The sequence below is a fragment of the Amycolatopsis speibonae genome, assembly GCF_042647925.1.
In the GTDB taxonomy this organism is placed as follows: Bacteria; Actinomycetota; Actinomycetes; order Mycobacteriales; family Pseudonocardiaceae; genus Amycolatopsis; species Amycolatopsis speibonae.
On record NZ_JBHRWK010000003.1, the window covers coordinates 1 to 56,616 of the forward strand.

55 protein-coding genes (1 of these 55 only partly in view) are annotated in these 56,616 nt (G+C 69.2%); 24 read left to right on the plus strand and 31 right to left on the minus strand.

The annotated features are described in order from the left end of the window. On the plus strand, nt 1-188 hold a 188-nt coding region (locus ACFOSH_RS00845), incomplete at its 5' end, for a hypothetical protein (RefSeq protein ID WP_378236619.1). 179 nt (nt 189-367) lie between these two features. Next, a complete protein-coding gene (locus tag ACFOSH_RS00850) occupies nt 368-1,807 on the plus strand; it encodes an APC family permease (protein ID WP_378236728.1) in 1,440 nt (479 codons plus the stop codon). Here ACFOSH_RS00850 and ACFOSH_RS00855 read toward each other — a convergent pair. From ACFOSH_RS00855 to ACFOSH_RS00865, 3 genes are read right to left on the minus strand one after another with little or no spacing between them, the layout of a single operon-like run. After that, a complete protein-coding gene (locus ACFOSH_RS00855) occupies nt 1,782-2,435 on the minus strand; it encodes a DUF6885 family protein (protein WP_378236729.1) in 654 nt (217 codons plus the stop codon). The genes ACFOSH_RS00850 and ACFOSH_RS00855 overlap by 26 nt on opposite strands. Next, nucleotides 2,435-2,851, minus strand: coding sequence for a GNAT family N-acetyltransferase (locus ACFOSH_RS00860; protein ID WP_378236620.1), 417 nt, complete (start codon nt 2,849-2,851; stop codon nt 2,435-2,437). Before ACFOSH_RS00860 ends, ACFOSH_RS00855 begins: the two co-directional genes overlap by 1 nt. A gap of 46 nt (nt 2,852-2,897) precedes the next feature. Further along, nucleotides 2,898-3,692, minus strand: a complete 795-nt coding sequence (locus ACFOSH_RS00865; protein WP_378236621.1) for an EamA family transporter — start codon at nt 3,690-3,692, stop codon at nt 2,898-2,900. Nucleotides 3,693-4,031: 339 nt separating this feature from the next. On the opposite strand from ACFOSH_RS00865, the gene ACFOSH_RS00870 reads away from it, so the two are divergent. The 3 genes from ACFOSH_RS00870 (at nt 4,032) to ACFOSH_RS00880 (ending at nt 5,781) form a co-directional block, all read left to right on the plus strand. Continuing rightward, nucleotides 4,032-4,211: a DUF7455 domain-containing protein gene (locus ACFOSH_RS00870; protein ID WP_378236622.1), complete on the plus strand. Its 180-nt coding sequence runs from the start codon at nt 4,032-4,034 to the stop codon at nt 4,209-4,211. A 126-nt stretch (nt 4,212-4,337) separates the two neighbouring features. Next, nucleotides 4,338-5,201: an alpha/beta fold hydrolase gene (locus tag ACFOSH_RS00875; RefSeq protein WP_378236623.1), complete on the plus strand. Its 864-nt coding sequence runs from the start codon at nt 4,338-4,340 to the stop codon at nt 5,199-5,201. Next, nucleotides 5,182-5,781 (plus strand): TetR/AcrR family transcriptional regulator, encoded by a 600-nt coding sequence (locus ACFOSH_RS00880; RefSeq protein WP_378236624.1) that lies wholly within the window; start codon nt 5,182-5,184, stop codon nt 5,779-5,781. Before ACFOSH_RS00875 ends, ACFOSH_RS00880 begins: the two co-directional genes overlap by 20 nt. On the opposite strand, the gene ACFOSH_RS00885 is transcribed toward ACFOSH_RS00880, so the two are convergent. The 5 genes from ACFOSH_RS00885 to ACFOSH_RS00905 form a co-directional block, all read right to left on the minus strand. After that, nucleotides 5,778-6,959, minus strand: coding sequence for an ROK family transcriptional regulator (locus tag ACFOSH_RS00885; protein ID WP_378236625.1), 1,182 nt, complete (start codon nt 6,957-6,959; stop codon nt 5,778-5,780). The two genes, ACFOSH_RS00880 and ACFOSH_RS00885, sit on opposite strands and share 4 nt — an antisense overlap. Before the next feature lie 11 nt (nt 6,960-6,970). Further along, nucleotides 6,971-8,431, minus strand: coding sequence for a sugar ABC transporter permease (locus ACFOSH_RS00890; RefSeq protein ID WP_378236626.1), 1,461 nt, complete (start codon nt 8,429-8,431; stop codon nt 6,971-6,973). 23 nt (nt 8,432-8,454) lie between these two features. Then, entirely contained in the window at nt 8,455-9,228 is a 774-nt protein-coding gene (locus ACFOSH_RS00895; RefSeq protein ID WP_005164482.1) for an ATP-binding cassette domain-containing protein, read from the minus strand. A gap of 89 nt (nt 9,229-9,317) precedes the next feature. Further along, entirely contained in the window at nt 9,318-10,454 is a 1,137-nt protein-coding gene (locus ACFOSH_RS00900) for a sugar ABC transporter substrate-binding protein (RefSeq protein WP_093932599.1), read from the minus strand. Nucleotides 10,455-11,116: 662 nt separating this feature from the next. Beyond that, nucleotides 11,117-12,871 carry a DEAD/DEAH box helicase gene (locus tag ACFOSH_RS00905; RefSeq protein WP_378236627.1) on the minus strand — a complete coding sequence of 585 codons (1,755 nt, stop codon included), beginning with the start codon at nt 12,869-12,871 and terminating at the stop codon, nt 11,117-11,119. Between the two features lie 264 nt (nt 12,872-13,135). Here ACFOSH_RS00905 and ACFOSH_RS00910 point away from each other — a divergent pair, with 264 nt between their 5' ends. After that, nucleotides 13,136-14,260, plus strand: a complete 1,125-nt coding sequence (locus ACFOSH_RS00910; protein ID WP_378236628.1) for a YihY/virulence factor BrkB family protein — start codon at nt 13,136-13,138, stop codon at nt 14,258-14,260. 132 nt (nt 14,261-14,392) lie between these two features. Next, nucleotides 14,393-17,536 carry an efflux RND transporter permease subunit gene (locus ACFOSH_RS00915; RefSeq protein ID WP_378236629.1) on the plus strand — a complete coding sequence of 1,048 codons (3,144 nt, stop codon included), beginning with the start codon at nt 14,393-14,395 and terminating at the stop codon, nt 17,534-17,536. An 89-nt stretch (nt 17,537-17,625) separates the two neighbouring features. On the opposite strand, the gene ACFOSH_RS00920 is transcribed toward ACFOSH_RS00915, so the two are convergent. Together ACFOSH_RS00920 and ACFOSH_RS00925 are read right to left on the minus strand one after the other, a co-directional pair. Next, a complete protein-coding gene (locus ACFOSH_RS00920) occupies nt 17,626-18,462 on the minus strand; it encodes a hypothetical protein (RefSeq protein WP_378236630.1) in 837 nt (278 codons plus the stop codon). Nucleotides 18,463-18,585: 123 nt separating this feature from the next. Beyond that, nucleotides 18,586-18,828: a DUF3039 domain-containing protein gene (locus ACFOSH_RS00925; protein ID WP_005164469.1), complete on the minus strand. Its 243-nt coding sequence runs from the start codon at nt 18,826-18,828 to the stop codon at nt 18,586-18,588. A 58-nt stretch (nt 18,829-18,886) separates the two neighbouring features. Here ACFOSH_RS00925 and ACFOSH_RS00930 point away from each other — a divergent pair, with 58 nt between their 5' ends. From ACFOSH_RS00930 to ACFOSH_RS00945, 4 genes are read left to right on the plus strand one after another with little or no spacing between them, the layout of a single operon-like run. Next, entirely contained in the window at nt 18,887-19,693 is an 807-nt protein-coding gene (locus ACFOSH_RS00930) for a sporulation protein (protein WP_378236631.1), read from the plus strand. Between the two features lies 1 nt (nt 19,694). Continuing rightward, nucleotides 19,695-20,339, plus strand: a complete 645-nt coding sequence (locus tag ACFOSH_RS00935) for an HD domain-containing protein (RefSeq protein WP_378236632.1) — start codon at nt 19,695-19,697, stop codon at nt 20,337-20,339. A gap of 9 nt (nt 20,340-20,348) precedes the next feature. Beyond that, nucleotides 20,349-21,266, plus strand: a complete 918-nt coding sequence (locus ACFOSH_RS00940; protein WP_378236633.1) for a pseudouridine-5'-phosphate glycosidase — start codon at nt 20,349-20,351, stop codon at nt 21,264-21,266. Then, nucleotides 21,263-22,138: a carbohydrate kinase family protein gene (locus tag ACFOSH_RS00945; protein WP_378236634.1), complete on the plus strand. Its 876-nt coding sequence runs from the start codon at nt 21,263-21,265 to the stop codon at nt 22,136-22,138. Before ACFOSH_RS00940 ends, ACFOSH_RS00945 begins: the two co-directional genes overlap by 4 nt. An 80-nt stretch (nt 22,139-22,218) precedes the next feature. Here ACFOSH_RS00945 and ACFOSH_RS00950 read toward each other — a convergent pair whose 3' ends face one another. Further along, nucleotides 22,219-22,572, minus strand: coding sequence for a DUF3099 domain-containing protein (locus tag ACFOSH_RS00950; protein ID WP_378236635.1), 354 nt, complete (start codon nt 22,570-22,572; stop codon nt 22,219-22,221). A gap of 17 nt (nt 22,573-22,589) precedes the next feature. Next, on the minus strand, nt 22,590-23,855 hold the full coding sequence (locus ACFOSH_RS00955; protein WP_378236636.1) for an amidohydrolase: 1,266 nt from the start codon (nt 23,853-23,855) through the stop codon (nt 22,590-22,592). A gap of 27 nt (nt 23,856-23,882) precedes the next feature. Here ACFOSH_RS00955 and ACFOSH_RS00960 point away from each other — a divergent pair, with 27 nt between their 5' ends. The 4 genes from ACFOSH_RS00960 (at nt 23,883) to ACFOSH_RS00975 (ending at nt 29,168) form a co-directional block, all read left to right on the plus strand. Beyond that, nucleotides 23,883-25,379 (plus strand): DUF7782 domain-containing protein, encoded by a 1,497-nt coding sequence (locus ACFOSH_RS00960; RefSeq protein WP_378236637.1) that lies wholly within the window; start codon nt 23,883-23,885, stop codon nt 25,377-25,379. Next, on the plus strand, nt 25,379-25,804 hold the full coding sequence (gene dtd / locus ACFOSH_RS00965; protein WP_378236638.1) for a D-aminoacyl-tRNA deacylase: 426 nt from the start codon (nt 25,379-25,381) through the stop codon (nt 25,802-25,804). The genes ACFOSH_RS00960 and dtd overlap by 1 nt, the downstream gene beginning before the upstream one ends. Nucleotides 25,805-26,051: 247 nt before the next feature. After that, nucleotides 26,052-27,083 carry a sigma-70 family RNA polymerase sigma factor gene (locus ACFOSH_RS00970; protein ID WP_378236639.1) on the plus strand — a complete coding sequence of 344 codons (1,032 nt, stop codon included), beginning with the start codon at nt 26,052-26,054 and terminating at the stop codon, nt 27,081-27,083. 426 nt (nt 27,084-27,509) lie between these two features. Continuing rightward, nucleotides 27,510-29,168: a fumarate hydratase gene (locus ACFOSH_RS00975; RefSeq protein ID WP_378236640.1), complete on the plus strand. Its 1,659-nt coding sequence runs from the start codon at nt 27,510-27,512 to the stop codon at nt 29,166-29,168. Nucleotides 29,169-29,232: 64 nt separating this feature from the next. Here the strand turns inward: ACFOSH_RS00975 and ACFOSH_RS00980 are convergent, their stop codons facing one another. From ACFOSH_RS00980 to ACFOSH_RS01020, 9 genes are all read right to left on the minus strand, one after another. Then, complete coding sequence (locus tag ACFOSH_RS00980) at nt 29,233-29,640, minus strand: hypothetical protein (protein ID WP_378236641.1); 408 nt, start codon at nt 29,638-29,640, stop codon at nt 29,233-29,235. Between the two features lie 163 nt (nt 29,641-29,803). Continuing rightward, a complete protein-coding gene (locus tag ACFOSH_RS00985; RefSeq protein WP_378236642.1) occupies nt 29,804-30,280 on the minus strand; it encodes a hypothetical protein in 477 nt (158 codons plus the stop codon). Between the two features lie 51 nt (nt 30,281-30,331). Then, nucleotides 30,332-31,129, minus strand: coding sequence for an ABC transporter permease (locus tag ACFOSH_RS00990; RefSeq protein ID WP_378236643.1), 798 nt, complete (start codon nt 31,127-31,129; stop codon nt 30,332-30,334). After that, the gene (locus ACFOSH_RS00995) at nt 31,107-31,961 is read right to left on the minus strand and encodes a 2-aminoethylphosphonate ABC transporter permease subunit (protein WP_378236644.1); all 855 of its coding nucleotides are present in this window, start codon (nt 31,959-31,961) and stop codon (nt 31,107-31,109) included. The genes ACFOSH_RS00990 and ACFOSH_RS00995 overlap by 23 nt, the downstream gene beginning before the upstream one ends. Continuing rightward, nucleotides 31,958-33,019 carry an ABC transporter ATP-binding protein gene (locus tag ACFOSH_RS01000; RefSeq protein WP_378236645.1) on the minus strand — a complete coding sequence of 354 codons (1,062 nt, stop codon included), beginning with the start codon at nt 33,017-33,019 and terminating at the stop codon, nt 31,958-31,960. The genes ACFOSH_RS00995 and ACFOSH_RS01000 overlap by 4 nt, the downstream gene beginning before the upstream one ends. Then, nucleotides 33,016-34,035 (minus strand): 2-aminoethylphosphonate ABC transporter substrate-binding protein, encoded by a 1,020-nt coding sequence (locus ACFOSH_RS01005; RefSeq protein WP_378236646.1) that lies wholly within the window; start codon nt 34,033-34,035, stop codon nt 33,016-33,018. Before ACFOSH_RS01005 ends, ACFOSH_RS01000 begins: the two co-directional genes overlap by 4 nt. Before the next feature lie 16 nt (nt 34,036-34,051). Further along, entirely contained in the window at nt 34,052-34,726 is a 675-nt protein-coding gene (locus ACFOSH_RS01010; protein ID WP_378236731.1) for a phosphonatase-like hydrolase, read from the minus strand. Then, complete coding sequence (locus ACFOSH_RS01015) at nt 34,720-35,832, minus strand: TIGR03364 family FAD-dependent oxidoreductase (RefSeq protein ID WP_378236647.1); 1,113 nt, start codon at nt 35,830-35,832, stop codon at nt 34,720-34,722. Before ACFOSH_RS01015 ends, ACFOSH_RS01010 begins: the two co-directional genes overlap by 7 nt. Nucleotides 35,833-36,014: 182 nt before the next feature. Then, nucleotides 36,015-36,791 (minus strand): GntR family transcriptional regulator, encoded by a 777-nt coding sequence (locus ACFOSH_RS01020; RefSeq protein ID WP_378236648.1) that lies wholly within the window; start codon nt 36,789-36,791, stop codon nt 36,015-36,017. A gap of 72 nt (nt 36,792-36,863) precedes the next feature. Between ACFOSH_RS01020 and ACFOSH_RS01025 the strand changes: the two genes are divergently transcribed. After that, nucleotides 36,864-38,114 carry an APC family permease gene (locus ACFOSH_RS01025; protein ID WP_378236649.1) on the plus strand — a complete coding sequence of 417 codons (1,251 nt, stop codon included), beginning with the start codon at nt 36,864-36,866 and terminating at the stop codon, nt 38,112-38,114. Nucleotides 38,115-38,238: 124 nt separating this feature from the next. Continuing rightward, complete coding sequence (locus ACFOSH_RS01030; RefSeq protein WP_378236650.1) at nt 38,239-39,045, plus strand: S1 family peptidase; 807 nt, start codon at nt 38,239-38,241, stop codon at nt 39,043-39,045. A 151-nt stretch (nt 39,046-39,196) separates the two neighbouring features. On the opposite strand, the gene ACFOSH_RS01035 is transcribed toward ACFOSH_RS01030, so the two are convergent. Together ACFOSH_RS01035 and ACFOSH_RS01040 are read right to left on the minus strand one after the other, a co-directional pair. Further along, nucleotides 39,197-40,303 (minus strand): NAD(P)H-dependent flavin oxidoreductase, encoded by a 1,107-nt coding sequence (locus tag ACFOSH_RS01035; RefSeq protein WP_378236732.1) that lies wholly within the window; start codon nt 40,301-40,303, stop codon nt 39,197-39,199. Between the two features lie 24 nt (nt 40,304-40,327). After that, a complete protein-coding gene (locus ACFOSH_RS01040) occupies nt 40,328-41,944 on the minus strand; it encodes an acyl-CoA synthetase (RefSeq protein ID WP_378236651.1) in 1,617 nt (538 codons plus the stop codon). A gap of 73 nt (nt 41,945-42,017) precedes the next feature. Between ACFOSH_RS01040 and ACFOSH_RS01045 the strand changes: the two genes are divergently transcribed. Next, nucleotides 42,018-42,806 carry a crotonase/enoyl-CoA hydratase family protein gene (locus ACFOSH_RS01045; RefSeq protein ID WP_378236733.1) on the plus strand — a complete coding sequence of 263 codons (789 nt, stop codon included), beginning with the start codon at nt 42,018-42,020 and terminating at the stop codon, nt 42,804-42,806. Between the two features lie 60 nt (nt 42,807-42,866). Here the strand turns inward: ACFOSH_RS01045 and ACFOSH_RS01050 are convergent, their stop codons facing one another. Beyond that, nucleotides 42,867-44,426: an acyl-CoA synthetase gene (locus tag ACFOSH_RS01050; RefSeq protein WP_378236653.1), complete on the minus strand. Its 1,560-nt coding sequence runs from the start codon at nt 44,424-44,426 to the stop codon at nt 42,867-42,869. Between the two features lie 53 nt (nt 44,427-44,479). Here ACFOSH_RS01050 and ACFOSH_RS01055 point away from each other — a divergent pair, with 53 nt between their 5' ends. Genes ACFOSH_RS01055 through ACFOSH_RS01065 form a run of 3 tightly spaced genes read left to right on the plus strand, consistent with a single transcriptional unit; the run spans nt 44,480 to nt 47,729 of the window. Next, nucleotides 44,480-45,508, plus strand: a complete 1,029-nt coding sequence (locus ACFOSH_RS01055) for a Zn-ribbon domain-containing OB-fold protein (RefSeq protein ID WP_378236654.1) — start codon at nt 44,480-44,482, stop codon at nt 45,506-45,508. Nucleotides 45,509-45,516: 8 nt separating this feature from the next. Beyond that, nucleotides 45,517-46,572, plus strand: a complete 1,056-nt coding sequence (locus ACFOSH_RS01060; RefSeq protein ID WP_378236655.1) for a thiolase domain-containing protein — start codon at nt 45,517-45,519, stop codon at nt 46,570-46,572. Beyond that, nucleotides 46,569-47,729: a thiolase domain-containing protein gene (locus ACFOSH_RS01065; RefSeq protein ID WP_378236656.1), complete on the plus strand. Its 1,161-nt coding sequence runs from the start codon at nt 46,569-46,571 to the stop codon at nt 47,727-47,729. Before ACFOSH_RS01060 ends, ACFOSH_RS01065 begins: the two co-directional genes overlap by 4 nt. Here the strand turns inward: ACFOSH_RS01065 and ACFOSH_RS01070 are convergent. From ACFOSH_RS01070 to ACFOSH_RS01080, 3 genes are read right to left on the minus strand one after another with little or no spacing between them, the layout of a single operon-like run. After that, on the minus strand, nt 47,726-48,748 hold the full coding sequence (locus tag ACFOSH_RS01070) for a YhjD/YihY/BrkB family envelope integrity protein (protein WP_378236657.1): 1,023 nt from the start codon (nt 48,746-48,748) through the stop codon (nt 47,726-47,728). The two genes, ACFOSH_RS01065 and ACFOSH_RS01070, sit on opposite strands and share 4 nt — an antisense overlap. 48 nt (nt 48,749-48,796) lie before the next feature. Then, a complete protein-coding gene (locus ACFOSH_RS01075) occupies nt 48,797-49,585 on the minus strand; it encodes a transglutaminase-like domain-containing protein (RefSeq protein ID WP_378236658.1) in 789 nt (262 codons plus the stop codon). A 36-nt stretch (nt 49,586-49,621) separates the two neighbouring features. After that, a complete protein-coding gene (locus ACFOSH_RS01080; RefSeq protein ID WP_378236659.1) occupies nt 49,622-50,848 on the minus strand; it encodes a cytochrome P450 in 1,227 nt (408 codons plus the stop codon). Between the two features lie 243 nt (nt 50,849-51,091). Here ACFOSH_RS01080 and ACFOSH_RS01085 point away from each other — a divergent pair, with 243 nt between their 5' ends. After that, entirely contained in the window at nt 51,092-52,255 is a 1,164-nt protein-coding gene (locus ACFOSH_RS01085; RefSeq protein ID WP_378236660.1) for a steroid 3-ketoacyl-CoA thiolase, read from the plus strand. Between the two features lie 4 nt (nt 52,256-52,259). Here ACFOSH_RS01085 and ACFOSH_RS01090 read toward each other — a convergent pair whose 3' ends face one another. Then, nucleotides 52,260-52,745, minus strand: a complete 486-nt coding sequence (locus tag ACFOSH_RS01090) for a pyridoxamine 5'-phosphate oxidase family protein (RefSeq protein WP_378236661.1) — start codon at nt 52,743-52,745, stop codon at nt 52,260-52,262. A 39-nt stretch (nt 52,746-52,784) separates the two neighbouring features. Continuing rightward, nucleotides 52,785-53,630, minus strand: a complete 846-nt coding sequence (locus ACFOSH_RS01095) for an SCO6745 family protein (RefSeq protein ID WP_378236663.1) — start codon at nt 53,628-53,630, stop codon at nt 52,785-52,787. A gap of 65 nt (nt 53,631-53,695) precedes the next feature. Here ACFOSH_RS01095 and ACFOSH_RS01100 point away from each other — a divergent pair, with 65 nt between their 5' ends. Then, on the plus strand, nt 53,696-54,565 hold the full coding sequence (locus ACFOSH_RS01100) for a GNAT family N-acetyltransferase (protein WP_378236664.1): 870 nt from the start codon (nt 53,696-53,698) through the stop codon (nt 54,563-54,565). Nucleotides 54,566-54,574: 9 nt separating this feature from the next. On the opposite strand, the gene ACFOSH_RS01105 is transcribed toward ACFOSH_RS01100, so the two are convergent. Next, nucleotides 54,575-55,480: an SDR family oxidoreductase gene (locus tag ACFOSH_RS01105; RefSeq protein ID WP_378236665.1), complete on the minus strand. Its 906-nt coding sequence runs from the start codon at nt 55,478-55,480 to the stop codon at nt 54,575-54,577. Next, entirely contained in the window at nt 55,477-56,274 is a 798-nt protein-coding gene (locus tag ACFOSH_RS01110) for an SDR family oxidoreductase (protein ID WP_378236666.1), read from the minus strand. The genes ACFOSH_RS01105 and ACFOSH_RS01110 overlap by 4 nt, the downstream gene beginning before the upstream one ends. A 92-nt stretch (nt 56,275-56,366) precedes the next feature. Here ACFOSH_RS01110 and ACFOSH_RS01115 point away from each other — a divergent pair, with 92 nt between their 5' ends. Further along, nucleotides 56,367-56,616, plus strand: the 5' portion of a protein-coding gene (locus tag ACFOSH_RS01115; RefSeq protein ID WP_378236667.1) for an enoyl-CoA hydratase family protein. Its footprint extends 500 nt past the window's final position; the window shows 250 of its 750 coding nt (coding positions 1-250); its start codon is at nt 56,367-56,369; its stop codon lies beyond the right edge, outside the window.

The following is a 56,616-nucleotide window of genomic DNA, read 5'->3' on the forward strand; positions in this document are numbered from 1 at the left end:
GCCTCGAACTTCGCCGCCAGTACCGCCTCGACATCCTCCACCGAACCCATAACACAAGCATGACAGCCGAAATCAAAATATACGGTTTATTTATCGGCGCGCCCCGAACGTCCGGGATCTTCCCTGCTCGGTTGTCGGGCGCAGGTCCGGGCCGGGGTGAGCTCGCGACGGTGCTGCTCGGCGGCTGAAGTGCTTGGTGACCGGTGAGGCGTCGGTTGGGTGGGTCGTGAGTGGTAAGTGACGTTAGAATGCGACTTACCACTCACGACCACTCCGGCCCACCCGGCCCTGCGAGCTTCGGCTCCCACCGATCTGCGAGGTGGGCGGCGATCTTCTAGCGTGAGCCTTCATGCGGCGAACTCTGGACGTGGACGAGGTCCTGAAACGGCAGGACTCGGGTGAGCTGAAACGCCGCCTCAAAGCGCGCGATCTGGTCGGCTTCGGGGTCGGCATCATCATCGGTACCGGGATCTTCACCCTCGCGGGTGTCGAAGCGAAATCCCACGCGGGCCCTTCGGTCACGTTGTCGTTCGTGCTCGGCGCCGTCGTGGCCGGGATGGCCGCGCTCTGTTACGCCGAACTCGCCTCCAGCGTGCCGACGGCGGGAAGCGCCTACACCTACGCCTTCGCCACTCTCGGCGAGACTTTCGCCTGGATCATCGGCTGGGACCTGCTGCTCGAGTTCGCCCTCGGCGCGGCCGTCGTGTCACGCGGCTGGTCCGGCTATCTCGCGAATCTGATGGGGCTCTCCCCCGAGTGGTTCGGCGAAGACGCGAAAGTGAACATAGGCGCGGTCGCGATCATCGCCGTGCTGACCGTGATCGCCGTCATCGGGATCAAGGAATCGGCGCGGGTGACGAATCTGCTCGTGCTGGTGAAGGTCGCGGTGTGCGTGCTGATCCTCGCGGTCGGCGTGTTCTACATCCGCGGCGAGAACCTCACACCGTTCATCCCGGCCGCCCAGCCGCCGACGGAGACGGCCGGAGCCCTGCATCAGCCGATCGTGCAAGCCGCGCTCGGGCTCGAACAGTCCGTCTACGGTATCGCCGGGATGGTGACGGCCGCCGCGGTCGTTTTCTTCGCCTACACCGGTTTCGAGGCGCTCGCCAACCTCGGCGAGGAGACCGTGAACCCCAAACGCGATCTGCGGGTCGGCATCCTCGGCGCGCTCGGGGTCTGCGCGCTGCTCTACATCGGGGTCTCGCTGGTGCTGACCGGGATGGTGCCGTTCGCCGAGATCGACACGGGCGCCCCGCTCGCCGACGCCTTCGACCGGGTCGGGCAGCACTGGGTGGGCGCGCTGATCTCGCTCGGCGCGGTCACCGGGCTGACGTCGGTGATGATGGTGGAACTGGTGACGATCGGCCGGATCGGGTACGCGATGGGCCGCGACGGCCTGCTGCCGAAGAAGTTCGGTACCGCGCATCCGCGCTGGGGCACCCCGCACCGGATGACCATCGCCGGCGCCGTGCTGATCGCGGTGCTGGCCGCGCTGGTCCCGATCTCTGAACTAGCCGACATGGTCAGCATCGGCGCACTGTCGGCGATGATCATCGTCGCGCTGGCGGTCCCGGCGCTGCGCAAGCGCCGTCCGGACCTGGATCGCCCGTTCACCGTGCCGTTCTCGCCCTATCTGCCGATCGTGGCGGCGCTGGCGTGCTTCTACCTGATGCTCAACCTGGACGTGATGACCTGGCTGCGGTTCGCCGCGTGGCTGGTGCTCGGCCTGCTGATCTACGTCTTCTACGGGCGCAAGCATTCCCGCTTCGCCAAGGACGGCCTCAGCTCCACAGACCGGCCGTCGTGATCGCGGCGACGGCGGCCTCGGTGTCGCCGTCGTCCACCACGACCAGCATCCGCTTCAGCGCCGCGGCCAGCCATTCCACCGGCTGGTCGTGCAACCCGTGCCGACCATCCATAATGGACACCAGCGTTCCCTCGGTGCCGATCCGCATCCCGGCCGCCAGCACGAAATGCGCCTCGGCCGGTCGCCAGCGGGACGACCACAGCGGTGGGATACCGGTATCGAGGTAGTCGAGCAGCGCCCGCTCGGGCGTGTCGTGCGCGCCGAACTCGGCCGGGTCGACCTCCGCGATCACCGCGACCCGAGGCAGTGGCCACAGCGCGGCCAGGAGCATGAACACCGACTGCGGTGACCGGTCACCGAGGGCGGGCACCGCCACGAGCCGTCCGCCCGACAGCGTGCCGATGGCCCGTGACAGGCCCTCCGTCGTGGTTCCCGACAAAGCCGCGACGTCGTCCTGGCCCGCGACGTCGAACCCCGCCGCGCGCAGGGCGGCCAGCGCCGTGAACGGCCCGGCGAGCCCGTCTTTTTGCGGGAGTTCGGCCCGCGCGACGGCGACGAGGTGCTCGCCGCCGGGCAGCCAGCGGCGACCGGACAGCCCCGTCCGGTCGCCGTCGATTCCGGAGGACATCAGTCTTCGAACGTCCACGACTGCATGACGAACGGCCCTTCGTTCGCCGCCCCGGCCGAAGCGTAGGTCGCCAGCGCGGCCTCGTTGTCCGTTTCGACCCCGACCCACATCCCGCGGCAGCCGCGCTCCCGCGCGATCCCGGCCAGCGCGTCGACCAGGTCGCGGCCGATCCCGCGCCGCTGGTAGTCCGGGCTGACGTCGAGTTCGTTGAGGAACATCTCGGTGCCCTTGTCCGGATGCGTCACCTCGGTGCCGGTGATCATCCCCGCGGGTTCGCCGTCCTCGTAGGCGATCAGGAGGTGGTTCTCCTCCCCCGCGAGGAACTTCTCGGACGCCGTCCGTTCCGCGGGCCCGTCGAACAGGTGCTGGGCGGCGACGACCTCTTCGACGGTCCTGGCCCGCCGGATCTCGGCCACGTGTCCTCCTGGTGCTCGAAGCGCCACAGACTGGTCAGTATCCCGCTCAGAGGGGCGCCGGGCCATCACGTTTCCCCGGCGAGCGCAGCGCCACCCCGGCGACGACGGCCAGCGTGCCGAGCGCCTCGGGCAGGGCCGGGACCTGCCGGAGCCAGAGGAAGCCGATCACCCCCGCCGTGACCGGCAGCAGCGCGAGCAACAGGGCGAACCGCGCCTGCCCCGCCTTGCGCAGGACCACCTGATCGAGCGCGTACGGCACGACGGTCGCGAGCACACCGACCCCGACGCCCAGCAGGAGCAGGCGTGGCGAACCCCACACGGCGCCGGTCCCGAGCGCCAGCGGCGACAGCACCACGGTGCCGACGGTGAACCCGACGGCCAGCCCGTCGATGCCGTTCCCGCCGACCGCGACCCGCTTCCCGAGCAGGATGTACCCGGCCCAGGCGGCGGCCGCGGCCAGCGCGAAGAGCACGCCGGACAGGCTGCCTTCGAGCCGGACGTCCGCGATGGCGAGCACCCCTGCCGCCACCAGCAGCAGCGCGAAGACGTCGCGGCGGGTCCGCGAGCCGAACGCCGCCACCACCACGGGCCCGGTGAACTCGAGGGCGACCGCGGTGCCGAGGGGCAGCCGGGCGATCGCCTCGTAGAAGAGCACGTTCATCCCGGCGGTGACGACGCCGAAGGCGCCCGCGAGCAGGAACGTGCGCCCGGTCCACGCCGAGCGGGGCGGTCTGCGCCACGCGAGGAGGACCATCGCCGCCCCGAGACAGCGGAGCCAGGCCACCCCCGCGGGGGAGGCGACCGAAAAGAGACCTACGGCGACGGCCGCACCGGCGTACATGGAAATTCCGCTGAGAACGAACAAGATCGGTGCGGGCGCGCTCGGAAGGCGGTTCCGGACGACTGCGATACCCACCCCCGCATGGTGCCTGACGTGGGAAAAGACGGTTCGACGGGGAGTCTTCTCCTACTTTGCGTGATTACGCTACGACATCCGAGGTAATTACCAGTGACAAATGAGACACCCGCACGGGAACACTTGCGGGTCGCCAAACGTCTGGAAGAGTGGAAGCACGAACACGGCGGGGCCGGGAACGAACGTTTCCGGCATCAGTGCCGAAGTGGTCGTAGCTGGATCGATGGCACCGGGTCACCGGTGCCGGGACGGAGGGAGACTCCAATGACTTCGCCGACGCTCACCCGCCCCGAACTGACCGCTGTCGACCGATGTGACCGGTGCGGTGCGGCAGCTCAGGTTCGAGCCATTCTCAGCACCGGTGGCGAGTTGCTCTTCTGTGGTCACCACGCCCGCGCACACGAAACGAAGCTCAAGGAAATGTCCGCGGACATTCAGCGGTAGTCCACCAGTCCACGACCACCGGCGGCCGGCTACTCCCCAGGGAGAGAGCCGGCCGCCCTGTTTTTTGCCTGCGGCCGCCCTGGTTTTGCCTTCAAACACATACAGACAGCATGTATGTTAGTTGCCATGACGAACCACGACCTCCTTGGCGAAGTGCACGAGGTGGATCTCGGCGGCGCCCGCGTCCGCTACCGCGACCGCGGCGAAGGCCCTCCCGTGGTCTTCGTGCACGGACTGCTGACCAACGGCTTGCTCTGGCGCAAGGTGGCTCCCACGGTCGCCGACGCCGGCTTCCGCTGCCTGACCCCGGACTGGCCGCTGGGCTCGCACGAGATCCCTGCCCCCGACGCCGACCTGAGCCCGCCCGGGGTCGCCGCGCTGATCGCGCGGTTCCTCGAAGTACTCGACCTGACCGACGTCACCGTGGTCGCGAACGACACCGGCGGCGCGCTCACGCAACTGCTCATGACCACGTCCCCGGCACGGGTGGGCCGTGTCGTACTGACCCCGTCGGACTCCTTCGAGCGGTTCCTGCCGCCGATGTTCGCGGGGCTGACCCCGCTGGCCCGGATCCCCGGCGGCGTCCGGGCGGTGATCCTGGCGTTGCGCTGGCGGTGGCTGTTGAAGACGACGGACTTCCTCTGGCTGGCCAAGCACCCGGTCCCGGAGCACATCCTCGACGCCTATCTGCTGCCCAGCAGGCGGAGCCCGGAGATCCGCGACGATCTGCGCCGGTTCCTCGTCGCGGTCGACAAGCGCTACACGCTGACCGCGGCCGAGCGGCTTCCCGCGTTCGAGAAGCCGGTGCTGCTGGCCTGGGCGCCCGAAGACCGGCACTTCCCACTGTGGCTGGGCCGCAAGCTCGCCGGGGTCCTGCCGAACGCCGAACTGAAGACGATCGAGGACTCCTACGCCTTCGTGCCGGAGGACCAGGCGGAGCGGCTGAGCGGCATGATGGTGGAATTCCTGCGTGCCCACGCCACGACGTAGCCAGACCGAACGATCGCAGTCGACGCAGGCCGCGTTGATCACCGCGGCGCGGAAGCTGTTCGCCGACCCGGGTTACGCCGCCGTGCCCGCCGACGAGATCGTCCGGGCGGCAGGCGTCACCCGTGGCGCGCTGTACCACCACTTCGGGGACAAACAGGGGCTGTTCCGCGCGGTGATCGAGCAGATCGAAACCGAGATCACCGAGGAGCTTCGGGCGTTCGCGCGGTCGGTGGACGATCCGTGGTCGGCGGCCATCGGCGCGCTGGGCCGCTTCCTGGACCTGTGCCTGCGGCCCGAGGTGGTGCGGATCTCGCTCACCGACGCCATCTCCGTCCTCGGCTGGCCGGAATGGCGCGAGCTGGAGAACCGGTACGGCCTGGGCCTGATCACGGAGTTCCTGGAAGGTGTCGCCGCGGAAGGGCGGCTGATCGACGCGCCGATCCCGGAGCTCGCCCAACTAGTGCTTAGTGCCTGCGCGGAGGCCGCGCTGATGATCGCGCACGCCGAAGACCCCGAAGCGGCGAAGGAGAAGTCCCTCGCCGCCCTGGTGGCCCTGCTTTCCGGTCTGGTGAAGACCTAGACGGTGTCCAGGATCATCTCGAAGGCTGCTTCGGCCGCGCCCAGCAGCTTCACGTCCGCGCCGAGCGCCGAGCTCACGATCTGAGTCCCGCCGACGGCACGGCTGACGAGACTCCGCCGCCGCACCTCGGCCGCCACCGTCCGCACGACCGAATCGGGCAGCACGGTGAGCAGGTCGCCCAGCACGACCAGCTGCGGGCCGAGCAGGTTGACCACGTTCACCAGGCCCAGCGTCAGCCACTCCGCGAACTCCGAGAGCCGTTCCTCGGCCGCGCGCGGATCCCGGCCCAGTTCGCGCAGTTCGAACAGGATCGCCCCGCGCGGGGTGTCCTCGGGCAGGTCGAGCGCGCGGCACAGGGCCGCCTCGCCGACCTCGGTCTCCCAGCAGCCGCTGGACCCGCAGTAGCAGGGACGGCCGCCCGGCCGGATCGCCATGTGCCCGATCTCGCCGACGTACCCGGAGCCGCCGCGCAGCGACGAGCCGTCCGCGATGATCCCTCCCCCGACCCCGACGTCGGCGGAGACGTACACGGCGTCGGACGAGCCCCGCGCGGCACCGCGCAGGTGTTCGGCGATGGCCCCGAGTTCGGCGTCGTTGCCGACCAGGACGGGAATGCGCAGCACACCGCCGAGCCGTTCCCCGAGCGCCACGTCGGTCCAGCGCAGGTTGGGCGCCTCGTGGACGTGCCCGTCCGTCCGGCGGACGACGCCGGGCACGGACACCCCCGCGGCGATCGGCTGCACGCCGAGGTCGCCCGCCAGTACGGTGGTCGACTCGATCACGTGGGTGATCACCTCGTCGGCCTCCCGCATCCGGCCGCGGAGGTTCCAGCTGTTGCGCCCGAGGATCTGGCCGCCGAACCCGACCAGCGCGATCGCCACGTGTTCGACCTGGAGGTCGACCGCGAGCACCACCGCCGCGTGCGGCTGCGGCAGGACCAGGAGCGAGGGACGGCCCGCCCCTCGTCCCGGCCTGGGGACCCGCTCCTCGACGACACCCGCTTCCGCGAGGCCGTCGACGAGGGTCTTGATGGTGCTGCGGTTGAGCCCCAGCGAGGTCGCCAAGGTCGCCCTGGTGCTCGGGCCGCTGACGTGCAGCAACCGGAGCAAGGTCGTGCGGTTGTGCCTGCGCACCTCGTCTGGTCGTGCAACGGGTGTGCTGGTCACGGACTTCATCATTCCATGCGGACTCAGCGCGGCGACGCAGCCGCGCGGCGCCGGGACAGCGCGTCCACCGTGGCCGCGAGCAGCAGCACGAGCCCGGTGACGATGTTGACCACCGCCGCCGACTGCTTGAGCAGGCCCAAGGCGTTCTCGACGACCGCGAGCACGAGGCCACCGATCACCGCGTCGACGACCCGGCCCTTGCCGCCGAACAGTGACGTACCACCGATGACGGCGGCGCCGACCGCGAACAGCAGCGTGTTGAGGCCACCGGCCTGCGGGTCGACCGAACCGACCTTCGACGAGTAGACGATCGCGCCGATCGCCGCCACCGCCGAGCAGATGACGAACACCGAGGCGCGGATCTTCTCGACGTTGATACCGGCGCGGCGGGCCGCTTCACGGTTGCCGCCGACGGCGTAGATGTGGCGGCCGTACTGGGTGCGGTTGAGCACGTAGGTGCCGAGCACCAGCAGGGCGAGCACGATCGGCACGACGTACGGGACACCGGAGATCACGATGTTCGGGTTGGGCGCGCGGTTCAGCGTCAGCAGGTACGTCGCGATCGCGGCGACCACGCCGATCGCGCCGACCTTGAACAGCACCATCGGCGTCGGCTGGGTGACCAGGCCGCGTTTGAGCCGGGAGAAGTGCTGGCCGAGGCTCACCGCGGCGAAACCGCCCGCGAAGACCAGGAAGAGGATCCAGCTGCCCAAAGTGGACAGGTTGCCGTTGGCGACCTTGAACAGCACGTCCGAGGTGCTGATGCCGAGCGTGCCGCCCTCGCCGATGAACTGGAGGATGACACCCTGCCAGGCGAGGAAGAGCGCCAGCGTCACGACGAACGAGGGCATCCCGATCTTCGAGACGAGGAACCCGGTGAGGACACCGATCGCGCCACCGACGCTGATCGCGAGCACGATCTCGATCCACGGGTTGGCCGCGGTTCCCGACAGCACCAGTGCGATGGCGAGCACGGCGAACCCGACGCCCGCCCAGATCCGCAGGATCACGCCGAGCAGACCGGCGATCGCGAGCACCACGAGGAACGTGATGAACACGCCGTTCCCCATGCCGCCCAGCAGGTTCCCGTTGCGCACGTAGTGCATCGCGAGCACGGCGGCGGTGACGCCGGACGCGGTACCCGCGGACAGGTCGATCTCGCCGAGCAGCAGCACGAACACGATGCCCATCGCGATGATCGCCTTGCCGGCGCCCTGCGCCATCAGGTTCGCGATGTTGTTCATCGTCAGGAAGGTGTCCGACAGCGAGGCGAACACGATCACCAGCACGAGCAGGCCGAGCAGCGCCGGGAGCGAACCCAGCTGTCCCGCCTTGAGCCGGGAGAAGTAGTCGCCGATCGCCTCACCCGTTGACATCGATGTCGTGTCGATGCCGAAGTCCGTGATGGCCGCCGACGGGTTGAGCGCGGCGGCCGCCGGCTTGCCCCCCTCCGGCGAGGCGGGCTTTGCAGGTGTCTCAGTCATTTCCGGTTCTTTCTCGCCTCGTACTAGAGGACGGCGGCTTCGGGGCGGGCAAGGCCGAGATCGCCGGAGCGGCCGGCGGTGATCAGTTCCACGACCTGGCCGTGGGTGACGTCCTTGGTGTGCACCTCGGCGACGAGGCGGCCGAGGTAGAGCACCGCGATGCGGTCGGCGACCTCGAAGACGTCGGCCATGTTGTGGCTGATCAGCACCACACCGAGGCCCTGTTCCGCGAGGCGGCGGACGAGGTCGAGCACCTGGCGGGTCTGTGCGACACCGAGCGCGGCGGTCGGCTCGTCGAGCAGGACCACCTTCGAGTCCCACAGCACGGACTTGGCGATCGCGACGGTCTGCCGCTGCCCACCCGAGAGGGCGGAAACGGGCGTGCGGACGGACTTCACGGTGCGGACCGAAAGCGACGCGAGCGTCTCGCGGGCCGCCTTCTCCATGCTGGCCTCGTCGAGCAGCCATTTGCTGCCGCGTTCCCGGCCGAGGAACATGTTCTGCACGATGTCGAGGTTCTCGGCCAGGGCGAGGTCCTGGTAGACGACCTCGATCCCCAGATCCGCGGCGTCACGCGGGCCGTGGATGTTCACCTGTTTGCCCTGGAACGTCACCGTGCCCGAGTCGTAGCCGTGGATGCCGGCGATCGACTTGACCAAAGTGGACTTGCCGGCACCGTTGTCGCCGACCAGCGCGGTGACCTCACCGGCGCGCACGTTGAAGTCCACGTCGTGGAGAACGTGGACCGGCCCGAAGCTCTTGTTCAGCTGCTTCAGTTCGAGGATGGGTTCGCTCATGGGGGTTTCTCGAATTCTCCCGGCTGGTTACCGGACCGGGCCGCGCTGTGTCCGAGCGCGGCCCGGCCCGGTTGTCTGGATTTAACGGGTCAGGAGATACCGAGCTGCGTGCACGCCGCCGCAAGGTCGCCGCCGCAGATCTCGGCCGCCTTGACGTAGCCCTGCGTCACGACCTCCTTGACGCCTTCCTTGGTGGTCAGCTTCGGCTCGAGGAGCACGGACTTGACCTCGCGGTTGCCCTTCGGGTCCTTCGCCTTGCCGGTGGCCAGCGCGTCGGCACCGGCCTTGTCGCCCTTGGCGAGCAGGACGGCGAGCTTCGCCGCGGCCTCGGCCTCTTCCTTGATCGGCTTGAAGACCGTCATGTACTGGTCGCCGCGCAGGATCGCCATGAGGCCGTCCGCGGTGGCGTCCTGGCCGGTGACCGGGACCTTGCCGTTGAGGCCGTTCTTCTTCAGCACGGTGATGACCGCGCCGGCGAGACCGTCGTTCGCGGCGACGACGCCGTCGACCTTGCCCTTGTTGTCGGTCAAGATCTGCTCGAAGGTCTGGCCACCCTTCTGGTTGTCCCAGTTGTCGATGGCCTGCTCGCGGACGAGCTTCAGGTCGTTGCTGGCGAACTTCGGCTGCAGAACGGACTTCTGGCCGTTCGCGAACAGCGTCGCGTTGTTGTCGGTCGGGGCGCCCTCGATCATGACGACCTCGGCGCCCTTCTTGTCCTTCAGCGCGTCGGCGAGGCCCTGGCCCTGCAGCTGGCCGACCTTCTCGTTGTCGAACGAGACGTAGTAGTCGGAGCTGCCGCCGAGGTTCAGGCGGTCGTAGTCGATCGTCGGGATACCGGCGGCCTGCGCCTTCTTGGCGACCGCCGAACCGACCTCACCGTTGATGGCGGCGATGATCAGGACCTTGACGTTCTGCGCGATCATGCCGTCGGCCAGCGTGGTGAACTTCTGGACGTCGCCCTGGGCGTTCTGGACGTCGGCGTCGAAGCCCGCGTCCTTGAGCGCCTTGGTCAGGAACGGCTTGTCGAAGGACTCCCAGCGCGCGGAGGTGGCGGTCTCCGGCAGGATGACACCGACCTTGCCGCCGGCGGCGGCACCGCCCGGGGCAGGGGCGGACTGCGAGGAGTTGCCGCTGTTGCCCGAGTCTGCGGTGTTGGCGCCACAGGCGGACAGCACCAGGCCGGCGCCCACCGTCGCGGCGAGGAGGGTAAGGGTTCTGCTGCGCATCCTCGTTCCTTCTCCGATCTTGCTCGCGGGCGGCGATCCTGGAGGACCCGTCGCACCATCGCGCATATGTTGTGGGCGACAACATATGCCGCCGAACGTGTTTCGCGGAAGATGGCTGGATCGATTAAGCCTCATCAAATGGACACGGTTTGGCAACGTGGCCGTAGCAAGGCGTACGAAGTCTAGGTCCGCTGACGGTGTGACCGCCACCACTCACTCAGGGTGATCGGCGCAGCTGATCACCCTGCGAGGACCGGCGCGTTCGCCGACGCCATCTGGACCGAACCGGCGGTTTCGCGTGACTGGCTGGACGGCACGCGTGATCCGAGGGACGACTCATGTGACTGGACGGACGACACGATGTACGAGCTGGTCCCACGGTGAGTCGTCCGCCTGATCACGCGTGTCGTCCATCTGATCACGCGTGTCGCCCGCCTGATCACGTGTGTCGCCCGCCTGATCACGTGTGTCGCCCGCCTGATCACGTGTGTCGCCCGCCTGATCACGTGTGTCGCCCGCCTGATCACGTGTGTCGTCCGACCGCCGCAGCATGTACCTAGGACGCTCACGACCCAGTGCTCTCGCCGCCGGATGCTATGAAAGGTCCTTTCCTTGCAAATTTTGCAAGGAAAGGACCTTTCATAGCGTTCGGTACGGGGCGGCTACCAGGTGCGCAGGGTGACGATGCGCTCTTCGAGCTGCTCGACCGTCGCCATCGCGGTCGGCGGCCCGCCGCAGATCCGGCGCAGCTCGTTGTGGATCGCGCCGTGCGGCTTCCTGGTGCGGTGGTGGATCACGCCCACCAGCGCGTTCAGCTCCTTGCGCAGGCTGCCGAGCCGCTCGCTGACCGACTGCGGCCGCGCGACCGGCGCGGCCTCCTCGGCCTTCGGCTTGCGCCGCTTGTCGTCGGAAAGCTGCTCCTCCTGCCGCTTCCGCAGCAGGGCGCGGACCTGGTCCGGTTCGAGCAGCCCCGGCAGGCCGAGGTACTCCTGCTCCTCGTCGGAGCCGGAGAACACGGCGGTGCCGAAGGAGTTGCCGTCGTAGATGACCTGGTCGAGCTCGGCGGAGGCACCCAGCGAGGTGAACGCCTTCTCCTCCTCGCCCGGCTCGTCCTCGGTGCGGTTGGCCTGGGCGAGGAGCTCATCCTCCCAGCCGTCCTTCTCGCGGTGCGGCTTGCCGAGGACGTGGTCGCGCTGCGCCTCCAGCTCACTGGCCAGTTCCAGCAGCACCGGCACGCTCGGCAGGAAGACCGAGGCCGTCTCGCCGGGTTTGCGCGAACGCACGTACCGGCCGATGGCCTGCGCGAAGAACAGCGGGGTCGACGCGCTCGTGGCGTAGACGCCGACGGCCAGGCGCGGGACGTCGACGCCTTCGGACACCATCCGGACCGCGACCAGCCAGCGGTCGGTCGAGTCGGCGAACTCCTTGATCCGCCCGGACGCCTTGGGGTCGTCGGAGAGGACGACCGTCGGGGTCTGGCCGGAAAGGCGCTCCAGGATCTTGGCGTAGGCGCGCGCGGACTCCTGGTCGGTGGCGATGACCAGGCCGCCGGCGTCCGGGATGCCGTTGGCGCGCAGCTGCGCGAGGCGCGTGTCCGCGGCCTGCAGCACCGCGGGGACCCATTCGCCCGCCGGGTCGAGCGCCGTGCGCCAGGCCCGCGCGTTCTGCTCGGCCGTCAGCGGCTCGCCGAGCCGCGCGGTGAACTCCTCCCCCGCGCTCGTGCGCCAGGAGGCCTCACCGGAGTAGGCGAGGAAGACGACCGGCCGGACCACGCCGTCGGCGAGCGCGTCGGCGTAGCCGTAGGAATGGTCGGCCTTGCTGCGCTGGAAACCCGAACCGTCGGGCTCGTAGGTGACGAACGGGATCTGCGAGTCGTCACTGCGGAACGGCGTCCCGGTCAGCGCGAGACGGCGGACGGCGGGCGTGAACGCCTCGCGGACAGCGTCGCCCCAGGACTTCGCGTCACCGCCGTGGTGGATCTCGTCGAGGATGACCAGCGTCTTGCGGTTCTCGGTGCGCACGCGGTGCAGCGTCGGATGCGCCGCGACCTGCGCGTAGGTCAGCGCGACACCTTGGTAGTCGCGTGACGTGGCACCGGCGCCGTTGCGGAAGTTCGAGTCGATCGCGATGCCCGCGGCCGCCGCCGAGGCGGCCCACTGGTGCTTCAGGTGCTCCGTCGGCGCGACGATGGTGATCGCTTCGATGGTCCGGTCGCTCAGCAGCTCGGCGGCGATCCGGAGACCGAACACCGTCTTGCCCGCGCCCGGCGTCGCGACGGCCAGGAAGTCCTTCGGTTTCTTCGTCAGGTACTTCGTCAGCGCGCGGCGCTGCCAGGCACGCAGCGGGCGGGCGGTGCTGTCCTTCGCCGCGGGAGGCGCGCCCAGCTCGCCGCGCTTGCGCTCAACCGTTTCAGACATGCCGGTTCCCCTCCTCCCTCACCCGAAACCCCTGGTCATCCGCCCTGTCACAAGCGAAAACCCTCACTTTGCCAGCCGGCCGCGACGCCGGCGCCTGAGGTGAGGGCACTCCAGTGAGCCTACCTGCCGGGTCTATGGAACGCCGGAAGCGCCACCCCCGTTGTCGATTTACTCACCCGAAAACCCAGGGGTGGCGAGCCGAATGCCGCAGCATGGACCATGCTGGACACCGTCAAGGGCGCTCGGCGCCGGCGGAGGAGCTGCATGAGCGAGGAGAACGGCCGTCCCGAACCGGCCGCCGAGGTCGCGAAGGCCCGCAAAGGCCCGTTGCGCCTGCTCAGCCGCACGCTCAACAAGGCCTGGGAAGGCAACATCTTCTCCGAGGCCGCCGAAGCCGCGTTCTGGCAGACGCTCTCCCTGCCGCCGCTCCTGCTGGGTCTCCTCGGCTGTCTCGGCTTCGTCGGCGACTGGTTCGGCCAGGAGGTCGTGACCGCGGTCCACGACCGGATCATCACCTTCAGCAAGACGATCTTCAGCGACAACGCCGTCCACGACATCATCGAGCCGACGGTCAACAGCATCCTGTTCGTCGGCAAGGGCGAGATCGTCTCCATCGGCTTCCTGATCTCCCTGTGGGCGGGTTCGTCGGCGATGTCCTCGTTCGTCGACGCGATCACCGTGGCGCACGACCAGTACGGCGTCCGCAACGACGTCTGGCAGCGGATCTTCGCGCTGCTGCTGTACCTGGCCGGGCTGGTCATCCTGGTGGTCGGGCTGCCGCTGCTGGCGATCGGACCGGATCTGCTCCCCCAGTTCTTCCCGAACGACTGGCGCGACACGGTGTCGTTCTGGGTCGGCACGCTGTACTACCCGGTGCTGGCCGTGATGATCGTGCTGGCGCTCACCACGCTCTACAAACTCTCGCTGCCGCGACGGCTGCCGTGGCACCGCGGGCTGCCGGGCGCGATGCTCGCCATGGGTGTTTTCCTGCTCTCCAGCATCGGCCTGCGGATCTACCTGAACTGGATCACCAAGACCGGCTACACCTACGGCGCCCTCGCCGCGCCGATCGCGTTCCTGCTGCTGATGTTCTTCATCGGGCTCGCGGTGGTCGGCGGCGCGTACTTCAACAGCGCGATCCAGGAACTGTGGCCCGCCAAGGCGACCAAACGCCAGCGCCGGAAATGGCGGCGGCTGGAAATGGAACGCGCCGGGGAACGGATCCGCGCCGAAGAGGGCCGCAAACTGTGGGAACGGACGACGGTCCCGCTCCGCCGTCCACGCCAGAACGGCGATTCTCCCGAAAGTGACGCCGAACACGCGTCGGAACAATCAGTGAACGAAGAAACGCAGAGCGAAACCGATCAGGTGACAGAACGGCGAAGTTGACGCCGTTCTGTCGATGACCTCATCCCGAAGTCGTACTCAAATTCCACCCGTGGTGTGAATCCAGCCCGCCCTCCGCCATGAAAAGCTCGCGGCAATCGCACGTTCCGAGTCGCCTTTCTGGGGGATCCCGTCATGTCCACGCTGGCCAGACTGAGCCTGCGCAACCGAAGTCTCATCGGGCTGCTCGCCCTGGTTGTGATCGGCTTCGGCGCTTTCGCCCTGCCGCAACTGAAGCAGCAGCTGTTCCCGTCCCTGCAGTTCCCGCAGGCGCAGATCATCACGCCGTACGCGGGCGCCTCACCGGACGCGGTCGACCGCCAGGTCACCGAGCCGCTCGAAGGCGGGCTGCAGGGGTTGAAGGGGCTCGAAGAGCTGAACTCGTCGTCGTCGGAGGGACTGTCGCGGATCACCGCGCAGTTCGAGTTCGGCACCGACATCGACGCGGCCGTCGGGCAGATCCAGCGCGTCGTCGACGGGGTCAAGGCGCGGCTTCCGCAGAACAGCGAGCCGTCGGTTTCGGCGGGGTCCACCGACGACCTCCCGGTCGTACTGCTCGCCGCCGGGACCACCGGTGACCCGCAGGTGCTCGCACCCGCGCTGACCGGGGAGGTCGCGCCGGAACTGCGCAAGATCGAAGGCGTCCGCGACGTCCAGGTGACCGGCGCGCGGCAGCCGCGGGTCACCATCGCGCTGGACTACGCGAAACTGGCCGCCGCGGGCGTCGATCCGTCGTCGATCGCCACCTCGCTGCAGACCGCCGGTGCCGCCGTCCCGGCCGGGACGCTCACCGAAGGCGACAAGACGCTCACCGTCCAGGTCGGCGGCGGGCCGACCACAGTGGACACGATCAAGAACCTCTACCTGACGCCGTCGGCCACCCCGGGAGCGCGCCCCGGCGCCCAGGCGCCCAAGCCGGTGCAGCTCGGCGACGTCGCCGACGTCCAGGCCGGGTTCGCGCCGCCGACGTCGATCACGCGCACCAACGGCAAGCCGAGCCTCGGCCTGTCGATCACCATGGTGGAGAACGGGAACGCGGTCGCGATCTCGGAATCGGTGCGCGACAAGCTGCCCGAGCTGTCGAAGAAGATCGGCGCCGAGATGAGCGTCGTGTTCGACCAGGGCACCCCGGTCAAGGACGCGATCAGCGGCCTGACCACCGAAGGCCTGCTGGGACTGGCTTTCGCGGTCATCGTGATCCTGCTGTTCCTGATGTCGCTGCGCTCCACGCTCGTGACGGCGGTGTCGATCCCGCTTTCGGTGGTCGTGGCGCTCCTGGCGCTGTGGACCGGTGATCTGTCGCTGAACCTGCTCACCCTCGGCGCGCTCACCATCGCCATCGGGCGGGTCGTCGACGACTCGATCGTGGTGCTGGAGAACATCAAACGACATCTGGCGTACGGCGAGGAGAAACAGCGCGCTGTCCTCGACGGCGTCCGTGAGGTGGCGGGAGCCGTAACCTCGTCCACCCTCACCACCGTCGCGGTGTTCCTGCCGATCGCCTTCGTGGGCGGGTTCGTCGGCGAGCTGTTCTCGCCGTTCGCGATCACCGTCACCGTGGCGCTGCTGGCGTCGCTGCTGGTCTCGCTGACGATCGTGCCGGTGATGGCGTATTGGTTCCTCAAGCCGCCCAAGACCCCCGCGAACGAGCAAGAAGCCGAGCTCACGCGCTTGGCCGCCGAGGACAAGGAACGCCGCGGGCCGCTTCAGCGCGGGTATGTGCCGGTGATCCGGTTCGCCACCCAGCGCCGTGTCACCGTGGTGCTGCTGGCGCTGATCATCTTCGGTGGCACGGTCGGGCTGGCCTCGCGGCTGAACACGAACTTCCTCGACCAGTCCGGCTCGACGACGCTGAGCCTGTCGCAGAAGCTGCCGCCCGGCACCAGCCCCGAAGCCAAGGAGAAGGCCGCCGGCGCGGTGGAACAGGCGCTCGCCGCCGAATCCGCCGTCGAGACCTACCAGGTGAGCATCGGCGGAGGCGGCTTCTTCGGCGGCGGCGGGACGGCGACCAACATCCAGGCCACCGTCGCCAAGGACACCGACCTCGACGCGCTCTCGGATCGCTTGCGCGACAAGCTGGACAAGCCGGAACTCGGCGAGGTCAAGGTCGGCGCGGAGGCGGGCGGGTTCAACTCGGACCAGGTCTCGATCACCGTCACCGCACCGGACGAAGGCGCGCTGAAGCCCGCCGCCGAGCAGATCCGCCAGGCCCTGTCCGGGGTGCCGGACCTGACCGAGGTGACCAGTGACCTCGCGCAGGGTTCGCCGCGCGTGCAGGTCGAGGTCGACGCCGCCAAGGCCGCCGCGAGCGGGCTTTCGGCGACCACGATCGGCCAGATCGCGAACCAGGCCATCGCCGGCCGCACGGTGACCCAGCTGCCGGTGGACGGTCAGCGCACGGACATCGTGCTGCGGGCGGGCTCGGCGCCGGTGTCGGTGGACGCGGTCAAGGCGCTGCCGATCCCGAGCACGACCGGCGTCGTCCGGCTGGACTCCGTCGCGAATGTGTCCACAGTGGACGGCCCGGCCGCGGTGCACCGCACCTCGGGCGAGCTGAGCACCACGGTCACCGCCAAGAACACCGGCGCGGACCTGGCCGCCACCACGAAGGCCATCCAGTCCAAACTGGACGGACTGACCTTCACCGGTGGCGCGGCGTACAAGCTCGGCGGGGTCAGCGAGGACCAGCAGGAGGCCTTCGGGAACCTGTTCCTCGCACTGCTGGCCGCGGTCGCGATCGTGTACCTGATCATGGTGGCGACGTTCCGCAGCCTGATCCAGCCGCTGATCCTGCTGGTGTCGATCCCGTTCGCGGCGACCGGCGCGATCGGGCTGCTGCTGGCCACCGGGACCGCGCTGGGCCTGCCCGCGCTGATCGGGATGCTGATGCTCGTCGGCATCGTGGTGACCAACGCGATCGTGCTGATCGACCTGATCAACCAGTACCGGGCTTCGGGGATGAGCGTCGCGGACGCCGTCGTCGAAGGCGGCAGGCGGCGGCTGCGGCCGATCCTGATGACCGCGGCGGCGACCATCTTCGCGCTGGTCCCGATGGCGCTCGGCCTGACCGGCCAGGGCGGGTTCATCGGGCAGCCGCTGGCGATCGTGGTCATCGGCGGGCTGGTCAGCTCGACCCTGCTGACGCTGATCCTGGTGCCGACGCTGTACACGATGGTCGAGACGCGGAAAGAGAAGCGCCGCGCGAAGAAGGACGCTCGGCGGTCACGGTCTTCGGAGGCTCCGGCTTCCGAGACGCTGACGCCCGAGCCGACTTCGTAGGCCTGGGGGCGGGGGAGGAAGGCACGCCGGGCCGGTGGGACGCCCGGCGTGCCTTTCGCATTCGGCCGACTAAATGCGCCGGCGCGGGTTCAGGCCTTCCGGAACCGCCAGGTCTTGCTGTCGAACGCCACACACCACGAAGGCGACAGCACGACCACTCGCAGCGTCCCGTCGGCGGCCACGTCGATGCCCTCGGTCTCGAAGTTCCCGCTGCAGGTGCTCTTCAACGGCAGCTGGCCCAGCGAGGTCACCCGCCCGGTCACGTCCGAACCGGACAGCGCGCCGGAAAGATCGACCTGCAGCAGCGGCTTGGTCGTCCCGAAGAGCGAGCCCTCGGGATCGTCGGACGCGCACAGCAGGCGCGTCGCGGTGACGAAGTCGCAGCCCTGGATGTCCCGCACCGGCTTGTCGAGCCGGATCGCGGACGAGTACGGCAGGTTCGCCGACGGGTTCGTGTGCGCGACGCCGGGCATCGGGTGCACGAGGAGCCTGTCCATCGTTCCCCACTCGCCGGCCACCATCCAGCGCGCGTCGGGGGTCACCGCGGCGAACGAGTTGTTGTTCGCTTCCCACGACTCCAGCGCGTGCTTGTAGTTCGCCCATTTCCCGTCGGGCGACTCGACGCGGAAGAGCTTCTCTCCCCTGTCGTCACGCTGGTACGGCTCGACGTACCAACCCTGGGCGGAGCCCGGGTCGCCGACGTGCTTCCAGCCCTGAGAGGAGAGGTCCACGGGAACGGTCGTGATCCCGGTGTAGCGGTAGGTCGTCCCGGAAGGCCGCTCGATGGTGGCCAGGCCCTGGCCCTCGTCGAGCGGGCGGGCGTTGTCCGAACCGACCGTGGTCCAGCCTGTGACGGCTTGGGCGGCGGCGGGTGAGAACACCGCGACCAACGCGGCGATGGCGAGCACGATCCCGGTTCTACGCATGAAGGCTCCGTCCCGGCGGGGTTTCGCTGGCGGGTACTGATTACCAGCGATCACCGGGACGGGCAGCCACCATGTGAAGGATTTTCAGATTTTGTCCGGTTTCGGACACCGGACGGACGGCTGTCAGTCGCCCGGCTTGAGACCGTCGTAGATCTTCTTGCAGTCGGGGCAGACCGGCGAACCGGGCTTCGCCGACTTCGTCACCGGGAAGACCTCGCCGCACAGCGCCACGACGTGCGTGCCCATGACCGCGCTCTCGGCGATCTTGTTCTTGCGCACGTAGTGGAACATCTTCGGCGCGTCGTCATCGGTGCCGTCGGTGCCCTCGGGACGGGTATCCGGCTTCGGAAGGGTCTGTGTACTCACCCCTCCATAATGCCCCAAATCCTCCTGCGCACACCGGCGACCTGGCAGGATCTCGCCCATGTTCCAGAAGGTGCTCGCGACATTCGGTTCGGGCGGGGCGAAGATCGACGCCCGGCTGCTCGACCGCTCGGTCTCCCCCGGCAGACCCCTGCGCGGCGAGGTCCTGCTGCTCGGCGGCGAAGTCGATCAAGAGATCAACGGTCTCTCGGTGAAGCTGCTCGCCAGGGTCACGCTCCCGGACGAGCGCCGCCCGGGGGTCGAGGACCTCGAGTTCGGCACCCAGCAGCTGGCGGGCAGCGAACGGATCGGACCGGGCCAGCAGGTCCGGATCCCGTTCGAGGTCGCCCTGCCCTGGGAGACGCCGATCTCCAGCGTCTTCGGCAAGCCGCTGAACGGGATGGCCGTCGGCCTGCAGACCAGCCTCGACATCGCGAACTCCGTCACCGACCCGGTCGACGTCGACGGCGCCTCGATCGAGCCGCTGCCCGCGCAGAAACGGATACTGGACGCCTTCAGCCGGATCGGCTTCGTCTTCCGCGAGGCCGTGTTGGAGCGCGGCCGGATCAACGGCGCGACCCAGCAGCTCCCGTTCTTCCAGGAGATCCGCTTCACCCCGTCGCCGCGGTTCGCGCCCGTGTTCACCTCGGTGGCGGTGACCTTCCTGTCCTCGCCGTCGGAGACGCAGGTCGTGCTGGAGGTGACCAAGCGGGTCCGGGTGTCCAAGACCGGCGGGTTCGGCGGGCGCGGGCAGGAGTTCCTCGGCCTGTTCAAGGTCGAGCACGCCGCGCTGGACCGGGTCAACTGGGAGCCGCAACTCGAAGGGTGGTTGCACGAGGTGGCCAAGTCACGCGGAATCTTCGACTGAGATGGACTGGCCGACAGCGATCACCAGGCTCGGCGGCGATCACCAGATCGCCGCTGTCGCGTGGAACGACCTTCAGACCCGCTACGCCGAGCCGCATCGCCGCTATCACGATCTGCGGCACGTCACGGCCGTCGCCCGCGACAGCGGTGCCCTCGCCGTCGCCTTCGGCCTGAGCGCCCGCGAGCGGGCCCTCGTCGCCGTCGCCGCCTGGACGCACGACGTCGTCTACGACGCCCGCCCCGGCGAGGACGAAGAGGCGAGCGCGGCCTGGACCCGCGACGAGCTCACCAACGCCCGGGTCCCGGCAGCCGACGTCACCCGCGCGGAGGACCTGGTCCTCAGCACCATCCACCACTCCGCCCCGGACGACGACCTCCTCGCCACGGCGCTGCTCGACGCCGATCTCGCGATCCTCGGCGCGCCACCGGAGAGCTACGCGCAGTACGCGGCCGGTGTCCGCGAGGAGTACTCGATCTACTCCGACGAAGACTGGCGCGCGGGCCGCTCGGCCGTGCTGGAGAACCTGCTGGCCCGGCCGCGGCTATACCGCAGCGACATCGCACGGGCACGCTGGGAGAGCAAGGCACGCGAGAACCTCACGAACGAGCTGACCCGATGGCGTGACGCGGACCCACATCACCGATGATGTTCGTTCGTGACTCCGCAACTGTCCCTTCACGAAGAGGTCGCCTCCGCCCTCGCCGCCGGTGACCCCGTCGTCGCGCTGGAGAGCACCATCCTCTCCCATGGTCTCCCGCCCGGCCGCAACCTCGACGTCGCCCGGCGGCTGGAGAAGGTCGTGCGGGACGGCGGCGCCGTCCCCGCGACCATCGCCGTGCTCGACGGCGTCCCCCTGGTCGGCCTCGCCGGCGAGCAACTGGAACGCGTCTGCGCGCCCGGCGCGGACCTGGACAAGCTCTCCCTGCGCGACATCGGCCCGGCGGTCGGTCTCGGCCGCTCCGGGGCGACGACGGTCGCGAGCACCGCGGCGCTGGCCGCCGCGGCCGGGATCGGCGTGTTCGCCACCGGCGGGCTGGGCGGCGTACACCAGGGCGCGGAGCTGAGCTGGGACGTCTCGGCCGATCTGGGCGTGCTCGCGAAGGTGCCGACAACGGTCGTCTGCTCCGGCGTGAAGTCGGTACTCGACATCGCCGCGACACTCGAACTGCTGGAGACCAACTCGGTGCCCGTGCTGGGCTACCGCACCGGCGAGTTCCCCGCGTTCTACCTCCGCTCGTCCGGATTCGAGGTGCCGTGGCGGGTCGACGACGCCGCGCAGGCCGCCGCCGTCATCGCGGCGCACCGCGCGCACGCCGATTCCGGGGTGCTGCTGGCGAATCCGATCCCCGAAGCGTCCGAAATGGACAAGGAACTGCACGACCGGCTGCTCGCCGAAGGGCTGGAACTCTTGAAGACGCAAGGGGTGCACGGCAAGGACGTCACGCCGGTGCTGCTGGAGCACTTCCACACCGCGAGCGGCGGTGCGAGCCTCGACGCGAACGAGGCGCTGGTGCTGTCCAACGCGGAACTGGCCACCGCGGTGGCCGTCGAACTCGCCGGGAACGCGGCATGAGCGGCGGCATCGTCGTCGTCGGCGACGTCGGGCTCGACGTGGTCGCACGGCACGAGGGCCCCATCCCGCACGGTGGCGACATCCGCGCGAAGGTCCACTTCACCAGCGGCGGCGCGGGCGCGAACACCGCGCTGTGGCTGCGGGCAGAGGACACGGAGACCACCCTGGTCGCGCGGATCGGCGACGATTCCGGCGGCCGCATGGTGAAGAGCGAGCTGGAAGCGGCGGGCGTCCGCTGCGAGTTCGCCGTGGACCCCGAGGAACCGACGTTCTGTGTCGTGGTGCTCGTCGACGGCGCCGGTGAGCGGAGCATGCTCGCCGACCGCGCCGCGAACGCGAAGTTCAGCCCCGAGGACATCACCGAGCAGGCACTGGCCGGGGCGAGTCACCTGCACCTCTCGGGCTACGTCCTGTTGTACCCGTCATCGCGACCGGCGGCGCTCGCCTCGCTGGCGGCGGCGAAGAAGGCCGGGCTGACGACGTCGGTCGACCCGCAGGCGGCGACGCTGATCACCGATCCGGCGGCCTTCCTCGACGACGTGCGCGGCGTCGACCTGCTGATGCCGAACACCAGCGAACTCATCGCGCTGACCGGGTCGAGCGATCCCGAAGCGGCGAAGGAACTGCTGGACTACGTGGGCGAGGTCGTGGTCACCGCCGGTCTCGACGGCGCCAGCTGGGTCGACGCGGGCGGCACCATCACCTCGGTGCCTTCGAAGCCGGCCGAATGCGTCGACTCGACCGGTGCGGGGGATGCCTTCGACGCCGGAGTGCTGGCGGCGTGGCTGCGCGGCGAGTCGACCGTGGAGGTCCTTCGGGCCGGTACCCGCCTGGGTGCCCGCGCGGTGGCGAAGGTGGGACCGCAGCCGTAGCCCCTCACCGAACGCTATGAAAGGTCCTTTCCTTGCAAATTTTGCAAGGAAAGGACCTTTCATAGCACGCCCGAAGCGGGTCAGCCGCCGTCGATGACTCGGTGCGTAGTGCCTTCGATGCGGGTCGGTTCGGCCTGGAAGCGGTTGACCGACTCGCTCTTGCGCGGCGGCCGGTCGTTGGCCACCAGCACGGCGATCCACGGCAGCGGGATCGAGATCGCGATCAGCGCCAGCGCCAGCCACCAGGTCTCGTAGAAGATGCCGGCGAGGATGAGGCACGGGATGCGGAACGACATCATGATGATGTACTTCCGCTTCCGCTTGGCGAGTTGTTCTTCGTAGGACGGGGCGGCTTCGGTGATCAGCACCGGAGCGGGTTCCCTCGGTTCGGGACCGTGGGCGGGCGCGTTCACAGCACCACCTCCGGCTTCCATGCTCCCACTCCCCGGCCTCATCCGACACCCGGGTGGGTGAGCCGGTGCAGGGCCGCGACCACGAGCGTCTCGACCCCGGCCGAAAGCGTCGGATGCGGGATCGGCGCGAAGAGCGGCGAGTGGTTCGACGGGATGTCCTGTTCGAACCGGCCGGCGGTCATCGCGGCGATCACCTTCTCCGCGTCCAGCCCGCCGACCAGCCAGAACACCGACGGAACGCCGGCGGCGCGGCCGAACTCACTGAAGTCCTCGCTGCCGGTGACCAGCGGCGCGGGCATCACGCGGGCATCACCGAAGTGGTCGACGAAGGCGGCAGTGAGCCCTTCGTTGGCCTTCTCGTCGTTCTCGGTGACCGGGAACGCGCCGATCCGCTCGATCTCCGGCGGCTTCGGCGCGCCCGCGGTGGCGGCCTCGCCGTGGACGATCCGCTCGACCGCCGCGACGACCTTCTCCCGCACGGCCTGGTCGAACGACCGGATGTTGACCTCGAGGACGGCGTGGTCGGCGATGATGTTGTGCGCGGTGCCGACGTGCAGCGACCCGACGGTCACCACCGCCGACTCGGTCGCCGAGATCTCCCGCGAGACGATGGTCTGCAGTTTGAGCACCACCGACGCGGCGAGCACGGCGGGGTCCACGGTGGTCTCGGGGCGCGAGCCGTGCCCGCCGCGGCCGTGCAGCGTGACGCGGAGCGCGTCGGTCGCCGCCATGATCACGCCCGGCCTGGTCAGCACCCAGCCCGCCGGACCGGGGACGACGTGCTGGCCGAGTACGACGTCGGGTTCGCCGGCGGGCCCGAAGACCCCGTCCCGCACCATCCCGACGGCGCCGTCCCCGGCCTCCTCCCCCGGCTGGAACACGGCCATCAGCGTGCCGGACCAGTGCTCGCGTCCGGCCGCGAGCAGCGAGGCGGCGCCGGAGAGCCAGGTGGCGTGCATGTCGTGGCCGCAGGCGTGCATCACCGGGACGTCACGGCCCTCGGCGTCGACCCCGCGCGCGGTGCTCGCGTAGGGCAGGCCTGTCTTCTCCTCGACCGGCAGCGCGTCGATGTCGGCGCGGAGCATCACCTTCGGGCCGGGCCCGTTGCGCAGCACGCCGAGGACGCCTGTGCGCCCGATGCCGGTGTGCACCTCGTAACCGTCGGCCTCCAGGCGCCGGGCCAGTTCGGCGGCGGTGCGGGTTTCGGCGAACGACAGCTCCGGATGCCGGTGGAGGTCGGTGTACAGGTCTTCCAATCCGGGCAGCGCCGCTCGCAGCGGTGCCAGGACACGTTCGAGGCTCACCACTTCATCCTGGCAGTATTACCGAACGTGAGCACACGAGCGGCCCTCCCCGACCTGTCCGACGACGTCTGCGCGAGGCTGCGGGACGCCTTCCGCCGGACGGGTTACGACACCGACGGCGTGGTCGACGCCCTCGGCTCGGCGCACGCCGCCCTCGGGCGCGGCGAGCCCGAACTCGCCTATCGCGCGACCCGTGACTCCGGCGACCTCGGCACACTGATCCGGCTGTTCCTGCTGGGCTCGACCGAGCCGGAGAAGGACGTCAAGGCCGCTTTCGCGCCACTGTCCCTCGACGACGCGGTCGCCGCCACGCTGCTCGTGCCCGCAGCCGACGGCTACCGGGCCGGTCTCGACATCCGGCCGCACGGCGACGACGAAGGCTCCTGGTGGGTCGTCTCCGACCTCGACGCCGACATCCTGGGCACGACCGTGCCCGAAGACCACGTGCTCGGCGTCGGGCACGCCTCGATGAGCCTGGTCCGGGCCACCAGCCGCCGCCAGGTCGGCAGCCTGCTCGACGTCGGCACCGGCAACGGCGTCCAGGCGCTGCACGCCGCCCGGCACGCGAAGAAGGTCACCGCGACCGACGTCTCGGCCCGCGCGCTGGCGCTGGCCGCGGCCACCTTCCGGCTCAACGAACTGGACGTCGAACTCGTGCGGGGCGAGTGGTTCGCGCCGGTCGCGCGGCGCCGGTTCGACCAGATCGTCTGCAATCCGCCGTTCGTGGTCGGCCCGCCGCGCGTCGACTACACCTACCGCGACTCCGGTCTCGCCGGTGACGACGCCAGCGCGCTCGTGGTGCGGCAGCTGCCCGGGTTCCTCAACGAAGGCGGCACGGGCCAGCTCCTGGCGTCCTGGCTGCACGTCGAGGGCGAGGACTGGGGCGATCGGGTGACCCGCTGGCTGCCTGCCGAGACCGACGCGTGGTTCGTCCAGCGGGACATCGCGGACCCGGGCCTGTACGTCGGCACGTGGCTGCGCGACGCGGGCATCGGCCCCCGTTCCCCCGAGGGTCGCGCGAAATCCGGCGCCTGGCTCGACTGGTTCGCCGAAAACAGCGTCAAGGGCATCGGTTTCGGCTTCGTCACTCTTCGCCGGGCGGACGGCGCGACACCGACGATCGTGTGCGAGGACCTGCGCCAGGCCTACGACGACCCGCTGGGCGCCGAGGCGGCGAACTGGCTGGATCGCGTGGAATGGCTGCGTGTCAACGGCGATTCCCTCCTCGATGTCCGATTCCGGGTCCCGGAAAGTGTCCTTCTGGAGAGCGTCGCCAAACCGGGCGAGGAGGGCTGGGCCACGACCGTCCAGCGTCTGCACCGCACCGACGGTCCCGGGTGGTCACACGAGGTCGACGAACTCGCGACACGGCTGCTCGCGGGCTGCCAGGGCGCGTTGCCGATGGAGGACCTGATCGTGCTGCTGGCGGCCGCCCAGGGCCTCGAACCGGAGGAACTGGCCGAGGCCGCGCTGCCCGTCGTACGGAACCTGGTCCGGCACGGCATGCTCCTCCCCGCCGCCTGATGCGGGCGGTGGTGGCGAGGGTCACGGAAGCGAGCGTGACCGTCGGCGACGAGGTGACGGGCGTCATCGACGAGCCGGGTTTGCTGGTACTGCTGGGAATCCATATCGACGACGAGGTGCCGAAAGCAGCCACGATGGCACGCAAACTGCACGAAGCTCGCATTCTTCGTGATGAAGAGTCCTGCGCCACCACCGGCGCTCCCCTGCTTGTCGTAAGCCAGTTCACCCTTTACGGCGACACCCGCAAAGGCCGCCGTCCGTCGTGGACGGCGGCCGCCCGCCCCGAAGTCGCCGAACCTCTCGTGACGGCCGTCGTCGACGCCTTGCGCGAACGCGGCGCGCGGGTCGAGACCGGCCGGTTCGGGGCCATGATGGCGGTCCGGAGCGTGAACGACGGTCCGTTCACGATCCTCATAGAGGTCTAGACCACCTCGGTTTCTCCCGTGCGCGGTCATTCTCAGGAAAAGCTCAGGGTTGGTCGAGCAACGTCCCAGGTCAGCCACCCGTCTCCTCTGTAGCGGCCGGGAACGTTTCGGGACCTCCCGGCGTTGAGGAAAGTGTCCAGCCAAGCTGGGCCGACGAGGAGTAGCGGGTTTTCCACAGGGCTTGCTACGCCGAGGCGGATCCGGCGGACACATCGCAGCACGTTCAGCCCGTGACCGGGGAGGCAGAATGTCAGTCCAGACTCTCGAACGCGAAGCGCGCGGGATTCGCGAGCGCCGTATCCCGGCGCAATCCACCCAGGAGCCGGTGAGCACGGGGGTGTTCACCGACGCCGACCTCGACGCCCAGAGCCCGGCCGCGGACCTCGTTCGCGTGTACCTCAACGGAATCGGCAAGACGGCACTGCTGTCCGCCGCCGACGAGGTCGAGCTGGCCAAGCGCATCGAAGCCGGGGTTTTCGCCCAGCACATGCTGGACACGGCCGAGAGCCTCACGCCGAAGCGGCGCTCGGAGATGTCCGCCCTCGTGCGTGACGGCCACGTCGCTAAGAACCACCTGCTGGAGGCCAACCTCCGCCTCGTGGTCTCGCTCGCGAAGCGTTACACCGGCCGGGGGATGCCGCTGCTCGACCTGATCCAGGAGGGGAACCTGGGTCTGATCCGCGCGGTGGAGAAGTTCGACTACTCCAAGGGGTTCAAGTTCTCGACCTACGCCACCTGGTGGATCCGCCAGGCCATCACCAGGGGGATGGCCGACCAGGGACGCACCATCCGGCTGCCGGTCCACCTGGTGGAACAGGTGAACAAGCTGGCCCGCATCAAGCGCGACCTGCACCAGCAGCTCGGCCGTGACGCGACCCACGAGGAACTGTCGGCCGAATCGGGCATTCCGGCGCACAAGATCTCCGACCTGCTCGACCACTCGCGCGACCCGGTGAGCCTGGACATGCCGGTCGGCACCGAGGAGGACGCCCCGCTCGGTGACTTCATCGAGGACTCCGAGGCGACCGACGCCGAGAGCGCTGTGATCTCCGGTCTGCTCCAGGACGACCTGCGCCGCGTGCTCGCGACGCTGGACGACCGGGAGTCCCAGGTGATCCGCCTGCGCTACGGCCTCGACGACGGCCAGCCGCGCACGCTCGACCAGATCGGCAAGTTCTTCGGGCTCTCCCGTGAGCGCGTTCGGCAGATCGAGCGAGAGGTCATGTCGAAGCTTCGTCAGGGTGAGCGGGCAGACCGCTTGCGCGCCTACGCTTCGTAGTCCCCGCTGAGCCTTTCGGCACGGAAAAAGCAACACCCGTTCGGCAGCGTTGACTTATGACCTGCGTCACGAGACCGTCGAGCAGGTAATAAGTCTTCGCGGTCGGGTGTTCGCGCCCGGATCGCTTTCCCCGGGAGGTCGGGTCCGTCGGGGTGGGCCCGGCCTCCCGAACTAATTTGTGGGGAGCGGCGACAAAGTGCGGTGGGGGCAAACTGCACCGGCGGCAAAGTGCGGCGCGGGAATTGCAGGCGGTCCCGTTGGTCGTGAGTGGTAAGTGCCGTTCTAACGGCACTTACCACTCACGACCCACTCGCGTCGGCGCCCACCGGCAGTGGTCCCGGTTACTTCAGCCGTGGCCTCTCCATCACGACGCCCGGGCTTGGGTACCGTGAGCGGGTTCCCGATGCCGGCAAAGGAGCCCGCTCAGTGGCGCCCACCACGTTCCAGCACACCGAAGTCCTTCCGCTCGCCAAGGACACCCGCACCGAATACCGGCTTCTCGGCACCGAAGGTGTCGAGGTCGTCGAAGCCGCGGGGCGCAAGTTCCTCAAGGTCGAGCCCGAGGCGCTGACCAAACTCGCCAAGACGGCGATCACCGACATCCAGCACCTGTTGCGCTCGTCACACCTGGCTCAGCTGCGTGCGATCGTCGACGACCCCGAGGCGAGCGGCAACGACCGGTTCGTCGCGATGGACCTGCTGCGCAACGCGGCGATCTCCGCCGGCGGCGTCCTCCCGATGTGCCAGGACACCGGCACCGCGATCGTGATCGGCAAACGCGGCGAAGGCGTACTCACCGGCGCCGAGGACGAACGCGCGCTGTCGCGGGGCATTTTCGACGCCTATCAGGAGTTGAATCTGCGCTACTCGCAGATGGCGCCGATGAATTTCTGGGATGAGCGCAATACGGGCACCAACCTGCCCGCTCAGATCGAGCTCTATCACAAAGACGGTCAAGGCGACCCGAGCTATGAATTCCTGTTCATGGCCAAGGGTGGTGGCAGCGCGAACAAGACGTTCCTCTATCAGGAAACGAAAGCGGTCCTGAACCCGAAGCGGCTCGCGAAGTTCCTCGACGAGAAACTGCGCAGCCTCGGCACCGCGGCCTGCCCGCCGTACCACCTCGCGATCGTCGTCGGCGGCACGTCGGCGGAGTTCAACCTGAAGGTCGCGAAGCTGGCTTCGGCCCGCTATCTCGACGACCTGCCCACCGAGGGTTCCGAGCTGGGCCACGGTTTCCGTGACGTCGACCTCGAACAGCAGGTGCTGGAGATGACGCGCCAGTTCGGTATCGGCGCGCAGTTCGGCGGCAAGTACTTCTGCCACGACGTCCGCGTGATCCGCCTGCCGCGCCACGGCGCGTCCTGCCCGGTCGGCGTCGCCGTCTCGTGCTCGGCCGACCGCCAGGCGAAGGCGAAGATCACCGCTGACGGCGTGTTCCTGGAGCAGCTGGAGCGCGACCCGGCGCGGTTCCTGCCGGACGTCACCGAGGACGACCTGTCCGACGAGGTGGTGACCGTCGACCTCAACCGCCCGATGGCCGAGATCCGTGCCCAGCTCTCGCAGCTGCCGGTGAAGACGCGTCTGTCGCTGACCGGCCCGCTCGTCGTCGCCCGCGATATCGCGCACGCGAAGATCGCCGAGCGGCTCGACGCGGGCGAAGAGATGCCTCAATACCTTCGCGACCACCCCGTGTACTACGCGGGCCCGGCGAAGACGCCCGAGGGCTACGCGTCGGGTTCCTTCGGGCCGACCACCGCGGGCCGGATGGACTCCTACGTCGAGCAGTTCCAGGCCGCGGGCGGCTCGCTGGTGATGCTGGCGAAGGGGAACCGGTCCAAGAAGGTGACCGCCGCGTGCAACGAGCACGGCGGGTTCTACCTCGGCTCGATCGGCGGCCCGGCCGCCCGGCTCGCGCAGGACTGCATCAAGAAGGTCGACGTCCTCGAATACGCCGAGCTGGGGATGGAGGCGGTCTGGAAGATCGAGGTCGAGGACTTCCCCGCGTTCATCGTCATCGACGACAAGGGCAACGACTTCTTCGAGGCCACTTCGGAACCGGTGCTGCAGATCAGCTTCCGGTGAGATGAAAGGTCCTTTCCTTGCGAATTTCGCAAGGAAAGGACCTTTCATCTCACGCGCGCGAGCGTTACCGCATCTGCTTCAACACGACGGTCCGCTCCCCCAGCGGCGCCGCGAGCGCCACCGAGATCACCGGATGCCGGATGTCCATGGTGCACATCTGGCCCGTCTGGCCCTTCAGCTCGGTCAGGTTGACGGTGACCCGGTTCCCGTCCTGCTGCGCGGCCTCCGCCGTCGCGTGCCCGCAGCCGCCTTCCTGGCCGCGGATGTTCAGGATCGTCCCGCCGTTGCTGGTGTACACCTCGCGCGGATAGTCCGCGGGCAGCGCGGCCGCGTCGAGCTGTTTCTCCGGCACCTTCGTGCTGCCTTCGGGAACTTCCTGCCGCGGCGCGCCCGGCTGCCCGGGCAGGCTGCCCGGCACGGACGGCGCCGGAGAGGACGGCGGCACGGTCGGCGACGGCGGCGGCGGCGGCACGGTACTCAGGGTGCCGCTCCCGGGTCCGGCCGCGGGTTCCGCTGCCTGGTTCTGCGCCCCGCAAGCGGATACCGCAACGACGATCAGGCCAAGGCCGATGACATTCGTTAAGTACCTCATGCGGCTAGGACGGAACGAGGCCTTCGTGGGGTTGCACATGCTCTCAACCCGCTTCCAGGACGACGGTCCGTGTCCCGACCGGCTCGGCGAGTTTCACCGGCAGGACGGCGTAGCGGATGACCTGCGGGCACATCTGGCCCGGCTTGCCGTGGTCGATCTTCACCTTGACCACGACCCGTCGCGCGTTCTGGTCGGCGAGGTTCGCCGTCGCCTCGTCGCAACCGCTCAGCTCGATGTGGACGTTCAGGCCGCCGTTCTCCGCGCTGACCTGCGCGGGCACTTTGGCGTCGACCTGGCCCGGCGGCAGCATCTTGTCCATGGGCGGCGGGCCGACGGTCGGCCGCGACTGGGGTGGTTTCGCGACCGGCGGGCTAGCCGGGAGCGAGGTGGGCAGATCCGAGGGTGTGGTGACGACCGGAGGGGCGCTCGTGTCCGCCGGTGCTCCCGGGCCGCCCGCGCCACAGGCGGCCGTCGCGGCGAGCACGAGCCCCACGCCCAGCGTCTTCGCTGCGTTCTTCATGGCCCGAAGACGTAGCCATGACCGAGAAAGGTTGCATCAACGCTCTGTCATTCAACGCTGGGCAGCCCGTCCACGGGCCAGTCCGAGGATCACCACCCCGGCCAGGGTGACGGCCAGCAGCAGCACCGTGCTCGCCGACGCCAGGAACACCTGCCCCCGGTCCGTGAGCGCGAAGATGCTTGCGGGCAGCGTGCGCCAGTCCGGCGGGTACAGCATCATCGTCGCGCCCAGTTCGCCCATCGACATCGCCAGCGCGAGACTCGCCGACGCCGAGATCGACGGCAGCAGCACCGGCAGCCGGACCTGGAACAGCACCCGGACCGGGCCGGCGCCGAGACTCGCCGCCGCCTGCGCCAGCAGCGGGTCCATCCGCGCGATCGCGGCGGAGACGGTGCTGTAGGAGAACGGCAGCAGGATCATCACGTGTCCCAGCAGCACGATCCAGCGCGTGCCGTTGAAAGCCAGCGGCGGACGGCTGAACGCGACCAGCAACGCCAGTCCCAGCACCACCGACGGCACCGCGATCGGCAGGTGGAACAGGGTGTCGACGGCGTTGCGCAGCCTGGACGGTGCGGACTGCGACGCGAGCGCGGCCCACGTCCCCAGCAGCACCGAGACCAGCGACGCGATGACACCGGTCTGGATGCTCACCGAAAGGCTCGCGAACGTCTCGCCGGAGAACGCCTGCGCGAAATGCGAGCCGGTGAGCGCGCCCGGCAGCAGCCCCGTCCAGTTCCCGGCGACCGAGGCCAGCACGATCATCAGCAGCGGCGCCAGCACGATCGCGGTGAACAGCACCGCGAACACCGCCCACAGCAGGAAACGGCTACGCCTGGTCCACAGCAGCACGACGGTCTCCCTTCGTCAGTCGCCGGTAGGTTCCGTACAGGGCGAGGGAGAACACGACGTTGACCACCGCGATGACGCACGCCTGCGGGAAGTCGAAGGTGACGATTCCCTTGCCGTAGACCAGCATCGGCAACGTCGTGACGTCCTTGGCGCCGAGGAACAGCACGATGCCGAACTCGTTCATCGCCAGCAGCATGGTCAGGCAGGCGCCGGAAGCCAGTGACGGCAAGGCCTCCGGCAGGATCACCCGGCGCAGCACGCGGCCGGGTTTCGCGCCGAGGCTGGCCGCGACCTCCATCTGCGCCGACGAGACCTGGCCGAACGCGGCGAGCGCCGGCCGCATCACGAACGGCGTGTAGAAGGTGATCTCCGCCAGCAGGATCCCGAACGGCGAGTACAGGAATCCGCCCGCGCCCAGGATGCCCGCGCTGCCGTAGATGAAGGTGAACGCGAGCGCGATGAGGAACGACGGGAACGCGAGCACGGTGTCCACCAGCCGCGACAGCGTCCGCGCGCCGGGGAACGGCACGAAAGCGATCACCAGCGCGAGAAACGTCCCGAGTACCACGCAGCCCGCGGTGGCGCCGAGCGCGAGCGCGACGGTCTTCCAGGCGGCGTCCCGGAATTCCGCCGACCCCAGGACGTCGAGCCACACCGAAAGTCCGAATTCGCCGGTCTTCGATTCGAGGGACTGGAGGACGACCAGCACCAGCGGGTAGCCGAAGAAGCCGAGCAGGACGAGCACCGGCGGCAGCAGGAGCCAGCCGCGGCCGGGCTGTTTCTCCCGCCGCCGCGCCGGTGCCGCCGTGGCGGCGAGCGCGAGGCCGGTCATCCGATGCCCACCAGCGGGCAACCGTCCGGAATGGACACTCCGACCTTCTCCCCCACGCCGGGCAGTCCCTCGACGTCCGGCACCTCGGCCCGGACCTCGTCCCCGTTGTGCGCGAGTTCGAGGTCGAGCCGGAAGCCCGTGCCGCGCCACTGGACGCCGCGCAGCACGGCGGGCAGCGCGCCCGGGGCGTCCACCGCGGTGATCCCGACCCGGTGCGGCCGCACACCGAGCGCGACGGACTGCCCGGCGCGGAACGTCCCGGACGGATCGGCCGCCAGTTCGCGGCCGCCGAGCCGGACCCTTGTGCCGTCGGCCTGGATCAGTTCCACCGGGATGAGGTTGGACGCGCCGAGGAAGCTCGCGGTGAACTCCGTCGAGGGACGCTGGTACAGCTCACGGCTCGGCCCGAGTTCGACCAGCTTCGAGTCGCGCATGACGGCGATCCGATCGGCCAGCGCCAGCGCCTCACCCTGATCGTGGGTGACGTAGATCAGCGTGGTGTCGGGCAGCTCCGCCCGCAGCCGCAGCAGTTCCGCGACCATGTCCTCGCGCAGGGCGGCGTCCAAAGCGGACAGTGGTTCGTCCAGCAGCAGCACCCGCGGCCGGATCGCCAGTGCCCGTGCGAGCGCGACGCGCTGCTGCTGGCCACCCGAGAGTTCGCGCGGGTAGCGACGGGCGTACTTGCCCATCCCGACCAGCTCCAGCGCCTCGGCGACCCGGCTCGCCGTCTCCGCACGAGGCGTTTTCCTGGCTTTGAGGCCGAAAGCGACGTTGGCCTCGACCCGCATGTGCGGGAACAGCGCGTAGCTCTGGACGACCACGCCGAGGCCGCGCCGGTGCGGCGGCAGGCCGGTGACGTCCTCGCCGTCGAGCAGGACCCGGCCGGTGCTCGGCACGACGAAACCCGCGAGTGCTTTCAGGGCCGTCGACTTGCCGGAGCCGGACGGGCCGAGCATCGCCAGCGTCTCCCCTCTCGCCACGGCGAGGTCCAGTGGTGAGAGGGCGATCGTCTGTCCGAAGCGGACAGACACCCCGCGGAACTCGACCGCCGGGGTCATCGGCCCACGGCTTTCTTGTACGCGGCGAGGTCGGCGTCGAGCTTCGCCAGGACGGCGTTCCAATCGGGCTGCCAGATCTCGACGCCGTCGAGGGCGGCCTTCACCTTGTCCGCCTTCGGGCCGGACGGCGTGACGTCGGTCCGCGACGGGGCGCCGAAGGCGTCGACGGCCTTGCCCTGCACCTCGGGCGAGAGCAGGAAGTCCAGGAACTTCTTGGCGTTCTCCGCGTGCGGCGCGTTGTTCACGAGACCGGCGTAGTACGGGAGCGCGAACGTGGACCGCTTGCCCTGCGCGTCGGCGGGGAAGAAGATCTCGAAACCGCCGCTCTTCTCGATCGAGGCGAGGTTCATCTGGACGTCGCCGTTGGCCACCAGGATCTCGGCCTTGGCCACCTTCGGCTGCAGCTTGCCGGTGGAGGACGACGGGCCGACGTTGTTGGCTTCGAGCCTCGCGAGGTAGTCGAGCGCGCCCTGGTCACCGAGGACGTGCTGGAGCTGGAGCAGGACGGCGGTGCCGTCGCCCGCCTCGCCGGGGGTGGAGTACTGGAGCTTGCCCTTGAGCGCGGGGGCCAGGAGGTCGTCCCAGGTCTTGGGCGAGGCCTGCGGGTTGCGGATGAAGCTGAGGTAGTTGTTCATGACGGCGAAGTAGCGGCCCTGGCCGTCCTTCTGCCCGGCGGGGACCTGGTCGATCCCGGACGGCGTCGTGGCGGCGAGCAGCCCCTGCGACGCGGCGCGCTGGATGAACGGCGGGAGCGTGACCAGGATGTCGGCCTGGGTGTTGGCCTTCTCCTTCTCCACCCGCGAGGCGACCTCGCCGGATCCGGCGGTGACCGCCTGGACGGTGATGCCGGTCTTGGCTTTGAACTCCTCGACGCGCTGGGCGTACCAGTCCTCAAGACCGTCCACTGTGTACATCGTGACGGTCTGGTCGCCGGACGCGCCGCCGGCGGTTCCGCCACAGGCGGCCAGGGTGATCGTGAGCAGCCCGGCGAGGGCTGCGGCCGCGAGTTTCTTCATGTCGTCAAAGCTCCTTTTAGGACAGCAGGGCGGGGAGGTCGCGGACGGATTCGAGGACGTGGGTGGCGCCGGCGGCGTCGAGTTCCGGTTTCTTCGCCGATCCGGTGAGCACTCCGGCGACGATCGACGCTCCGGCGGAGAGCCCGGTCTGGACGTCCGACGGGGTGTCACCGGCGACGGCGATCCGGCGGACGTCGGTGATTTCGAGCCGCAGCGCGGCGGCGAGGACGAGGTCGGGGAACGGGCGCCCACGGACGCCTTCACCCGGTGCCAGCACGGCGTCGGCGAGGCCGTGCCAGCCCAGCGCGTCCAGGATCGCGTTCTGGGTACTCGCGGCGAACCCGGTGGTGAGCGCGACCTTCACGCCTTGGGCGCGCAACTCCTGGATCGTTTCCTCTGCACCGGGGATCGGCTCGCAGTGGCCGTCGGCGACGAGCTTGCCGTAGGCGTCCTGGAAGGCGGTGTTCGCGTGCTGAGCCAGCTTTTCGTCCCCGTCCAGCAGGGCGCGGAAGACGACGATCTTGGACTGCCCCATGGTTTCGACGACGTAGTCGAGCATTCCGGGGTACCGGCTGTCCTCTTCGGACACTCCGGCGGCGGCGATCGCGGCGGTGAAGGCGCGGATCACCAGGCCGTCGTCGGCGACGGTGGTCCCGGCCATGTCCAGGACGACGAGTTCGGTGTTCACCAGGACAGCTCCTCGGCGGTGTCTTCGGCGATGGCGGGGGAACAGGTCATGCCGCGGCCGCCCGGCCCGGTGACGAGCCAGGCGTTGTCCGCGACGCGGGCGCGGTGGACGATCCGGGAGGTGTCGATGGTCTGTGCGTAGACCCCGGCCCAGCGGCGGGCGATGCGTGGGAGCGGCCGTCCGAGCAGCGCACCGGCGACCTCGGCCAAGTGGTAGTACGGGTCTTCGGTGGTGTCGAAGGAGAACGGTTCGTCGTACTCGTGGGTGTCGCCGATGGTCAGCGAGCCGTCGAGGCGCTGGACCATGAGCAGCTGCATCTTGTTGACCGCGGCGATCTCGCCCTGCGGCTGGCCCGCGTTGAGACCGTCGAGCGCCTCGCCGCGGTACGCCGGGTAGTAGCGGAAGCTGTCCGCGTCGGCGACCGTGGTGGTGAGGGTTTCCCCGAGCGGCTCGGTCTGGGCCATCTGCAGTCGCACCCGGCGGACCGGGGCCGGCCCGGCGAGTTCTTTGACGAGGCCACCGGTCCAGGCGCCGGTGCACAGCACGACGACGTCGCCTTCGTGGGTCTCACCCGTGTCGTCGACGACGCCACGGTCGGTCAGGTCGCGGACCTCGCGGCCCGGCACCCAGGTGTAGCGGCCGGATTTCGCCAGTTCGGCGCGCAGGGCGGGCTGGGCGACGCGCGGTTCGACGGCGGCGTCGCGATCGCACCAGAGCGCGCCGAGGAAGTCGCCGCGCAGGGCCGGGTTCAGCTCACGGGTCCCGGCGGCGTCGAGCAGCTTGAAGCCGCGGTCCTCCGTGCTCGCGGCCGCGGCCTCGGCGACGGCGAGTTCGGCTTCGGTCCGGACGACGGTGAGGGAGCCGTTCGGCCGGAAGCCGATCCCTTCGACGCGCTCCCCGATGCGTTCCCACAGCACCCGCGCCCGCGCGGCCGTCTCCAGTTCGGGACCACTGGCGCGGCCGCCGACCCAGACCAGCCCGAAGTTGCGCACGGACGCGCCACGGGCCTCGGGTTCGCGTTCGATCTGGACGACGTCGTGGCCGCGTTCGACGGCCTGCCAGGCGTGCTGGGTGCCGAGCACTCCGCCGCCGATGATGAGGATTCGCACACCGCAGACGCTCGCTTGCCCGCACCAACGCTCCGTGACCGCGGTTCTAACTCCAGGTGAAGGCCCTCCGAAATGTGGACCAGACCTGTTACCTTCGCGTTACATTACGCCGCGTTTCGCCCTCTGCTTGCGGTCGTTGAAAACGCAAGTACCGCGTCCAGGGGACTAAATGCGGGAAGGGATCACTCCACGCGGCCCAAGCGGGTCTCGAAGGAAAGCCTGTCGCCCCGGAACAGCGACCGGACGCGCTCGAACGGGACGCCGTCGGTCCCCCAGGAGGTCCGGTGCATCAGCAGCATCGGCAGGGCCGGGTTCGTCCCGATCAGCAGCGCCTCCCGCGGGGTGGCGAGCACGGTCTCGACCCGCTCCTCCGCGCCGTCGAAGACCACGCCGAGCCTTTCCCGCAAACAGGCGTACAGCGACTGTGTGGGATCGAACACATCCATCAGCGTCGGGAATCGCGCGGCGGTGAGATAGGTCGATTCCAGCCCGACCCGCTCGTCGTCGGCGAGCAGCACCCGCTCGATGTGGATGACGTCGTCGTCGGGATCGATTTCCAGTTCCGAAGCCAGCGACGGACCCGCGTCACGGCGTTCCAAAGAGATCAGATTCCGGCCCGGCCGAATGCCCTGCCTCCTGAGTCCTTCGGTGTAACTCACCAAGGCGAGTGGCTGAACGAGCTTGGGCCCCGCGACGTACGTGCCACTCCCCTGCCGCCTGCTGAGACGGCCTTCGAGCACGAGTTCGCCGACGGCCTGGCGGACCGTCGCGCGGGAAACCTCGAATCGCTCCGACAGTTCCCTCTCCGTGGGAAGTACCGATCCTTGGCCTAATTCGGAGATCACGTCGAGCAGATCGACTTTGACCGCGTAATAGCGGGGAATGCGGCCGTGCTCGGGAATTCCGTCCCGAACCGGGCCGTCTGCGGGCGGATGAACTCTGGGCGAACGCGCTTTCACGATCCAGATCTTAGGCGGGTTCCCCCATGCCTGTACTGACCCGAACGAAGTGTTCATGCCACGCTCACACTCGTGGACGAAAAGGGCACCCTCATTCGGCGGATCGGCACGCGCGACGCGGTCTTCATCGGACTCGGTTCGATGATCGGGGCGGGGGTCTTCGTCGCGTTCGCCCCGGCCGCCCGCGCCGCGGGAGCGTGGCTCCCCGCCGGGCTCGCCATCGCCGCCATAGTCGCCTATTGCAACGCGACGTCTTCGGCCCGGCTGGCCGCGCTGTACCCGGCTTCCGGCGGAACCTACGTCTACGGACGGGAAAGGCTCGGCGAGTTCTGGGGCTATCTCGCCGGCTGGGGTTTCGTGGTCGGCAAGACGGCCAGCTGCGCGGCGATGACCCTGACCGTGGTCACCTACGCCGCACCCGGGCTCGGCCAACCGTGGCGGAGCGTGTTCGCGGTGGCCGTCGTGGCCGCGCTGACCGGGTTGAACTATCGCGGCGTCCAGCGCTCGGCTTTCGCGACCAGGCTGATCGTGTCCGTCACGCTGACGATCCTGGCGCTGGCCGTCGTGGCGATGCTCTTCGGCGGCACGCCGCGAGCCGGGTCGCCGGGCCTCGTCGCGGCACCCGGCTTCGGCGGTGTGCTCGAGGCCGCCGGTCTGCTGTTCTTCGCCTTCGCCGGGTACGCGCGGATCGCGACGCTGGGCGAGGAGGTCCGCGATCCGGCGCGCACCATCCCCCGCGCCGTGCCGATCGCGCTCGGGCTGGCCCTAGTCGTCTACGCGGTTCTCGCCTTCGTGCTGCTGCGTCACCTCGGGCCGGAGCTGCTGGGCCGTAGCCCGGACCCGATCGCGGAGGGTGTCGAGAGGTCGTCTTGGTCCTGGCTCACCCCGGCGGTGCGGGTGGGCGCCGTGCTCGCCGCGCTGGGCTCCCTGCTCGCGCTCGTGCTGGGCGTTTCACGCACCACGCTGGCCATGGCGCGCGACGGGCACCTTCCCCGCTACCTGACCGCCGTGCACCCCCGCTTCGGCGTGCCGCACCGGGCCGAGGTGACCGTCGGCGTCGTCGTCGCCCTGCTCGCGAGCACCCTCGACCTCCGCGGCGCGATCGGATTTTCGTCCTTCGCCGTACTCGCCTACTACGCCGTGGCGAATGCCAGCGCGCTGACCCTGCCCAAACGTCGGGTGATCCCTACTCTCGGTCTGCTCGGGTGCGCGGTGCTCGCGTTCAGCCTTCCGGCGGTTTCGGCGATCGCCGGTTCCGGAGTATTGGCGTTAGGCGCTCTGGGCTACGCCATTCGTCGGCAATTCGCATCGAACGTCCGTTAATCACCACCATCGGCCGAAAGATCCGAAGAAAGTCGGTTGTCCCGGCATATGCCCACCTGCTGTAGTCAGATGGCCGCAGTCAGTCTCCCTGCCTCCACTGTGGACAGCCGGAAGGAATGAACCCTTGGACATCAAGCGTCGGTTCAGCCTGCTCAAAAAGACCCTGATCGCCGTCGCGGCGGCCGGAACCCTGGCGGGCCTCGCCACGGCTCCGCAAGCCGCGGCCGCACAGCCGCCGTCCACCGACGTGGTCGGCGGAACCCGGGCCGCTCAGGGCGAATTCCCTTGGATGGTCAGGCTTTCCATGGGCTGCGGTGGTGCGCTCTACACCTCGCAGATCGTGCTGACGGCCGCGCACTGTGTGTCGCGCACCGGGGCCAACACAAGCATCACCGCCACCCTCGGCGTCGTGGACCTGCAGAGCGGCTCGGCCAAGAAGGTCAAGTCGACCTACGTGCACCGGTCGCCGACCTACCCCACCGCCACCGGTGGTGACTGGGCCCTGATCAAGCTCGCGAGCCCGGTCACCGGTATCGCGACGCTGCCGATCGCCACCACGACGGCGAACAACAGCGGCACGTTCACCGTCGCGGGCTGGGGTGCCGCGTCCGAGGGCGGGGCGCAGCAGCGCTACCTGCTCAAGGCCAACGTCCCGTTCGTCTCCGACGCGACCTGCAAGGCGCAGGGCGGCAGCTACGCCGACCTGATCGACAACGCCGAGATCTGCGCGGGCAACGTCAGCTCCGGTGGCGTCGACACCTGCCAGGGTGACTCGGGCGGCCCGATGTTCCGTCGCGACAGCGCCAACGCCTGGATCCAGGTCGGCATCGTCAGCTGGGGCGAAGGCTGCGCACGGCCGCGCGCTCCCGGCGTCTACGCCGAGGTGAGCACCTTCGCGACCGCGATCAAGAACGCGGCCGCCGGGTTGTAGTTTCGTCGCACGGCATGCGCTGAAAGCCCCCTTCACCACAACGGCGTGGTGGAGGGGGCTTTCTTCTTTCGGGGCCGCCGGTCTCGCGTGGATGTCATGAAAGGGTCGTTCAGGACATGTTTCGTCCTGAACGACCCTTTCATGACACGCGTCAGCGGGTCTTGTCCAAACGCGACAGTGCCTCTTCGTATCCCGAGACGAGCTCCGCGATCACGTCGGCGACCGGGCGCACCCGGTCCATCCGCCCGACGATCTGCCCCACCGGCATCGACACGACACTCGGATCCGCCGCGTGGTGGATCCTGTTGTGCGCGTGGGAAACCAGCAGGTTCTGCAGCGGCATCGGCAACGGTTCGGGCGCCTCGGGCGAGGCCCACGCCTCGGTCCACCGCGTCTTGAGCAGCCGCGCCGGTTTGCCGGTGTAGATCCTCGTCCGGACAGTGTCGGACGAACCCGCCGCGACCAGTGCGCGCTGCATCGCTTCGGAATCCCCCATGGTCTGGAGGTACTCCTCGGTGGCGAGCCAGAAGGAGCCCATCCACACCCCGGACGCGCCCAGCGCGAGCGCCGCCGCGACCTGCCTGCCCGAGCCGATCCCGCCGGCGGCGAGCACCGGGACGCGGTCACCGACTGCGTCGGCCACTTCGGGCAGCAGGACCATCGACGCGATCTCGCCGGTGTGCCCGCCCGCCTCGTACCCTTGCGCCACAACGATGTCGACGCCGTTCTCGACGTGCCGGACGGCGTGCTCGGCCTTACCCGCCAGTGCCGCGACAGGGACACCCTTCGCGTGACACTGCTCGATGACGTCCACCGGCGGTGACCCCAAGGCGTTGGCGATCAACCGGATCGGGTGCTTCAGCGCGACCTCGACATGCGCCCGGGCGACCGAATGCAGCCAGCCCAGCACTCCCGCGCGTTCGTCGGTGTCGTCCGGCAGCGGCGGCACCGCGAGGTCGCGCAGCGTCCGCTCCACGAAGTCGCGATGCCCCTGCGGGATGTGTTTCGCGAGATCGATCGACGTCCCTTCGGCCGGGATCTTGGCGGGCATCACGATGTCGACGCCGTACGGTTTGCCGCCGGTGTTCTCGTCCATCCAGGACAGGACGGAGTCGAGTTCGGCGGCGTCGTTGAACCGCACGCAGCCCAGCACACCGAGCCCGCCCGCCCGGCTGATCGCCGCGGCGACGTGTTCGGACGGGGTGAACCCGACGATCGACAGCTCGATCCCGAGCCGGTCGCACAGTGGTGTCCAAATCCGCGACGTCCGCATGAAACTCCTTTACGCCGGTTGGATGGTGACGGGCTCGTTCTCGGCGGCGTAGCGCTCCGCCCAGGGATAGTCCGGCTTCCCGCTGGGCGACCGGCCGATCTCCTCGGCGAGCCACAGGGTGCGCGGCACCTTGTACCCGGCGATCTCGGTCCGCACATGCGCTTCGAGAGCGGCGAAGTCCAGTTCCTTGCCCGTCCTCGGCTGGATCACCGCGGCCACCCGCTGGCCGAGCCTGTCGTCGGGGATGCCGATGACGAGCGCGTCGAAGACGTCCGGATGCGATTTCAGCGCACCTTCGACCTCTTCCGGGTACACCTTCTCGCCGCCGGTGTTCACGCACTGTGATCCCCGGCCGAGCAGGGTCACCGTGAGGTCTTCCTCGTAGCGCGCGTAGTCACCCGGGACGACGTACCGCTTGCCGTCGACCTCGACGAAGATCTTCTCGGTCTTCGCGGGATCCTTGTAGTACCCGAGCGGGACGTGCCCGCGCCGCGCGATCAGCCCGATCGCCCCCGGCTTCGGATCGACGAGCGCGCCGTCGTCGTCCACCAGGATCGCGTCCTTGCCGAAGTTGACCCGCGGCCCGGCCGAATGATCGCTGTCCTTGCTGACCATGCCGATGCCGGTGAACCCGCTTTCGGACGACCCGATCGCGTCGGTGATCACCACGTGCGGGAGCAGCGCCAGGAATTCCTGCTTCACCGACTGGGAGAACAGGGCGGCGTGACTCGACACCGCGACGATCGACGACGCGTCGTAGTCGCCCTCGCGGTAGGCGTCGATCAGCGGCCGCGCCATCGCGTCGCCGACGATGGTGAGCACCTGGACCTTGTTGTCCTGCACGGCTTTCCAGACCTCGTGCGCGTCGAACCGCGGGACGAACACGACCGGGCTGCCGGTGAACAGCGCGCCGAACGCGGCCCACTGCGCGGCGCCGTGGATCAGCGGCGCGGCGGGGAGCCGGACCAGGCTGCCCGACTTGCCCTGTTCGGCGAGCGCCCATTCGTCCGGGACGTATTCGCCGGTGACGAAGTTGATGCCGCCGCCGAGCGCGCGCCAGATGTCCTCGTGACGCCACAGGACGCCCTTGGGATACCCGGTGGTCCCGCCGGTGTAGAGGATGTAGATGTCGTCGGCGCTGCGCTCGGCGAAGTCACGCTCGGGCGAGCCTTCGGCGAGGGCTTCTTCGTAGCCCACGCCGCCATAGGACGAGTAGTCGCCGTCGCTTCCGTCGTCGACAACGACAACGTGTTTCAGTTTCGGCGCCTCCGGCAGGACGGCGGCCACCTTGTCCGAATACTGACGCTCGTGGACCAGCGCCACGAGGTCGGCGTTGTCGAACAGGTACCGCAGTTCGCCGTGGACGTAGCGGTAGTTGACGTTGACCGCGATCGCGCGCAGCTTGTACGCGGCGATCATCGATTCCAGGGCCTCGATCGAGTTCCGGGAATAGACACCGATGTGGGATCCAGGTCCCACGCCGTGTGCGGCGAGGTGATGCGCCAGCCGGTTGGCGCGCTCTTCCAGTTCGGCGAAGGTGACCCGCCGATCGCCACAGACGACCGCGATGCGCTCCGGCACGGCGTCGACGGCGTGCTCGAGTAGATCCGCGATATTGAGTGCCACTTCCCCAAAGTAGAACATGTTATCGTTCCGGGCAATGGCCGCTCTTTTGGAGGCTGAGACTTTGAAAAATGTGGTGAACGAACCGCAGGCGCTGGTGGAAAAGATCGACCACACCCTCGTGGTCACGATGAACCGGCCCGAGGCCCGCAACGCGCTCAGCGGCGAGATGCTCGGGATCATGGTCGAGGCGTGGAACCGGGTCGACGAAGACGACGACGTCCGGTGCTGCGTGCTCACCGGCGCGGGTGGCGCGTTCTGCGCGGGCGCGGACCTCAAGTCGATGTCGAAGAACTCGCCGTCCGACTCGTTCGCGAAGGGCACTTTCGACCCCAGCAAGATCGAGGGCCTGCTCAAGGGGCGGCGGCTCACGAAGCCGCTGATCGCGGCCGTCGAAGGCCCGGCGATCGCGGGCGGGACGGAGATCCTGCAAGGTACCGACATCCGCGTCGCGGGCGAGAGCGCGAAGTTCGGGGTGTCGGAGGCGCGGTGGAGCCTGTTCCCGATGGGCGGTTCGGCCGTGCGGCTCCCCCGCCAGATCCCGTACACCGTCGCCGCCGACCTGCTGCTGACCGGGCGGCACATCACGGCGGCCGAGGCGCGGGAAATCGGCCTGATCGGACACGTCGTCCCGGACGGGACGGCCCTGGACAAGGCGCTGGAACTGGCGGGCAAGATCGCCGCGAACGGGCCCCTTGCCGTCCGCGCGATCCTCAAGACGATGCGCGACACCGAGGGCATGCACGAGGAAGAGGCCTTCAAGCTCGACGCCCAGTACGGCATCGAGGTCTTCGCGAGCGAAGACGCGAAGGAAGGCCCTCGCGCCTTCGCCGAGAAGCGCAAGCCCGTCTTCCGGGGCCGCTGACCCACGCAATCAGTCGCCTACTTGCGACGGAAGACCATCGCAAGTAGGCGACTAATTGCGTCAGGGGGCGCGGTGGCCCTCCCAGTACGGGTCGCGGAGCTTGCGTTTGTAGAGCTTCCCGTTCGGGTCACGCGGAAGCTCGGGCAAGTAGTCGACGGAACGGGGGAGCTTGAACTTCGCCAGGCGCGCGGCGGCGTACTCGAGGATCTCCGCGGTCAGCTCGTCCGAGGGTTCGACACCGTCCGCCGGCTGGACGACGGCCTTGATCGCCTCACCCCAGTCCTCGTGCGGGACACCGAACACCGCGATGTCGGCGACCTTCGGGTGCATCACCAGTTCGCCTTCGATCTCCGCCGGGTAGATGTTGACGCCGCCCGAGATGATCAGGTCCGCCTTGCGGTCGTGCAGGAAAAGGTAGCCGTCTTCGTCGAGATGCCCGACGTCGCCGAGGGTGAACAGGTCCCCGACCCGCGCCTTGTCCGTCTTGGCCCGGTCCTTGTGGTACTCGAAGTTCGAGTCGCCCATCTTCATGTACACCGTGCCGGTCTCGCCGGCGGGCAGTTCCGCGCCCTCGTCGTCGAGGATCTTGATCGTCGAACCCGGCCACGGCAGTCCCACCGAACCCGGCTTCTTCAGCCACTCCTCCCCCGAGATCGCCGTCCCGCCGCCTTCGGTGGCCGCGTAGTACTCGGTGACGACAGGGCCCCACCAGTCGAGCATCCGGCGTTTGACTTCCAGCGGGCACGGCGCGGCGCCGTGGATCATCACGCGCAGTGAGCTCAGGTCGTAGGCCGCGCGGACGTCGTCCGGCAGCCCGAGCAGGCGGCGGAACTGGGTCGGGACCATATGGCTGTGTGTGACGCGGTGCCGGTCGATCAGGCGCAGCATGTCCTCGGCGTCCCAGCGGTCCATCAGCACCGCGGTATGCCCCAGCTGCAGGGAAATGGCGACGAAGTTGAGCACCGCCGTGTGGTAGAGCGGCGACCCGCACAGGTGCACGTGCTCGTCGTGCGGCGCCAGTCCGAAGATCCCGAAGAACCACGTGGACGCGCCGGGGACGGAGTCGGGGTCGGCGCCGGACAGCGGCCGCCGGACGCCCTTGGGCCGCCCCGTCGTCCCGGACGTGTAGAGCATCGGCGAGCCCGCCGTACGCCCCTCCGGACGTCCGTCGCCCTCTCCGGAACCGAGTTCCTCGATCCGGCGGAAGCCCTCGACATCACCGACGGCGAACCGCCCGCGCTCGGGGATCCCGGCCTCGTCGGCGGCGGCGATCGCGACGTCGGCGAACCGTTCGTGCGCGAGGAAGGCCTTGGCGCCGCTGTCGGAGAGGATGTAGGCGACCTCCGGCCCGACCAGGTGCCAGTTGACCACGACGATGTACAGACCGGACTGGATGGCGGCGAAGTAGGCCGCCACGAGTTCGTCGCCGTTGGGCTGCAGGACGACGACCACGTCCCCGGCCTCGAGCCCGAGGGCCCGCAGGCCCCGGGCGTACGCGTTCGCTTTCGCGGCGAGGTCCCCGTAGCCGATCGAGCGGCCGTCCGGATCGACCAGCGCGACCCGCTCCGGCTCCTGTGCGGCGATATTCCAGACCCCAAGTGTCCCGGTGGCAGTCGACATACCCGCGAATCTAGAACGCGTTCCACTCAAGGGCAACCACCAGGCGGGCCGAGATGGCCGATCTTGCCGTCAAATCGAGAACGTGTTTCACTCAAACGGTGAGCGCACCTGAACTCCCGCTGTCGGCCCCGCTCAACGTGGGCTTCGACTACACGCGTTCGGTCGGCCCGGTACTCGGCCGGTTCGTCAACGCCCTGCGCGAGCGCCGTGTCGAAGGCGTCCGGGGCAGTGACGGCCGCGTCCATGTGCCACCGCTGGAATACGATCCCGTGACCGCCGAAGCGCTGTCCGAATTCGTACCGGTGGCCTCCGAGGGCGAAATCGTCTCCTGGTCCTGGATCGCCGAACCGCTCGACGGCCAGCCGTTGTCGCGGCCGTTCGCGTGGGCGCTGATCCGGCTCGACGGCGCGGACACCCCGATCCTGCACGCCGTCGACGCCGGTGATCCTTCGAACGTCCACACCGGACAGCGCGTGCGGATCCGGTGGGCGGAGGAGACCGTCGGCCACATCCGGGACATCGCCTACTTCGTCCCCGCCGACGGCCCCGACACCGAACTCACCGAAATGCCTCCCCCGATCGCGAAACGCGAGGAGGACGCGCCGGTCAGCGTGGTGATCACGCCGATCCACCTGCGCTACGAGCATTCCGCGTCGCCGGAGGAAAGCCGGTACCTGCGCGGGCTCGCCGAAGGCAAACTGATCGGCCAGCGCTGCCCGTCCTGCGAGAAGGTCTACATCCCGCCGCGCGGCGCCTGCCCGACCGACGGCGTGCCGACCACCGACGAGGTAGAACTGCCCGACACCGGCATCGTCACCACGTTCTGCATCGTGAACGTGCCGTTCCTCGGCCAGAAGATCAAACCGCCATACGTCGCCGCGTACATCCTGCTCGACGGCGCGGACATCGCGTTCCTGCACCTCGTCCTCGGCTGCGACGCCGCCGACGTCCGGATGGGCATGCGCGTGCGCGCCGCCTGGAAACCCCAGGACGAATGGTGGACTTCGCTGGAGAACATCGGCCATTTCGCACCGACCGGCGAGCCTGACGCGCCGTACGAATCCTTCGCCCACCATCTGTGAGGACCACCGTGCCAGATGTAGCAGTCGTGGGCTTCGCGCAGGCCCCCAACGTCCGCAGCACCCCGGGCACCACCAACGGCGTGGAAATGCTGGTGCCCATCTTCGCGGAGGTCTTCGAGCGAACCGGTCTGTCCAAAGAGGACATCGGATTCTGGTGCTCTGGCTCTTCGGACTACCTCGCGGGCCGCGCGTTCTCGTTCATCGCCGCGGTCGACGCCATCGGCGCCTTCCCGCCGATCCACGAGTCGCACGTCGAGATGGACGCCGCCTGGGCGCTCTACGAGGCGTGGCTCAAGATCCGGATGGGCGAGGTCGAGACCGCGCTGGTCTACGGCTTCGGCAAGTCTTCCGCCGGCCAGTTGCGGCGGGTGCTGGCCCTGCAGATGGACCCCTACGTCGTCGCGCCGCTGTGGCCGGATTCGGTGAGCGTCGCCGGGATCCAGGCGAGGCTGGGACTCGAAGCGGGGCTGTGGTCTGAAAAGGACCTCGCCGAGGTCGCCGCGCGCAGCCGCGCCGACGCCGCCGGGAACCCCGCCGCCCAGTTCTCCGGAACGGTCGAGGTCGCCGATCTCCTTGACAGCCCGTACTTCGCGGATCCCTTGCGAGCCCACGACATCGCCCCGGTCACCGACGGTGCCGCCGTTCTCGTGCTCGCCTCGGCCGAACGGGCGGCGGACCTCGTCGACAGTCCCGCCGTGATCACCGGGATCGAGCACCGGGTCGACTCCCCCGCGCTCGGTGTGCGGGACCTCACCCGATCACCGTCCACAGTGGCCGCCGGGCAGGCGCTGGACCTCGACGGCGTCGAACTCGCCGAACTGCACGCGCCGTTCACCCACCAGGAACTGATCCTGCGCGACGCGCTGGGCCTCGGCGAACAGGTGCGGATCAACCCCTCGGGCGGCGTCCTGACCGGCAATCCGATGTTCTCGGCGGGACTGGCGCGGATCGGCGAGGCGGCGAACCGCATCCTCGACGGCAGCGCGCGCAAGACCCTCGCCCACGCGACCAGCGGCCCCGTCCTCCAGCAGAACCTGGTCGCGACCTTGGAGGTCCTCTCGTGAAGCACCTCGCGGCCGTACTGGGTACCGGCCAGACCCACCACAAGGCCAAACGCACCGACGTGTCCATGCCGGGCCTGCTCCGGGAAGCCATCGACCGGGCGATGCTCGACGCTCAGACCGGCTGGGACGACATCGACGCCGTCGTCCTCGGCAAGGCGCCGGACCTGTTCGAGGGCGTGATGATGCCCGAACTGTTCCTCGCCGACTCGCTCGGCGCGAACGGGAAACCGTTGCTGCGCGTGCACACCGCGGGTTCGGTCGGCGGGTCGACCGCGCTCGTGGCGGCCTCGCTGGTGCAGGCAGGAGTGCACAAGCGGGTCCTCACGGTGGCCTTCGAGAAGCAGTCCGAGTCGAACGCGATGTGGGGACTTTCGATCCTGCCGCCGTTCCAGATGCCGGTGGGCGCCGGCGCGGGCGGCTACTTCGCGCCGCACGTGCGCTCCTACATCCGGCGGTCCGGCGCGCCCGGCCACATCGGCGCGATCGTCGCGGCCAAGGACCGGCGCAATGGCGCCCTCAATCCCTACGCGCACCTGCGGCAGTCCGACATCACGGTGGAATCGGTGCAGGCCTCGCAGATGCTGTGGGACCCGATCCGCTACGACGAGACGTGCCCGTCCTCGGACGGCGCTTGCGCGATGGTGATCGGGGACGAGGCCGCGGGCGACGCCGTCCCCGGTGGCGCGGCGTGGATCCACGCGACCGCGATGCGCACCGAACCGACGACGTTCGCCGGACGCGATCAGGTCAACCCGCAGGCGGGCCGCGATGCCGCCGCCGCGTTGTGGCGCGACGCCGGGATCACCGACCCACTGTCCGAAGTGGACGCCGCCGAGATCTACGTGCCGTTCTCGTGGTTCGAGCCGATGTGGCTGGAGAACCTGGGATTCACCGACGAAGGCCAGGGCTGGAAGCTCACCGAGGCGGGTGAGACCGCGCTTGGCGGGCGGCTGCCGATCAACCCGTCCGGCGGCGTGCTGTCGTCGAACCCGATCGGCGCGTCCGGGATGCTCCGGTTCTCCGAGGCGGCCAAGCAGGTGATGGGCCGGGCCGGGGACTACCAGGTCGATGGCGCCCGGATCGCGCTCGGGCACGCGTACGGCGGCGGTTCGCAGTTCTTCTCGATGTGGGTGGTGGGTGCGGCCAAGCCGAGCTAATTCCGGCGGCGGGGCCGGAGGCGTTGCGCGGCCAGCGTCGCGACCACCCCGGTCACCGCGCCGACCAGCGCCGGTTTGAGTCCGTGCCGGTCGGGCGCCGCCACCACGGGCCGGACCACCACGGGAGGCGGCGGCCGGACAGGGTCCGCCGGCGCGTCCCGCGCGGTCGCCGTCCAGGCCGTGACGAACACCAGCATCCGGGCCACCAGCGAGATGAAGAAGATGAGACCGATGATGGACCCGAACGCGACCCCGGTCGGCGAATTCCCGATCAAGCGCAGGTAGATCCCACCGGCCTGCTTCAGCAGCTCGAAACCCAGCGCCAGCGCGACCGCGCCGCGCATCGCGCTGCGGACTCCGACCGGTTTCCGGGGCAGCCGGGTGAGCACCCAGAGGAATACGAGCCAGTTGGCCAGCAGCGCCAAGGGAATCGAGATCGCCGACAGCACGTTGTGCCCCCAGGCGGTGTCGTCCACTCCGGCCAGCCCGAGCAGGTACCGGCCGAGCGCGGACCCCGAAATGGTGATGGCGAAGGAGACCAGCAGCGCGGACGCGAGGCCGAGCAGCGCGAGCAGGTCCGCGGCGATCGTGCGCAGCAGCGGGAGATCCGACCGGTTCTGGCCCCACAGCGCGGTGAGCGCGTCCCGCAGCGAGTTCATCCAGTTCCAGCCGGAGTACAACCCGATGATCAGACCGATGAGGCCGACGCTGGTCCGTTGTTCCACGAACCCGGTGAGCAGATCCCCCGCCTTGTCGCCGAGGCCGCCGGGCAGGGTGCCGGTGATCGCGTTCAGCATCGACTCGATCAGCTGCGGCTGGCTCGCCAGCACGAACCCCGCCACCGACACCGCGACCATGAGGATGGGCACCAGCGAGAACAGGCTGAAATAGGTGATCGACGCGACGTAGTGGTAACCGCCGTACTCGACGTAGCGGTTCACCGCCCGCGCCAGATGGTCCAGCCAGCGGTAGCGGGCACGCAGCCGCTTCCATTTCGTCGGTGTTCGCTTCTCCCTCACACGCCAATGTCTACCTCAGCGAGGTCACGGCTCGTGCGCAACACGCGATCAGGCGAGCGCGATCAGCTCCGAGCCGTCGTCCTCCGGCAGGGACGGGCCCGCTGTCGCCAGCACGGTGTTGCCGAGAAAGTCCAGCTCACAGCCGAGGGTGGAGAGGAACGCGGTATCGGAGGCGTCCCGGCCGGTCGCGATCCGGCTCAGGCTCTGCCGCGGCGCGAGGCCGGTCGCGTCGAACACGTACCAGCGGCCGTCGATCGCGGCCTCGAACACGGCGTGGAAGTCCATTGGGGACAGTCCGGGCGCGTAGACGGCGGCGAACCGCGCGGGGATGTCGATCACGCGGCAGAGCGAGATGCAGACGTGCGCGTAGTCGCGGCAAACCCCTTCCCCGGCGAGGTAGGTGTCGACGGCGTCGTCGGTCGGCGAACCGGAACCGACCACATAGGACAGGTGTTCGCCCACGTGCCGGACGATCGCCTCGACCTGGGTGCGCGCGTCGGGCAGGCCACCGAAGCGCGAAAGCGCGAGCCCGCCCATCCGGTCCGAGGGGCAGTACCGGCTGGGCCTTGTGTAGCGGATGAGGTCTTCCATGCCGACGCGTTCGGGCTCGGCGGGACCGAGCGCGCGTTCGGCCCGGTACCGCACGACGTGCTCGCCGGTCGGCAGGTCGAGCACCTGGGCCCGGGTCCCGTGCTCGAACGCCACCTGGCGCGGCGGCGCGGGATAGGCGAACTCCTCCTGGTCGGCCCCGCCGGCGAGCGCGACCACGAACGCGGCGGGGCCGGGTTTCGTGACCCGGAAGGACATTTCGACGTCGACCTGAACGTGGGGACCCATCGCCCTATGGTGCCCCACCGGCTCGCTTCGGGCCGATCAGGCGTAACGGACCTGGTAGTGCTTGATCCCGTTGAGCCAGCTCGACCGGAGCCGGTCGGGTTGGGCCACTTCGCTGATGTTCGGCATGACGTCGGCGATGGCGTTGAAGATCAGGTCGATCTCCAGGCGCGCGAGGTTGGCGCCGATGCAGTAGTGCGAGCCCGTGCCGCCGAAGCCGACGTGCGGGTTGTCCTCGCGGAGGATGTCGAACTTCTCCGGCTGGTCGAAGTGATCCGGGTCGAAGTTCGCCGAGCTGTAGAACATCCCGACCCGGTCGCCCTTGCGGATGTGCTGCCCGCCGAGTTCGGTGTCCCTGGTCGCGGTGCGCTGGAAGGCGACCACCGGGGTGGCCCAGCGGACGATCTCGTCCGGCGCGGTCTTCGGCCGCTCCTTCTTGTAGAGCTCCCACTGATCGGGGTGGTCGAGGAACGCCTTCATGCCGTGGGTGATCGCGTTGCGCGTCGTCTCGTTGCCCGCGACGGCGAGCAGGATGACGAAGAACCCGAATTCGTCGGAGGCCAGTGATTCGCCGTCGACGTCGGCCTGCACCAGCTTCGTGACGATGTCGTCCATCGGGCACTTGCGGCGTTCTTCGGCCATGTTCCAGGCGTAGCCGACGATCTCCGCGGACGCCGCGAGCGGTTCGACCTCGTACTCGGGGTCGTCGTAGGAGACCATCTGGTTGGACCAGTCGAAGATCTTCAGCCGGTCTTCCTGCGGGATGCCGAGCAGTTCGGCGATGGCCTGCAAGGGAAGTTCGCACGCGACGTCGACGACGAAGTCGCCGGAACCCTTCTTCTTGGCCTCGCTGACGATCCGCTCCGCGCGGTCGCGCAGGGTGTCTTCGAGCTTCGCGATCGACCTCGGCGTGAAGCCCTTCGACACGATCCGCCGCAGCTTCGTGTGCTGCGGGGCGTCCATGTTGAGCAGGACCAGACGGTTGGCTTCGAGGCTGTCGTCGGTCATGTGCTCGTCGAATCGGATGATCGCGGTCTTCTCCCGGGAGGAGAACAGCTCGCTGTCCCTCGAAACCGCCTTGACGTCTTCGAGCCGGCTGACCACCCAATAGCCGTCGTCGCGGAAGCCCGCGGTGTTGTGCGGCTGAGGGTTCCACCAGACCGGTGCCGTGCGACGGAGTTCCGCGAACTCCGCCAGAGGCAGTCTGGTGGCGTACAGATCCGGATCGGTGAAATCGAAACCGGCGGGGATCAGGGGAGCGGCCACGGGCTACCTCCTACGCGGTTCGCCAATGAAACACGTTCTAGACCCGATTGAAGCATATGGCGTCCGTCACGTGAAGAGTTTCAGTGAAACCCGTTAACTCAACCGGACCTGATCGTGGAGTCCCAGCAAGAAGCGGCAACCGGGACCAGTGATCAAAATCAGGCCGACCCTGGGACGACTTGCTCAAATCAAGAACGTGTTCTACTTTTTTGGTAGTGAACAGTGTTTTCCCAGGAGGCGAACGTGGGTAGTCCGGTGATCGTCGAGGCGGTCCGCACCCCTGTCGGCAAGCGCAGGGGCCACTTGGCGGGTCTGCACGCCGCCGAGATCCTGGGCGCGGCGCAGCGCGCCCTGCTCGAACGCGCGGGGCTGGATCCCGCGCTGGTCGAACAGGCGATCGGCGGTGCCGTGACCCAGGCGGGCGAGCAGGCGGGCAACGTCACGCGGACGGCGTGGCTGCACGCCGGGCTCCCCGAGACCACGGGCGCGACCACCATCGACGCCCAATGCGGCTCCGCGCAGCAGGCGACGCATCTGATCGCCGGGCTCATCGCGGCCGGGGCGATCGACGCGGGCGTCTCCTGCGGCGTCGAGGCGATGAGCCGGGTACCGCTGGGCGCGAACCGCGGCGAAGATATCGGCACGCCGCGACCGGAATCGTGGTCGATCGACATGCCGAACCAGTACGGCGCGGCCGAGCGGATCGCGGAACGCCGCGGGATCACCCGCCAGGACGTCGACCTGTTCGGGACGGCGTCGCAGGCCAAGGCCGCCGCCGCGTGGGCGGCGGGACACTTCGACCGCGAGGTCGTCGCGGTCAAGGCTCCCGTGCTCGGCGAGGACGGCAAGCCGACCGGCGAGACACGGCTGGTGAACCGCGACCAGGGTCTCCGCGAGACGACCGTCGAAGGCCTCGCCAAGCTCAAGCCCGTCCTCGAAGGCGGCGTGCACACGGCCGGGACGTCTTCGCAGATCTCCGACGGCGCCGCCGCGCTCCTCCTGATGGACTCGGACCGGGCCAAGGCACTGGGCCTCAAGCCGCGGGCGCGGATCGTCTCGCAGGCCTTGGTCGGCGCGGAGCCGTACTACCACCTCGACGGTCCCGTGCAGGCGACCGAACGTGTCCTGGCCAAGGCGGGGATGGCGATCGGCGACCTCGACCTCTTCGAAGTCAACGAGGCGTTCGCTTCGGTCGTGTTGTCGTGGCAACGGGTGCATCGACCCGACGAGGACAAGGTCAACGTGAACGGTGGCGCGATCGCGCTCGGGCATCCCGTCGGCAGCACCGGCGCCCGCCTGCTGACCACGGCACTGCACGAACTGGAACGCCGGGACGCGAGCACCGCGCTGGTGACGATGTGCGCCGGCGGCGCGCTTTCCACCGGCACCATCATCGAACGGATCTAGCGCTTCAGCCCAAGTCGACCTCGACCACCGGACCGTTGTCCGGCCTCGCGAGCCGTTTGCTCCCCTGGCCCTCCTTCCAGAAGTCGAAATAGATGGTGTTGCCCTCGACCCAGGTCAGCACCACCTCGGTGAGGTCGAGGCGGAACACGTGGGCCTCTCCGTCGTCGCCCTGCAGGCGGGCGACCTCCGCCGGATCGGTGATCTCGACGGCCTTTCCCGCCACCTTCGCGTCCGCGCCGCCCTCGTCGATCGCCGAGGCGGCGTGGATCGCGAACCTGGCGTCGCGCTGCAGGTCTTTCGCCTTCATCGCGCCGATCATCGAACCGATCAGCAGGTCCTGTTCACGGAAATCGACCTCACTGCCACTGACCCGGGGCGAGCCGTCCCGCCGGACCGTCGCCAGCACGTGCGACTTCTCCGCGGTGAACCGCTCCTTGATCTTCTCGGCCAGCGCGGGTGCCTCTTCACTGAACTGCTGCCACGTCGCCATGCCGAACAGCGTCCCACCGGGGTCCGACAGTTTCGAGAATCAAGGCCGCGGTGCCCCCATCGGATTCGGCAGCGGGATCGCTCCGGCGTCGAAGATCCGGCGGCTCAACGGCACGGCGATCCGCACGAGCTCGGCGGCGCCGTCCTCCCCGAGCGCGTCGAGAGGACCGGTGGCGAGACGGTCGGTGTCGTCCTCGATCCGTTGGCGCAGCGCGATTCCCGAGTCGGTGAGCTTCAGGTCGCCGCCGAGGATCCCCCGCCCTGCCAGCCGGGCGACGCTCTCTTCCCAGTCTTCGTCGGACCAGCCGCGATTGACCTGGATGACCTCGCGCGTCACCGCCCCGCTGCCGATGTGGGTCAGCGTGGTGTCGAGCCCGCGCAGCCCGGCGGCGACGGCGGACAGCACGTGACCGTCCCCCCGATGCTCGCGCAGCACCGTCGCCGCGAGCCAGCTCCGCCCGATCGGCGTGGCGGGCCGGGCGACCGAAGACCACGCGGCGGCCAGCGGCCTTGCCGCGTAATCGCAGCCGGTGACGGCTTGTTCGAGCAGGTCGGCGAGTTCACCGAAAGGCGAGTCCGCGGGCAGAATCCGGTTCAAGGCCTCCTCGACGGCGTCCATCCGGCTCCGCAGCACGACGGCGGGCTCGGCGTACTTCCACGCGTCAGGCAGAGATCGCGCGACCATCCGCGGGGCGAACCCGAAGAGCATCGCGGTCACCGGTGGTTCCGGCAGCGGTCCGAGCGGCGCGACCCGGCCGGCGAAGTAGCCCATCCACCAGCTCGGCATGCCCGCCGCCTTGGCCGCGGCCGCCGTTTCCGGCGCGAAGTAGACGACGGCGTGCAGCGGCTCGACCGCTTCCCAAAGACGGCGCTGAAGTGACGTCACTCCCCCATCTTGGCCTCACCGAAAACCGGATGCGACTTCTCGCGAGGTGGTGTGTGATCACCGGCATGGCGATCACTGTGGAGAAGCCGGGCGTGGACGGGCTGAACGAGGCCGTGGCCGCGCTGCGGGACTGGCAGTCCGAAGGGGTGGCGTGGCAACTGCATCCCGGTGACCTCGGCTGGTTCTGGCGCTCGGGGGCGGAAGCGACGGCCGCGGCGGTCCGGATCTGGCGCCGGGACGGCCGGATCCTCGCCGTCGGACTGCTCGACGGCGCCGACCTCCTGCGGCTCACGACCGCGCCGGACGTTCGCCGGGACGAGGAACTCGCGCGGCGGCTGGCCGACGACGTGATCGCGCCGGAGCACGGCGTCCTGCCCTCCGGGAAGGTATCCATCGAGGCGCCGATGGACGCGCTGCTCCAAGAAGTGCTGCCCGGGGACGGCTGGCACATCGACGAGGAGCCGTGGACGCCGTTGAACCGCGATCTCACCGAGCCGGTGAAGGCCCCGGACCTGCGGATCGAGACGATCGGACCGGACAAGGCCCCCGTGTGGGCCGAGGTGATCGGGGCCTCGTTCGACGGCTCGAAGTTCACCGCCGGGAAGTGGCACACGATGGCGGCCGGAGCGCCGTTCGCCGACGCCCGATGCCTGCTCGGATACGACGACCACGGCGACGCCATCGCGGCGGTGGCCGTGTGGTCGGCAGGCCCGGGTAAGCCCGGGATTCTCGAGCCGATGGGCGTGCACCGGGACCATCGCGGCCACGGGTACGGCAAGGCGATCACCGTCGCCGCGGCGGCCGCGCTCCAGGAGCTCGGCTCGTCGAGCGCGGCCCTGGGCACGCCTAGTTCCAACGTCGCGGCGGTCGCGACCTACGAGTCGGGGGGCTTCCAGCGGCTGCCCGAGGTCCGGGACCTGACCCGCGACGCCTGAGCTGGGACGCTAAGCCCCGTAGACGGCTTCGGGTGCCGGAGCCTCCGCCAGCAACTCGGTCACCACTGGGCCGAGTTCGGCGGGCGACCACCGCGATCCCTTGTCCCGCACCGCGCCGTGCCGCCAGCCCTGCGCGATCGAGACGCGTCCGCCGTCGACCTCGAACACCCGCCCGGTCACCTCGGACGACTCCTCGCTGCCGAGCCACACCACCAGCGGCGACACGTTTTCCGGGGCCATGGCGTCGAAACCGGCTTCCGGGGCGGCCATGTCGTCGGCGAACGCCTCTTCGGTCATCCGGGTGCGGGCGGCCGGGGCGATCGCGTTCACGGTGACGCCGTAGCGCCCGAATTCGGTCGCGGCGACCAGCGTCAGTCCTAAGATCCCCGACTTCGCGGCCGCGTAGTTCCCCTGCCCGACGCTGCCGAGCAGGCCGGCGCCGGAGCTGGTGTTGATCACCCGTGCGGCCCTCGTCCGGCCCGCCTTCGCTTCGGCTCGCCAGTACTCGGCGGCGTGGCGCGTCGGCGCGAAATGCCCCTTCAGGTGGACGCGGATGACGGCGTCCCACTCGTCCTCGCCAAGGTTCACCAGCATCCTGTCGCGCAGGAACCCGGCGTTGTTGACCAGGACGTCCAGCCCGCCGAAGGTTTCGACGGCGGTCCGCACCAGCGCCGCGGCGCCGTCCCAGGACGCGATGTCGCCGGTGTTCGCCACCGCCTTGCCGCCGAGCGCCTCGATCTCGTCGACGACGTCCTGCGCCGGGCCCGCCGACCCGCCGCTGCCGTCGATCCCGGCGCCGAGGTCGTTCACCACCACCCGCGCGCCCTCGGCGGCGAACGCGAGCGCGTGCGCCCGCCCGATACCTCGACCGGCACCGGTCACCACCACGATCCGGCCGTCGGCGATCCCGCTCACACCGGCTCCTTTCGTTCTTTTGCCTCGGAATGGGAAGCGGCGAGGAAAGCGGGCAGCTCTCCCCCGCCGTGCACTGTCAAGCAGGCGCCGCTGACATAGGAAGCCAGCGGAGAAGCCAGGAACACCGCGCAGGAACCGATCTCGTCCGGTTCGGCCAACCGTCCTAACGGGACTGTCGCGCCCACGGCCGCGATTCCCGCCTCGTCGCCGTAGTGCAGATGCGAGTGTTCCGTCCGCACCATGCCGACGTCGAGCGCGTTGACCCGCACCTTCGGCGCCCACTCGACGGCGAGCGTCGCTGTCAGGTTGTCCAGCCCCGCTTTCGCCGCGCCGTAGGACGCCGTCCCCGGCGACGGTCTCGTCGCGCTGACACTGCTGATGTTCACGATGACGCCGCCGCCGTCTTGGCGCCGCATAATCGCGTTCGCCGCGCGGGCGACGGTCAGCGGCGCCAGCAGGTTCAGGGCGACGATCTTCTCGTGGAACCGCGGCGACGCGTCCGCCGTCTCGGCGTACGGCGCGCCGCCCGCGTTGTTGACCACGACGTCGAGCCTGCCGTGACGCCGGACGATCTCCTCGATGAGCGCGTCGACCTCTCCCGCGTCGCGGACGTCGCAGGAAATGAACGTCGACGCCTTGTCCTCGGCGCACACAGGCCGCTCGGGTTCGGTGCGGGCGCAGGTGACGACTTCGGCGCCGGCCCGCAGAAAAGCCCTGGTCACACCGGCGCCGACGCCGCGTACCCCACCGGTCACCAGCACCACGGCACCGTCGAGCCGGAGTTCGAGTGTCATGCCGGTCCTCCTTCACGGTCGCTGTACCCGGGCCGGACGTCCTGCTAACGTACCAAGCAAGTGCTAGGTTTGGTAGCTGTGGAGGGTGCCCGATGACCGTTTCCACCCACTCACCGGAGCCCGGCATCGCCGTGGTCACGGTCGACGCGCCCCCGGTGAACGCGCTGAGCGTGAAGGGCTGGTTCGCCCTCGCCTCGGCCGTCACCGACGCCGGGCGTGATCCCGAGACGCATGTCGTGGTGCTGCGCGCGGCGGGCCGGGGGTTCAACGCCGGGGTCGACATCAAGGAGATCCAGCGCGATCCGGGCTACGGCGCGCTGATCGGCGCGAACGAGGGCTGCG

Excerpts from the sequence above, each read along its gene's own strand:
- ACFOSH_RS00855 (WP_378236729.1), bottom strand. The coding sequence starts at position 2,435 with ATGTCCTCCGGAATCGACGGCGACCGGACGGGGCTGTCCGGTCGCCGC.
- ACFOSH_RS00865 (WP_378236621.1), bottom strand. The coding sequence starts at position 3,692 with ATGTACGCCGGTGCGGCCGTCGCCGTAGGTCTCTTTTCGGTCGCCTCC.
- ACFOSH_RS00870 (WP_378236622.1), top strand. The coding sequence starts at position 4,032 with ATGACTTCGCCGACGCTCACCCGCCCCGAACTGACCGCTGTCGACCGA.
- ACFOSH_RS00875 (WP_378236623.1), top strand. The coding sequence starts at position 4,338 with ATGACGAACCACGACCTCCTTGGCGAAGTGCACGAGGTGGATCTCGGC.
- ACFOSH_RS00885 (WP_378236625.1), bottom strand. The coding sequence starts at position 6,959 with ATGATGAAGTCCGTGACCAGCACACCCGTTGCACGACCAGACGAGGTG.
- ACFOSH_RS00890 (WP_378236626.1), bottom strand. The coding sequence starts at position 8,431 with ATGACTGAGACACCTGCAAAGCCCGCCTCGCCGGAGGGGGGCAAGCCG.
- ACFOSH_RS00895 (WP_005164482.1), bottom strand. The coding sequence starts at position 9,228 with ATGAGCGAACCCATCCTCGAACTGAAGCAGCTGAACAAGAGCTTCGGG.
- ACFOSH_RS00900 (WP_093932599.1), bottom strand. The coding sequence starts at position 10,454 with ATGCGCAGCAGAACCCTTACCCTCCTCGCCGCGACGGTGGGCGCCGGC.
- ACFOSH_RS00905 (WP_378236627.1), bottom strand. The coding sequence starts at position 12,871 with ATGTCTGAAACGGTTGAGCGCAAGCGCGGCGAGCTGGGCGCGCCTCCC.
- ACFOSH_RS00910 (WP_378236628.1), top strand. The coding sequence starts at position 13,136 with ATGAGCGAGGAGAACGGCCGTCCCGAACCGGCCGCCGAGGTCGCGAAG.
- ACFOSH_RS00915 (WP_378236629.1), top strand. The coding sequence starts at position 14,393 with ATGTCCACGCTGGCCAGACTGAGCCTGCGCAACCGAAGTCTCATCGGG.
- ACFOSH_RS00920 (WP_378236630.1), bottom strand. The coding sequence starts at position 18,462 with ATGCGTAGAACCGGGATCGTGCTCGCCATCGCCGCGTTGGTCGCGGTG.
- ACFOSH_RS00930 (WP_378236631.1), top strand. The coding sequence starts at position 18,887 with ATGTTCCAGAAGGTGCTCGCGACATTCGGTTCGGGCGGGGCGAAGATC.
- ACFOSH_RS00935 (WP_378236632.1), top strand. The coding sequence starts at position 19,695 with ATGGACTGGCCGACAGCGATCACCAGGCTCGGCGGCGATCACCAGATC.
- ACFOSH_RS00945 (WP_378236634.1), top strand. The coding sequence starts at position 21,263 with ATGAGCGGCGGCATCGTCGTCGTCGGCGACGTCGGGCTCGACGTGGTC.
- ACFOSH_RS00950 (WP_378236635.1), bottom strand. The coding sequence starts at position 22,572 with ATGGAAGCCGGAGGTGGTGCTGTGAACGCGCCCGCCCACGGTCCCGAA.
- dtd (WP_378236638.1), top strand. The coding sequence starts at position 25,379 with ATGCGGGCGGTGGTGGCGAGGGTCACGGAAGCGAGCGTGACCGTCGGC.
- ACFOSH_RS00970 (WP_378236639.1), top strand. The coding sequence starts at position 26,052 with ATGTCAGTCCAGACTCTCGAACGCGAAGCGCGCGGGATTCGCGAGCGC.
- ACFOSH_RS00985 (WP_378236642.1), bottom strand. The coding sequence starts at position 30,280 with ATGAAGAACGCAGCGAAGACGCTGGGCGTGGGGCTCGTGCTCGCCGCG.
- ACFOSH_RS00995 (WP_378236644.1), bottom strand. The coding sequence starts at position 31,961 with ATGACCGGCCTCGCGCTCGCCGCCACGGCGGCACCGGCGCGGCGGCGG.
- ACFOSH_RS01000 (WP_378236645.1), bottom strand. The coding sequence starts at position 33,019 with ATGACCCCGGCGGTCGAGTTCCGCGGGGTGTCTGTCCGCTTCGGACAG.
- ACFOSH_RS01005 (WP_378236646.1), bottom strand. The coding sequence starts at position 34,035 with ATGAAGAAACTCGCGGCCGCAGCCCTCGCCGGGCTGCTCACGATCACC.
- ACFOSH_RS01050 (WP_378236653.1), bottom strand. The coding sequence starts at position 44,426 with ATGTCGACTGCCACCGGGACACTTGGGGTCTGGAATATCGCCGCACAG.
- ACFOSH_RS01055 (WP_378236654.1), top strand. The coding sequence starts at position 44,480 with ATGGCCGATCTTGCCGTCAAATCGAGAACGTGTTTCACTCAAACGGTG.
- ACFOSH_RS01075 (WP_378236658.1), bottom strand. The coding sequence starts at position 49,585 with ATGGGTCCCCACGTTCAGGTCGACGTCGAAATGTCCTTCCGGGTCACG.
- ACFOSH_RS01090 (WP_378236661.1), bottom strand. The coding sequence starts at position 52,745 with ATGGCGACGTGGCAGCAGTTCAGTGAAGAGGCACCCGCGCTGGCCGAG.
- ACFOSH_RS01100 (WP_378236664.1), top strand. The coding sequence starts at position 53,696 with ATGGCGATCACTGTGGAGAAGCCGGGCGTGGACGGGCTGAACGAGGCC.
- ACFOSH_RS01110 (WP_378236666.1), bottom strand. The coding sequence starts at position 56,274 with ATGACACTCGAACTCCGGCTCGACGGTGCCGTGGTGCTGGTGACCGGT.